This is a genomic window from Paenibacillus sp. J22P15 (assembly GCF_056269345.1).
The window spans coordinates 1-57671 of sequence record NZ_JBWDNT010000011.1 but is presented as its reverse complement, the minus strand read 5'-3'; the positions used below and the strand labels follow the sequence as shown (position 1 = coordinate 57671).

40 protein-coding genes, 3 pseudogenes and 1 riboswitch (1 of these 44 running past the window's edge) are annotated in these 57671 nt (G+C 43.3%); of the genes and pseudogenes, 13 read left to right on the top strand and 30 right to left on the bottom strand.

Translation table 11 applies throughout. The annotated features are described in order from the left end of the window. From AC0YN6_RS20435 to AC0YN6_RS20415, 5 genes are all read left to right on the top strand, one after another. On the top strand, nt 1-729 hold the 3' portion of the coding sequence (locus AC0YN6_RS20435; RefSeq protein ID WP_475749079.1) for a spore germination protein. 846 nt of this gene lie to the left of the window's left edge; the window shows 729 of its 1575 coding nt (coding positions 847-1575); its start codon lies off the left edge, out of view; the stop codon is at nt 727-729. A 30-nt stretch (nt 730-759) separates the two neighbouring features. Further along, on the top strand, nt 760-1962 hold the full coding sequence (locus AC0YN6_RS20430) for a Ger(x)C family spore germination protein (RefSeq protein ID WP_475749078.1): 1203 nt from the start codon (nt 760-762) through the stop codon (nt 1960-1962). Nucleotides 1963-1968: 6 nt separating this feature from the next. Beyond that, complete coding sequence (locus AC0YN6_RS20425) at nt 1969-2202, top strand: hypothetical protein (RefSeq protein ID WP_475749077.1); 234 nt, start codon at nt 1969-1971, stop codon at nt 2200-2202. Nucleotides 2203-2390: 188 nt separating this feature from the next. Beyond that, nucleotides 2391-3500: a GerAB/ArcD/ProY family transporter gene (locus AC0YN6_RS20420; protein WP_475749076.1), complete on the top strand. Its 1110-nt coding sequence runs from the start codon at nt 2391-2393 to the stop codon at nt 3498-3500. A gap of 429 nt (nt 3501-3929) precedes the next feature. Then, nucleotides 3930-4055 (top strand): hypothetical protein, encoded by a 126-nt coding sequence (locus AC0YN6_RS20415; RefSeq protein WP_475749075.1) that lies wholly within the window; start codon nt 3930-3932, stop codon nt 4053-4055. 195 nt (nt 4056-4250) lie between these two features. Here AC0YN6_RS20415 and pckA read toward each other — a convergent pair whose 3' ends face one another. The 3 genes from pckA to AC0YN6_RS20400 form a co-directional block, all read right to left on the bottom strand. Continuing rightward, complete coding sequence (gene pckA, locus AC0YN6_RS20410) at nt 4251-5822, bottom strand: phosphoenolpyruvate carboxykinase (ATP) (protein WP_475749074.1); 1572 nt, start codon at nt 5820-5822, stop codon at nt 4251-4253. Between the two features lie 270 nt (nt 5823-6092). Then, nucleotides 6093-7517 carry an aspartate ammonia-lyase gene (aspA, locus tag AC0YN6_RS20405; protein WP_475749073.1) on the bottom strand — a complete coding sequence of 475 codons (1425 nt, stop codon included), beginning with the start codon at nt 7515-7517 and terminating at the stop codon, nt 6093-6095. 24 nt (nt 7518-7541) lie between these two features. Further along, the gene (locus AC0YN6_RS20400; protein WP_475749072.1) at nt 7542-8807 is read right to left on the bottom strand and encodes a cation:dicarboxylate symporter family transporter; all 1266 of its coding nucleotides are present in this window, start codon (nt 8805-8807) and stop codon (nt 7542-7544) included. A gap of 277 nt (nt 8808-9084) precedes the next feature. On the opposite strand from AC0YN6_RS20400, the gene AC0YN6_RS20395 reads away from it, so the two are divergent. The 3 genes and pseudogenes from AC0YN6_RS20395 to AC0YN6_RS20385 all read left to right on the top strand — a co-directional run. Further along, nucleotides 9085-10356: an ATP-binding protein gene (locus AC0YN6_RS20395; RefSeq protein ID WP_475749070.1), complete on the top strand. Its 1272-nt coding sequence runs from the start codon at nt 9085-9087 to the stop codon at nt 10354-10356. Between the two features lie 4 nt (nt 10357-10360). Further along, complete coding sequence (locus tag AC0YN6_RS20390; RefSeq protein ID WP_475749069.1) at nt 10361-11284, top strand: response regulator; 924 nt, start codon at nt 10361-10363, stop codon at nt 11282-11284. 198 nt (nt 11285-11482) lie between these two features. After that, a pseudogene (locus tag AC0YN6_RS20385) lies at nt 11483-11649 on the top strand (FtsX-like permease family protein); the annotation flags it as partial. Nucleotides 11650-11804: 155 nt separating this feature from the next. Here the strand turns inward: AC0YN6_RS20385 and AC0YN6_RS20380 are convergent. The 4 genes from AC0YN6_RS20380 to AC0YN6_RS20365 all read right to left on the bottom strand — a co-directional run bounded on the left by AC0YN6_RS20380 (nt 11805) and on the right by AC0YN6_RS20365 (nt 14919). Continuing rightward, on the bottom strand, nt 11805-12314 hold the full coding sequence (locus tag AC0YN6_RS20380; protein WP_475749068.1) for a C40 family peptidase: 510 nt from the start codon (nt 12312-12314) through the stop codon (nt 11805-11807). 134 nt (nt 12315-12448) lie between these two features. Next, entirely contained in the window at nt 12449-12712 is a 264-nt protein-coding gene (locus AC0YN6_RS20375; RefSeq protein WP_475749067.1) for a DUF6596 domain-containing protein, read from the bottom strand. Nucleotides 12713-12816: 104 nt separating this feature from the next. Continuing rightward, nucleotides 12817-14013 carry a sensor histidine kinase gene (locus AC0YN6_RS20370; protein WP_475749065.1) on the bottom strand — a complete coding sequence of 399 codons (1197 nt, stop codon included), beginning with the start codon at nt 14011-14013 and terminating at the stop codon, nt 12817-12819. Between the two features lie 132 nt (nt 14014-14145). Continuing rightward, nucleotides 14146-14919: a LytR/AlgR family response regulator transcription factor gene (locus AC0YN6_RS20365; protein ID WP_475749064.1), complete on the bottom strand. Its 774-nt coding sequence runs from the start codon at nt 14917-14919 to the stop codon at nt 14146-14148. A 175-nt stretch (nt 14920-15094) separates the two neighbouring features. Here AC0YN6_RS20365 and AC0YN6_RS20360 point away from each other — a divergent pair, with 175 nt between their 5' ends. The 3 genes from AC0YN6_RS20360 (at nt 15095) to AC0YN6_RS20350 (ending at nt 17378) form a co-directional block, all read left to right on the top strand. Next, entirely contained in the window at nt 15095-15337 is a 243-nt protein-coding gene (locus AC0YN6_RS20360) for a type II toxin-antitoxin system HicB family antitoxin (protein WP_475749063.1), read from the top strand. Between the two features lie 115 nt (nt 15338-15452). Further along, a riboswitch (cyclic di-GMP riboswitch) is annotated at nt 15453-15539 on the bottom strand. Nucleotides 15540-16231: 692 nt separating this feature from the next. Then, nucleotides 16232-16369, top strand: coding sequence for a hypothetical protein (locus AC0YN6_RS20355; protein WP_475749061.1), 138 nt, complete (start codon nt 16232-16234; stop codon nt 16367-16369). Between the two features lie 415 nt (nt 16370-16784). After that, nucleotides 16785-17378, top strand: a complete 594-nt coding sequence (locus tag AC0YN6_RS20350; RefSeq protein ID WP_475749059.1) for a GbsR/MarR family transcriptional regulator — start codon at nt 16785-16787, stop codon at nt 17376-17378. A gap of 407 nt (nt 17379-17785) precedes the next feature. Here the strand turns inward: AC0YN6_RS20350 and AC0YN6_RS20345 are convergent, their stop codons facing one another. From AC0YN6_RS20345 to AC0YN6_RS20285, 13 genes and pseudogenes are all read right to left on the bottom strand, one after another. After that, nucleotides 17786-18865 carry a HupE/UreJ family protein gene (locus AC0YN6_RS20345; protein WP_475749057.1) on the bottom strand — a complete coding sequence of 360 codons (1080 nt, stop codon included), beginning with the start codon at nt 18863-18865 and terminating at the stop codon, nt 17786-17788. A 97-nt stretch (nt 18866-18962) separates the two neighbouring features. Then, on the bottom strand, nt 18963-20114 hold the full coding sequence (locus AC0YN6_RS20340) for an S-layer homology domain-containing protein (RefSeq protein WP_475749056.1): 1152 nt from the start codon (nt 20112-20114) through the stop codon (nt 18963-18965). 121 nt (nt 20115-20235) lie between these two features. Beyond that, complete coding sequence (locus tag AC0YN6_RS20335) at nt 20236-24636, bottom strand: DUF7402 domain-containing protein (RefSeq protein WP_475749194.1); 4401 nt, start codon at nt 24634-24636, stop codon at nt 20236-20238. Nucleotides 24637-25721: 1085 nt separating this feature from the next. Then, a pseudogene (locus AC0YN6_RS20330) lies at nt 25722-26034 on the bottom strand (sigma factor); the annotation flags it as partial. 243 nt (nt 26035-26277) lie between these two features. Continuing rightward, a pseudogene (locus tag AC0YN6_RS20325) lies at nt 26278-26607 on the bottom strand (inositol monophosphatase family protein); the annotation flags it as partial. A gap of 220 nt (nt 26608-26827) precedes the next feature. Beyond that, complete coding sequence (locus AC0YN6_RS20320; protein WP_475749054.1) at nt 26828-27730, bottom strand: helix-turn-helix domain-containing protein; 903 nt, start codon at nt 27728-27730, stop codon at nt 26828-26830. A 102-nt stretch (nt 27731-27832) separates the two neighbouring features. Continuing rightward, a complete protein-coding gene (locus tag AC0YN6_RS20315; RefSeq protein ID WP_475749053.1) occupies nt 27833-28504 on the bottom strand; it encodes a hypothetical protein in 672 nt (223 codons plus the stop codon). Then, entirely contained in the window at nt 28501-29376 is an 876-nt protein-coding gene (locus AC0YN6_RS20310) for an amidohydrolase family protein (protein ID WP_475749052.1), read from the bottom strand. The genes AC0YN6_RS20315 and AC0YN6_RS20310 overlap by 4 nt, the downstream gene beginning before the upstream one ends. A gap of 27 nt (nt 29377-29403) precedes the next feature. After that, on the bottom strand, nt 29404-31338 hold the full coding sequence (locus AC0YN6_RS20305) for a DUF8034 domain-containing protein (RefSeq protein WP_475749050.1): 1935 nt from the start codon (nt 31336-31338) through the stop codon (nt 29404-29406). Between the two features lie 13 nt (nt 31339-31351). Continuing rightward, nucleotides 31352-32497, bottom strand: a complete 1146-nt coding sequence (locus tag AC0YN6_RS20300) for a glycoside hydrolase family 88 protein (RefSeq protein ID WP_475749049.1) — start codon at nt 32495-32497, stop codon at nt 31352-31354. 103 nt (nt 32498-32600) lie between these two features. Then, nucleotides 32601-33416 carry an aldo/keto reductase gene (locus tag AC0YN6_RS20295; RefSeq protein WP_475749048.1) on the bottom strand — a complete coding sequence of 272 codons (816 nt, stop codon included), beginning with the start codon at nt 33414-33416 and terminating at the stop codon, nt 32601-32603. Nucleotides 33417-33550: 134 nt separating this feature from the next. Beyond that, a complete protein-coding gene (locus tag AC0YN6_RS20290; protein ID WP_475749046.1) occupies nt 33551-34693 on the bottom strand; it encodes a DUF2264 domain-containing protein in 1143 nt (380 codons plus the stop codon). Nucleotides 34694-35024: 331 nt separating this feature from the next. Continuing rightward, nucleotides 35025-35876 (bottom strand): AraC family transcriptional regulator, encoded by an 852-nt coding sequence (locus AC0YN6_RS20285; RefSeq protein ID WP_475749045.1) that lies wholly within the window; start codon nt 35874-35876, stop codon nt 35025-35027. Between the two features lie 164 nt (nt 35877-36040). On the opposite strand from AC0YN6_RS20285, the gene AC0YN6_RS20280 reads away from it, so the two are divergent. Next, nucleotides 36041-36862 carry a phytanoyl-CoA dioxygenase family protein gene (locus AC0YN6_RS20280; protein WP_475749044.1) on the top strand — a complete coding sequence of 274 codons (822 nt, stop codon included), beginning with the start codon at nt 36041-36043 and terminating at the stop codon, nt 36860-36862. Nucleotides 36863-37171: 309 nt separating this feature from the next. After that, complete coding sequence (locus AC0YN6_RS20275; protein ID WP_475749043.1) at nt 37172-38050, top strand: helix-turn-helix domain-containing protein; 879 nt, start codon at nt 37172-37174, stop codon at nt 38048-38050. A 380-nt stretch (nt 38051-38430) separates the two neighbouring features. Here AC0YN6_RS20275 and AC0YN6_RS20270 read toward each other — a convergent pair whose 3' ends face one another. From AC0YN6_RS20270 to AC0YN6_RS20225, 10 genes are all read right to left on the bottom strand, one after another. Further along, complete coding sequence (locus AC0YN6_RS20270; protein WP_475749042.1) at nt 38431-41844, bottom strand: type 1 glutamine amidotransferase family protein; 3414 nt, start codon at nt 41842-41844, stop codon at nt 38431-38433. Further along, nucleotides 41841-43106 (bottom strand): Gfo/Idh/MocA family protein, encoded by a 1266-nt coding sequence (locus AC0YN6_RS20265; RefSeq protein ID WP_475749041.1) that lies wholly within the window; start codon nt 43104-43106, stop codon nt 41841-41843. The genes AC0YN6_RS20270 and AC0YN6_RS20265 overlap by 4 nt, the downstream gene beginning before the upstream one ends. Nucleotides 43107-43214: 108 nt before the next feature. Then, nucleotides 43215-44090 carry a carbohydrate ABC transporter permease gene (locus tag AC0YN6_RS20260; protein ID WP_475749040.1) on the bottom strand — a complete coding sequence of 292 codons (876 nt, stop codon included), beginning with the start codon at nt 44088-44090 and terminating at the stop codon, nt 43215-43217. 40 nt (nt 44091-44130) lie between these two features. Beyond that, entirely contained in the window at nt 44131-45102 is a 972-nt protein-coding gene (locus AC0YN6_RS20255) for an ABC transporter permease (RefSeq protein ID WP_475749038.1), read from the bottom strand. Between the two features lie 76 nt (nt 45103-45178). After that, nucleotides 45179-46801: a type 2 periplasmic-binding domain-containing protein gene (locus tag AC0YN6_RS20250; protein WP_475749037.1), complete on the bottom strand. Its 1623-nt coding sequence runs from the start codon at nt 46799-46801 to the stop codon at nt 45179-45181. 238 nt (nt 46802-47039) lie between these two features. After that, on the bottom strand, nt 47040-49424 hold the full coding sequence (locus tag AC0YN6_RS20245) for a helix-turn-helix domain-containing protein (protein WP_475749193.1): 2385 nt from the start codon (nt 49422-49424) through the stop codon (nt 47040-47042). A gap of 265 nt (nt 49425-49689) precedes the next feature. Then, complete coding sequence (locus tag AC0YN6_RS20240; protein WP_475749036.1) at nt 49690-49821, bottom strand: hypothetical protein; 132 nt, start codon at nt 49819-49821, stop codon at nt 49690-49692. A gap of 271 nt (nt 49822-50092) precedes the next feature. After that, entirely contained in the window at nt 50093-51100 is a 1008-nt protein-coding gene (locus tag AC0YN6_RS20235) for an S-layer homology domain-containing protein (RefSeq protein WP_475749035.1), read from the bottom strand. A 184-nt stretch (nt 51101-51284) separates the two neighbouring features. After that, nucleotides 51285-56732, bottom strand: coding sequence for an endo-alpha-N-acetylgalactosaminidase family protein (locus AC0YN6_RS20230; protein ID WP_475749034.1), 5448 nt, complete (start codon nt 56730-56732; stop codon nt 51285-51287). Between the two features lie 650 nt (nt 56733-57382). Then, nucleotides 57383-57671 (bottom strand): transposase (locus AC0YN6_RS20225; RefSeq protein ID WP_475749033.1); only part of this gene is annotated, 289 nt, incomplete at its 5' end.

The following is a 57671-nucleotide window of genomic DNA, read 5'->3' as shown; positions in this document are numbered from 1 at the left end:
TTCGTTCTAGTCGTCCCGGCTTTGTTTATTTCCTTCTTACAGGCCGCGGAAGATTATTACCAGCGTGCGGATATCAGCAGCCTTGTTCGAATCCTTCGCTACGTCGGTATCATGATCTCGTTACTGGCTCCTTCACTATATGTCGCGATTACGACGTTTCATCAGGAAATGCTGCCTACGCCTCTGTTGCTCAGTTTGGCGGCACAGCGGGAAGGTGTTCCCTTTCCCGCCTTCATCGAGGCGCTGATCATGGAACTGGCCTTCGAGGTCTTACGGGAAGCCGGTCTTCGCATGCCAAGAACGATTGGTCCTGCGGTATCGATCGTCGGAACTTTGGTCATTGGCCAGGCGGCCGTAGAGGCGGGAATTGTATCGGCTGCGATGGTCATCGTTGTCGCTATAACGGCCATTAGCAGCTTTGTATTTCCTTCCTACAGCATGTCTAACGCCTTCCGCATTCTTCGGTTCCCGATGATGGCGCTTGCCGCTTCATTTGGGTTGTTTGGGATTATTATCGGAATCATTGCGATTGTGCTCCATCTGTGCAGTCTTCGCACGTTTGGGGTTCCCTATATGAGTCCTTTTGCTCCGATGATACCTGTTGATCAAAAGGATGCTGTTATCCGGTTGCCAAGGTGGGCCCTATTTTCCCGCCCTCGTCTCATCAATCAGACGAATGTGAATCGCGGAAAAAACCCTCCACCTCCGAAACCAAAACCGCGAGAATGAGGGTCGAATGTTATAAGAAGGAGTTGTACCGTGAAACGAAACGCGTTCTTGTTATCTTTTGTTCTTATCCTGCTGATGTTTGTGACCGGATGCTGGAGTCGCCGTGAGCTCAATGATCTCGCCATTGTGGGAGCTATCGGCATTGATAAAGTGGGTGGTAAATATGAGGTCTCCGTCCAAGTCATCGATCCGAGTGAAGTATCCTCAAAGAAACACAGCAGTGGTCGAACGCCGTCCGTGATGTATGATGCGAGAGGAGAAACGGTGTCTGAGGCCCTCAGAAGGATGGCATCGGTTGCCCCAAGGCAACTCTATTTTTCACATACTCGGATGCTTATTTTAGGGGAAAAGTTGGCGGAGGAAGGCATCCGCGATACGCTTGACTTCCTTTCGAGGTACCACGAGTTCCGAACGGACTTTTACATTGCTGTATCGAAGGGAACGACAGCAAGAGAAGTATTGGGGTTCTTAACCCCCTTGGAAAAAATCCCGGCGAATAAAATGTTTAAATCGCTTGAGGTCTCTAATAAAACGTGGGCACCGACCGTTACCACCCATTTGGATGAGTTGGTGTCTGATCTCATTAGTGAAGGAAAACATCCGGTATTGAGCACCATCCAGATTAAAGGTGACCCTAAACAAGGCGCGAGCAATAAAAATCTGGAAAAAATCGATTCTCCAGCTAATTTGCAATACACGGGAATCGCAGTGTTTAAAAAAGATAAACTACTTGGCTGGCTTAACGAAAAGGAAAGCAAAGGGTACAGCTATATCAGGAATAAAGTGGAACGTACCATCGGTGTTCTGACATGTCCCGGTGGAGGTAAAATATCGAACGAGGTACTCCGCTCGGAAACAAAAGTGAAAGGAAAAGTAGAAAACGGCCATCCCAAAATTGATATCCATATTCGAATCGAACAAAATGTGCTGGATGTGGAATGCAATGTCGACTTAACGAAGAAGGAGACGATTGCCGAGTTGGATAAGAGAGCGAATCAAAAAATTGAGAAATTTGTCAAACACACGATCGAAACTGTACAAAAGCAGTATAAAGTCGACATTTTCGGATTCGGTGAAGCTATTCATCGTGCCGATCCCAAGGCATGGGTGAAGTTGAAAAAAGATTGGGACCAGTATTTTACCGACGATCTGCAGGTTCATGTGATGGTGGATGTAAAGACCCGACGTTTGGGGACCGTATCTAATTCTTTCCTGCAGAACATGAAGGAGTAATGGGGCATGTGGGCGATTTTAGGAATCCTCGCGGCAGCCGCCGCCATCTTCATATTCGAAGCCCCTGCGCTATTCAGAAGGCGGTTAATTAAGGAACTGTGGGTATTTTCAGCTTTGCTCGTAATAGGAATCGGCTTAAGCATCTCGTTGAGTTTACATGTTGAGATTCCGAACCCCCTCGACTGGTTGACCGTCTTATACCGACCGTTTAGTGATTTATTGGAAAGCGCCTTAAAATAAGGAGAAAAACTAAAAATATAGGGCCTCTTTTGACATGACGTTGACTTTGCTTGTGGAAAAATCACGGAATAACGGCGGATTAATGGCCTGAAATCTTCAACATATCGTACTCCATCACTACCGCTATTGTTGTTAGGTGTGGCAATAATACAAAAAAAGGAAGAACCACGGGATAAAGGAGGATTAACATGCCTGAAAACTTTAAAATATCAGCGCGTCAGTTTATGATCCTCGTCCTTCTGTATTCCGTTGGCACGGTTATTTTGCATACTCCAGCACCCTTAGCTAATTTTGCAAAGCAAGATGCGTGGCTTGCAGCCATACTCGGTACCGGGGTTGGGTTGATGCTTGTATGGTTATATATTAAAGTTGGCTATTTGCTCCCCCATCTTACTTTGGATCAGATTATTGAAAAAGTTTTCGGAAAGTGGCTTGGAAAGCTTATCAATTTTACCTTCTTTTTCTGGGCGTTATCGGGTGCTGCACAAGTTACTTTTTATGTTGGCGATTTTATTAAAACCTATTGGATGCCCGAAACACCACTTGTTGCATTAAATACCCTGTTTGCCATGATTGTGATACTAGCTGCCCGTCTTGGCGTTGAAACATTTACACGTTCGGCTGAAATGTTATTCATCCTTTTTTTATTCCTGGTTATTATGCTTATTGTTTTTATTTCACCTCAAGTAGATCTGCAAAATATACTGCCTGTGTTAGAAAATGGCATAACACCGGTTATACAGGCCTCACTTTTTTTTGTGAGTACAATTTCGTTGTCTCCTGTCATGTTTTTAATGATTTTCCCTTCTTTTGTTAGTCATCGCAAGGCAGCTGGAAAAGCCTTTTACATCGGTACATTACTAGGAGGAATCATTTTAATTACCGTTATCCTGCTGAATATTCTCGTTCTTAGTCCAGATATTGTGGCGAGAAATGCCGCTCCAAGCTTTGCGCTTGCGAAAAAGATTAATATTGGGGACTCCCTAACGCGCATCGAAGCAATCATCGCTTTAGCTTGGGTCATTACAACTTACATTCGAGCAGTGATGTACTTTCAAGTATCGGTTGTTGTGTTTGCAAATCTATTTGAAATAAAAAATTACCGCCCGCTTATTGCACCTTTAGGAATGATAATGATTGTATTATCACTTATTGTTTTTCCGAACGTTCAAGCTGTTGCAGACTTTAATAAAAATACTTGGTTGTTCTATGCTTCAACTTATGGGTTCGTATTGCCTTTACTATTGCTTTGTACAGCTAAAATTCGAAAAATATTTGGAGTTCCGCTATCCAAATGACACCTGACCTCGTCATCATTTGGGATTGCTAAGTAGGGGTAGAATTATGCTCGAAAACGGAAAAATATCATCAAAACCATTTATGTTGTTGGTTATATTCTTCACCATTAGAAGCATCTTTCTGGATTCCGTTCAGAATAAACTCTTTATTTTTCTATATGGCCATCATGTTACCCATGAGAAAAATTAATGCAGCGAATCCGAGTGCTCGGTCTCCCGCCTGCTTCTGACGAAGGGTGAGATTGCCGCCTGTTCCTTAGTAATGTTTTATACCCCGACCCTTGCTTAAGGTACATATTTACAGCTTTCTGCTTGATGACCTCGCACGTCGTCATTTCCCAAATGGATAAACGGCACCAATACCAAGTTAATTTCACGGTCGCCGTTCACGTTTGTAGACATTTTCTGCGCTCAAAAGGTGATGAACCCTTGCCTAATGTTGAAGCACTGATTCGCAAAAATATTTTGCCGATTCGACCCGTTCGCAAAGGGCAGCAGAATACGTGCAAAATCCGCTGGAAATCAGTCGTGAGCTTCGTCTATAGAGTAGCATAATTCGTTTCACATGAACATTTTTTAAAGCGGACACTCCATCCGCTTTGTTTGCTATGCGCTTTTTCTTTGCTTTCCCCAAAAAACAAACGGCACAGGACTTTTCCCATGCCGCTTCGGATTTCATTTTTATTACTGTTCTTCTCTTAGAGCTAAACTAAATGACATTGACCACGCGGCAGCTCTTCATTTGTTCAACTATTGTTTTCCCTTAATTGGACCAGCAGTAATAATTTCTTTTTCCATATTGGAAAATTTATCAAAATTGCGAGTAAACCGTTCAGCCAAATCCAAAGCGGCCTTTTTATACGCATCTTGATCCTGCCAAGTATGTCGGGGAACAAGAACATTGCTTGGAACACCCTCTACGAAATCTGGACAGAGCACACCAAAGATCGGATCGGCCGTAAACGTCGCTTGCTCGATACTTCCATTCAAAGCAGCGGTTACCATCGCACGGGTGAAAGTTAAGTTCATCCTCTTTCCTACACCGTAGGGACCGCCGGACCACCCAGTATTAACCAAATACACTTTAACTTGGTGCTCCTCAATTTTATCTCCCAATAGTCTTGCGTACACAGTTGGATGGAGCGGAAGGAAAGGCGCCCCAAAGCAGGTGGAAAATGTCGCCTCCGGTTCCGTTACTCCTCTTTCGGTGCCTGCCAACTTCGAAGTATACCCTGACAAAAAGTGATACATCGCCTGTTCCTTCGTCAGCTTCGAAATAGGAGGCAGCACGCCGAAAGCATCAGCTGTTAAGAAAATGATGACGTTCGGATGACCCGCCTTCCCTGGGATGACTGCACCAGGAATTACGTCGATTGGATAAGCGGCTCGCGTATTTTCTGTCGTCTGAGTATCGTTATAATCTGCTCTGCCTGTCTCTGGATCCAGAACGACATTTTCTAAAACCGAGCCATAACGAATAGCCTGCCAAATTTGAGGTTCCCTTTCTTCGGATAGATTGGCACACTTGGCATAACATCCGCCTTCAAAGTTATAGACCCCTTGATCGGTCCAACCATGTTCATCGTCCCCAATCAAGCGGCGGCTTGCATCAGCGGAAAGCGTCGTTTTTCCTGTTCCGGATAACCCGAAGAATAAAGCAACATCGTCTTTCTCGCCCACATTAGCTGAACAATGCATCGGAAAAACGTCCCGGAAAGGAAGTAAATAATTCAGAACGCTAAAAATCGATTTTTTCATCTCTCCTGCATACTCGGTCCCTCCGATGAGAACCAATTTCCTTTCAAAGGAAAGGCAGATAAACGTTTCAGAGCGCGTACCGTCCACTTCCGGATCAGCTTTTAAGCCCGGCAGTGCGATCACGGTGAACTCCGCAGTATGAGTTTGCAATTCTTCCTGTGTCGGACGAACAAAAAGCTGCCGGACAAATAAATTATGCCACGCATATTCATTCACGATGCGAATGGGTAACCGATACTCCGAATCCGCCCCGGCATAGCCTTCGAATACAAACAAATCCTTATCCGACATATATTCTTGCGCTTTTTGGTAAAGCTGCTCGAACTGAAGCGGTGAGATAGGTTGATTCACAGCCCCCCAATCTATGTGATCCATTACGGAAGGTTCTTGGACAATGAACTTATCTTTTGGGGAACGCCCGGTATATTTCCCTGTGTTTACTTGTAAGGCTCCTGAGGAAGCAAGAACCCCTTCCTTCCGTTCTAATGCAATTTCGACCAGCTGAGACACGGGCAAATTATTATTTACCATACCTATTTTCAACTGCTGCAACTTGGCTTCCATACTTATCAATTCCCTTCGTGGTGTTATCCAAACATTGCTGTTCTTTACAGTCCGAGTCATAAGTAGTCACGCCTATTCTACGCTAAGAGAGGTGCTTTCCATACATGATCCACTCTTTCTTTCATTAGCTGTACGACTCCGACGACACGACTAGTGTAAGCCCTTTCATTGTCATGCCAGGCTAATACCTTAATCTGATCATCCAGCACCGATCAAATTGTTTTTACACTCTCCCTTTACATTTGTGAAACGGTTTCTGCATGTTCCTCTTTAGTGCTCACCCAATAGCTCCGCTCCTGCGATACCTGGGTTCGTCATTTCATATGGATCAAGAATAATTTGGAGTTCCTCTTCCGTTAAAACATTATATAAAAGGCATAGCTCCCGAACTGGTTGTCCCGTTAGAATCGCTTCACGAGCGATCCTTGCTACGACTTCATAACCCAGATGCGGGTTGAGCGCGGTAATGACCCCAACACTTTTCTCGACATACTCTTTGCAGCGCTCTACGTTCGCTTCGATTTCTTCCAAACAATGTACACGGAAAACTTTGAAGGCTTGATTCATCATACTGAGAGATTGAAGCAAATTGAACACGAGCACTGGCTCCATCACATTAAGCTCGAGCTGCCCCGCTTCGGAGGCAAGACAAATCGTATGGTCATTCCCGATGACCTGGAACGCTACCTGATTGACTACCTCAGCCATGACCGGATTGACCTTTCCTGGCATGATGGACGAACCGGGTTGCCGTGCAGGCAGATTCAGCTCCCCGAGCCCAGCACGCGGTCCGGAGGCGAGCAATCGTAAGTCGTTGGCAATCTTAGACATGTTGATCATGCAAACTTTCAATGCGGCTGACACTTCGGTATAGGCATCTGTATTTTGAGTTGCGTCCACCAGGTGATCCGTATTGGTAAGCGGCAGCCCGCTGAGCTCAGCAAGCAATTCCACAACCCGCTTAATGTAGCGGGGATCGGCATTCAGGCCGGTTCCTACGGCTGTTGCACCCATGTTGACTTCGTACATATGGCCGCGAGTTTGTTTTATCCGCTTGATATCGCGCTCGAGTACTCTGCTGTAGGCCTCAAATTCCTGCCCTAGTCGGATCGGCACGCCATCCTGAAGATGCGTCCGCCCCATTTTGATAACCCCGTCGAATTGCACGGCTTTTTTACGAAATGCTGTGAGCATCTCCTCCATCGTCACTAGCAGCTTCTCAATTAAAGAAAGTGTTGCAATATGAATCGCCGTCGGAAAAGCATCGTTGGTCGATTGGGACATATTCACATGCGAATTGGGACTTACTTTAAAATAATCGCCTTTGAATCCCCCGAGAATCTCGATCGCCCGGTTTGCGATGACCTCATTGGTATTCATGTTGATGGACGTTCCTGCTCCGCCTTGTATCGGATCGACGATAAATTGATCATGCCATTTACCGTCCATAATTTCCCGTGCCGCTTGCACAACTGCCTGTCCAATCTGCGGATTCAACTGCCTAATTTCCATATTCGCTGCAGCAGCCGCATGTTTAACGGTTGCCATCGCAAGTATCAATTCTTCATGAATACGATAGCCGGTAATTGGGAAATTTTCTACTGCGCGCAGTGTTTGAATGCCATAATAGGCGTCGGACGGCACTTCCTTAGAGCCAAGAAAATCTTTTTCCACCCTTTGCTCAGTTGTTTTCATGGTTGTTTCCTCCTCGTTATTCTCTTACGCAGCCTTCTTGACGGACTCTAAATATTTCTTTCCTTTGTCCTTGTCGTACTGGCCTTCCCATTTAGCCATGACCACCGCGGCAATAGAATTGCCTATGACATTGACTACTGTCCGGGCCATATCCAGGATACGATCAATACCTGCGATAAAAGCTAGACCTTCAAGCGGAATCCCGACAGATCCGAGTGTGGCAAGCAGGACGACAAACGAAGCGCCTGGCACGCCAGCAATTCCCTTTGAAGTGAGCATCAAGACAAGCATCAACATGATTTGAGAGCTAATCGACATATGGATCCCATACATTTGTGCAATAAATAATGCGGCTATCGCTTGATATAACGTGGATCCGTCCAAATTAAACGAATATCCCGTAGGGACGACAAATGACGTGATTGCCTTCGGTACGCCGAACTTCTCCATTTTTTCCATCATCTTTGGAAGTGCCGTTTCGGAGCTTGCTGTAGAGAAAGCCAGAATGAGTTCGTCTTTTAATATGCGAACAATTGCCATAAGGCTTGTACCGCAAAGCTTAGCAATCAAACCAAGCACGATAACTACAAACAGGAACATGCCGATATACACGGCAAACACCAATTTCCCCAAAGGAATCAAAGAGCCGACACCGAATTTGGATACGGTTACACCAATCAATCCGAATACACCGATCGGCGCAAATTTCATAATTTGGTTCGTCACCCAGAACATCGATTCGGCAACGCCCTGGAAAAAAGATAAAACCGGCTTTCCTTTATCGCCAATCGCAGCAACGCCTAAACCAAACAATACTGAGAAGAAAATGATGGAAAGCATGTCACCGGCTACTAATGATTCAAAAATGTTCTTCGGAACGATATTGACAAATGTGTCGGCAAAGCTGTGACTCGTCACTTTTTCCGTCGCTTCGACATATTTCGTAATATCTGACTTAGCTAGTCCAGCCATATTAATTCCGGCTCCAGGCTGAAAGATATTCGCTATGACCAAGCCGAAAATAATAGCAATCGTCGTCACGATTTCAAAATATAAAAGAGTTTTCCCTCCAAGTCTTCCAAGCTTTTTAATATCTCCTACTCCCGCTACTCCGACAATAAGAGAGGAAACGACTATGGGAACGACAATCATTTTAATCAAACGAATGAAAATGTCTCCCACCGGTTTCAAATAACTTTCTATGGTTGGGTTACCATAAAAAATGGCCCCGACAATAACCCCTAATAATAGTCCAAACAAGATTTGAAAAGCCAAACCAAATTTTTTCATAATAACTCTCCTTTTTTATAAATATAAAGCGCTTTCTTTTGTTTATAAGTTAAAATGTCTTGAATGAGTTTATTGTATGGGGAATCTACAGCAATCTATATGAATCTACATGTTGATAAAAAATTATTTTAGTCCATCCTTCGTCGAATTATTCATTTCGTTTTTGGGATAATAAACAAGAAGGAGTATCTATGACCATGGGGCAATAAATGGAGCAATAATACAAATGATGTCGAAAGTCTGTTAAGTTGTTAAGAACGGAGGCTGGAAAACCGCTTTGAAAGAAAAATGGCTTCTGTTAACACTAATGGTCATTTCGGTTCCGATCGCGGGCGAATTACATTTTTACCCGTTTCAAACTGATTTTCGGGTAAGTTTGGGCACCCCTGCCTTTTTTCTATTCCTACTCTGGCTCCGTTCTCCCTCGCCGCTTATCTCCGGATTACTTGTCGGCAGCTCGGTTACGATCTTTCGCATGGGTCTTGACTTGGCACTCGAACCGTATTGGAACTGGGAAGCTGCTTTTCAGCATCATTATCCGGTATTCTTTTACTATTTGACCTATGCGGTTGCCTTCGCGGCAGTTCGAATGAACCGTCACCATAACCGACCACTATTGGTTGGAGCACTTGGTGTAGCGTGTGAAATCGCCGCGACGTTGGTAGAGATTTTGCTGCGTTATTCGACAACAGAGCAAACGACCACTTTCGCAACCTGGAATCAAATTGTTCTCATTGCTTTTTTTCGGAGTTTTTTCGTTCTTGGTTTTTTCAATTTGATCAAATTGAGGCAGTCGAAAGCGGTAGAAGAGCAGAAGCGTAAAGAAAACGAGAAGCTGCTCATGCTTATTTCTGAGCTTTACGAGGAAACCATTCAATTGAAGAAAACGCTGCACAACGCAGAAAATATCACCCGTAACAGCTACGAGCTGTATCAATCGTTAAATGATACACAGCATATTTTCCATAAAGATCTGGCACAAAAAGCTCTCCGAATCGCCGGTGAGGTTCATGAGATCAAAAAGGACAATCAACGGATATATGCGGGTCTATCCAGCCTGATTTCTCATGATAGCGATTATATGCCGGTCCAAGAATTGGCCAATATTGTTCTGCGCTCCAATCAGAAATATGCCCAGTCACTTGGTAAGAAGATCGAATTCACTCTGCTAACCGAAGGGATCCTTCCTTTATGTCATGTGTACACAGCTTTGTCTTTGTTCAATAACATAGTTGCTAATGCTGTAGAAGCGTTTGAGGAACAGGGCATTATCCTAATACGGGTTAAGCGAGAAAAAGATGTTATTGTATTCAGTGTCGCCGATAATGGCCCAGGTATTGCGCCGAAGTATCGAGAGAAAATCTTCATGCCCGGCTATACGACCAAATTCGATAAAGCTGGCAATCCGTCAACGGGAATCGGTTTGGTCTATGTGTATCAGGAAACAGAGCGTTTGCTCGGAAACGTCCAAGTTCAAGACAACACCGAAGGCGCAGGTACAGTTTTCACTATCACATTGCCAATTGGCCAAATAGGAAAGGAAGAGTAGCGCGATGCGTTTTTTTATTATCGATGACGATCCGGCTATCCGTTCCATGCTGGAACAAATTATCGAGGATGAGGATTTAGGAAGTGTGGTAGGCGAAGCTCCTGACGGTGCGCATGTTGATATCACTTTGCTCGAACTCAAGCAAGTCGACATCATTCTTATCGATTTACTAATGCCCGTTCGTGACGGCATAGAGACCGTTCGCAAACTATCCGGGAGCTTTGAAGGGAAAATCATTATGATTTCTCAAGTGGAGTCGAAAGAAATGATAGTCAAGGCGTATGCATACGGAATTGAATATTATATCACCAAGCCCATAAACCGCTTGGAAGTTATTTCTGTTATTAGAAAGGTTTCTGAATTGCTGCTCATCCACCAATCCTTTCGAAATATTCAAATATCTCTCCGTGCTGTCGGCTTCAGCGGCAAATTATCGGAGAAGGAAGCTTCTTCCACTGATAAAAATATCATTACATGCGGAAACTATATGTTATCAGATCTCGGACTGATTGGGGAAGCCGGCAGCAAAGACTTGCTGGAGATGCTCGATTATTTATATCGTTATGAGGCCGATCACTCACAACAACAGGGCTTTCCGCAGCTTCATGAAATATACCATCAAATTGCCTTGAAAAAATTAGGGCCCTCCGCTTCGAGTATCGACTTAAAAAAAGAGATCAAAGCGGCCGAACAACGGGTGCGGCGAGCAGTGAATCAAGGGCTAACTCACCTGGCATCCCTTGGATTGATCGATTATTCGAATCTGAAGTTCGAGCAGTACTCTACAAAGTTTTTTGACCTGAGTGATATCCGCAAAAAAATGAAAGCACTTGAAAATGATGAAACTTCTGCACTCAGCTTAAACCGGCAAAACACAAAAAAGTTTATTCAGGTCCTTTATTTAGAATCAAGAAAGTTAATGAGCTGATGAAATTGGGCGCCATAGGGTCTCTTTGCAAGAAGTAGGGAGCAAGCATAATGAATATGTCGTAAAAAGTGCCACCTAAATCCAAATCAAATTGGTTCCCTACCCCAGGTTCTACAGACTGACCAGTATTATCAAGACCTGCTGTTTGGCTCAAGAGAAGACATTTTCCACTGCTTCTTGAGCTTCGGCGGTTATATTGTTATTTGTTCCGTGGTCCTCTCCTTTGTTGCCATATATACGATATCTTCTATTAACATTTATGAAAGGAATCGTGAGCTTGCAACACTTAAGGTGCTAGGCTATCAAAAAATAAAATAAACAGACTTATATTTTTAGAAAATATGATACTGACCACATTTTCAGTAAGAGAAAAGTAAACAAAATAAATGTGATTGAATCGTTAAAAAGTATAGATAATCGAGTTGCTAATTAGCAGTTAAATAGGAAAATAGGCTATAGCTCTTGTAAGTTCGAGCCATAGCCTATTTTTATTGCTTATTTATATAAATACTGTCTGAAACTACAGTACTCTTCTCGCTGTTGAGTAACGTTTGGAATAATCGCTCAATTTATTGATGTACACGCCATTTATTTTGCTGCCAATCGTATTGTGAATAAATTGCCCATTACCGATGTAAATACCCACATGGCTGATTTTAGACGACTTTCCGTTATTAAAGAAGATTAGATCGCCTACAGCAAGATTGCTTTTGGATACATATTTCCCTTGATTCTTCTGAGAAGCAGTACCCCATTTGAGATTAACCCCTTGCTTGCCAAAAACGTACTTCGTAAATGAAGAGCAATCAAAGATAAGTTTACTTGGGTTGTTAACGCCGTATTTATATTTTACTTTCCCTTGCAAAGATTTTGCAGTAGCGACAATGTTTTTCGCTTTAGCTGATGCTGTCACCTTAGAAGCCGCTTGGGCTTGTCCGATATAGGAAGTGCCAGCCAGGGAATGAGCAGATAATAGAGCCACACAGCAAGTTGTTGCGATAACCGTTTTTTTGATCCAATTGAATTTCATGATATACCTCCTGAGGTTTACCTAAGTTGTATTCGGAGTATATCACGATGTATATCCATGACGTTGATTCTTAATCCTTTTTAATTAAGTAGATTTTTCATGAGCAGGTAAAATAATCTAAAAATTACGGATCATCATTGCCGCCATAATATGCAGTTATCCTGCTCCGAAATGGGAATATAATGTCCTATCTTTTTACGACGCGCATCGCTACGTGCTTCATAATGAAGCATGAGTGCCAGCAGACCTTGCACTTCCGGCTCGGTAGACATCAATCGCAACAAAAGCTTTCCCAAATAAATTGCTTCCCCGGACAAGCCCTTACGTTGAGAATCCCCTCCAGAGAAATCTTCATCCCATCCGCTGTCATAAACCGCATAGATGGCGTCGAGTGGCACCCCTCTCCCGCTCAGCGTACAGTTCTTCGTGAGAATAGAAAAAAAACAGTTGCTTACCCAGTGAGGGGATTTTGAAAATTATCAGATTTGTGGTCCATTATAAATTAGAGTGATAAAATTGCAGTAAAGCTTGTACCATCGTCGTTGGAATAATCTAATTCTATTGTTCCATTGTATTTATTAGTTATTTCACTTACTATATTCAGCCCAATACCCGAACCTGTTGTTTTGGTTGTAAATTCTGAATTGAATATTTTTAGCTTAGTGTCATTAGACATACAAGGTCCATTGTTATATACAGTAAATTTAAGTGACCTGTCATCCGACGTTCCGAGTAGAGTTACTTTAAGATCGTTATATCTTGTTTCCATCAAAACAGCTTCAAATGCATTATCTATTAAGTTACCCAGTATTGAAACTAAATCGCTATCTTTAATGGACCCTAAATTTATGCTTCTAAAATCACAAATATCAAATGTAAAATTAATTCCCACCTTTTCCGCATATACTACCTTACTCTGAATTAGTCCCATTAAGGGAGCGCAATTTATATTTAATATATTATTGATAGTTGCAGCATCATTTACTAAACAACTTGTATATCTAAATAGGTCATCATATGCTTTTATGCTTACTAGAGCGTGAACCGTGGCCAAGTGATTATTATAATCATGTCTTTGTCTTTTAATAGAACGAATTACCCCATCTAATTGATTATGGTTGGAAGATATCAAACCCTCTTTCCCAAATTGGAATTTACTTCTGGCAGCGATCCATACCAGTGTTAACAGAGTTAATATTGTTATTAAAACAACAGAATCTTTCATTACCTTGTCGTAAATGGCTTTACCCATTAAGTCATATTCATCTAAGAGTATTAATACAAAACTCTCTTTTCCGATATATAATGGTAGTATATGTTTCTTAAATACTTCTCCATTAATCTCTACCTTGTAGTCCGCTCTCTCTCCAGTCTTACTAACCTCCTTTACATAGTTAATATCCGAGTGGTTTATATATCTGTATAGTTTTTTCTCTACTATTAATTCTATAGAATTGTAATTACCATTTGACGTATTCGTAAATATAAAATCAGCTGCTGTTATTTCTTGAAGATATTTGTTACTCTTTTTCATCTGTATAATTTTCTTTTGTAAAAAATCAATTCGGTGTTCCAGCCTATTCTCAGACTCAGTGTATATTGATTTTTTTGTGTATCCAATTACCATAAACAACATAACAAGTAACATAAGCGCAAACAAAATAATGTTACGACTATGGGGATGAGTTACTATTCCCATCTCGAAGTACCCCCTTGATGTATTTTATATCCTAGTAAGCTCCATACACCTCTATAATCATTTATAAAGAGATTGTTAGTAACTAATTTAAATGCTAGATAAATAGACAATTAAGTATCCTGATTGACATGTTTAATATAAATTTTGCAAACTATATTTTCGATATAAAAGTTCGAACTCTTTTCTCTTTCTACGAGTCAAATCAAACTCAACATTAGTGCAGGTCAATTGAATGATATAAGTACCGAATAAACGATCGCTTGGCAAGACAGATTTAATAAAGTTCATATTAACTAAGCTTGATTGATTCGGTAAAAATATATGCTCTGAGCACTGCCTATGTATGTCACTAATCGAATTAGTAGCCTCAATACCCGCTTCCTTTCCTCCCTCAACTAATACGATCGTTTTATGCTCTCCTTTTACTTTTGAAGCGTATATCAAATTATGCTCGTTTATAAATACAGTACGATAATTACTCTTTAGTTGAATAATCTTACCTGGTTTGGTCGTGGTATAATTCAAATCTTTATCGATTAATGTCCTAGCTTTTTGAACTGCAATGGATAAGCGTTTTAAACTCACAGGTTTGGGTACAAAGTCGACACAATTCATCGCCATTCCCTCTAAGACCAGATTAAAGTCCTGTGTGCCAGAAACAATAATCAAATAAGGTGCTATACCATTTTCTAATATCTTTTTATAAGCAGAGATTCCATCAATCCCCTGTAGATCTATATCTAAGAACAACAAGTTAGGCTCATATTGCAAGCAATCATCGACAAGCCATTCCCCAGAACCTACCGAACTCACTATATTAAGATCCAGCTGCTTTGCATATTGTTCCAGCATTCTCCGGATTGGTTCATGGTCCTCACCTATGATAACTGATAGCTTTCTGCTCAAAGTTAAAACCCCTTTCATCTCAAATCGACAGTATTCGACATTTAATTTACCAAGTAAGGGGAATTTATAACCACTTACGACAAGTAATACAATAGAACTGATTTATAAGTATAATAGTCCTATAAAGAGAGTGTTAATCATACATTTTGGTTATCTATTTAGTGGAGGGAACACCATGACAAAACAATTTACAATCTTAATTGAAGAAGATTATGCTTCCAATAATGTCTGCGCCTATATACCAGAACTTCGTTTGAACGTTGTTGGAGACACAGAGGAAGAGACCGTTGCACTAGCAACGGAACTAATTTCCATGGAATTTGAGAAAACCTCAGATATTAAATTGTTTAACTCTAAAGTATTGACTATCAGTATGGAAGTTGAGAAAAAAAGAGAAACGTTACAAGCAGTAGTTTAATCAAATAGTAATAAAACCCGCTCCCGGCCGCCAGCTTATGGGGAGCGGGTTTTATTTGTTAGCAAAAAAAAGGGGCTAGCACGTTTTGACGTGATAGCCCCTTACCAATATTATTGTCGGTAACGAGGCTGTCCTGGTTCTTGCGAACGGTAGACCCTCAGCTTTGCGTCCTTGCTTTTCAGCAAGTTTGCCTTTTTCATTATATGTAGACATTAAATCGTCATCTTCACCTAAATCAGTGTACTTTATCGTTGATTTAGCCATTTGTTAATTTACCAAAACTTAAATAGATTATACCATAAACAAACATAACCGAACTATTATTAGTACACTTTCGCTTCATACTTAACGTCCAACTGATATTACAGTTTTCGATGTTCTTACTAATGGGACTTCTTGCAGGCCTGGCGCTCGCTTGCCATTAGCTTTGTAGGTAGTTGCTATTCGGTACGAAAATTTGTTAAACGAACCGAAAGCTTAGCGCTAACGTCTCCGTCACCGCCGCTGCCAGCACAGTTATTCAAGAAGTGACGATTCATTCCGTTTAACTACACCGATCGATGCGCTTTACTCTGATATGGATTGGATAATTTTATAATTAACTATATTGCTACACTATAACTTTTACGCTTTGTACGATCCCATAAAATGAAACAACTTGATTTCTTTTAATGAGTTTATGAACAGCGAAGCCGCGGGTTCTTTCAAATGTAATAAGAAAATAAAGTCTTAGACTGACGGTGCTTCATTAAGCTAACGGCAGTTTTCGCTAGTTAGCAGGAGATAACAAGCAGTTATAGAACATAATAGCTTCGACTTGCGATATCTATGTTATGGAGTGACGTCATGTATTTTAAATTGGTACGACAGTCTCGATGGCGAGGAGGACTTAAAATGGATGAAAGCTTATCCCAATCAACCAGTCCACTGATGTTGTTTCTAAAAAGGCAAGCGATTGACAAAAACGATAATGTCACGCACACACAAATCTTAGCAACGCTCTATCTTCTCAATGTGAAGGATCGGTATTGAAACAAACAGACCACGTTGTGAAAAGTCTGGAATCGACATATACCCCATAGAAGCACTGCAGCTCCAATACGCCCATTTTGTCATCATCACCTTAGACGGAGACGTAGCCAGCAAAGCAGCTACAACCGCAGTATTAAGTGGCGTTACCAAAGGAGGATTCAAGCCTCCAGCATCTCGATAGGTTAGGCGAACCCTATGCCGACGTAAAATATCCGTGAACCTTCAAGCAAAGGAGATCACCACATAATAAGTAAACAAGTCATAAGGGACACACAGCACTTCACATGTGTGGAATAAGTAGTGTCAACAGACTATTACACCGACGTTTATTTTTAAGTAATCATTACTCTCTCGCATCCTCTATTATTATTTTGTATACTATTAATAGAGGAAAAAGGAATATTATGAATTCTGAATGACGATAAAAGTCAGCAATATGAGCGAGGATGTGAACAATTTATTATCTCAAAATGTAGAGAATCAGAAAAAGGAGCAACGGCTGCGCATCAGGCAACATGTGATTGAAGCCATTGCTGAATCGATGGATTTGTACGGCGCAACTTATTCGTCGGGACAATTATACGGGATTATGTTTTTTGAAGATCGCCCAATGACGCTTGAAGAGATGAAGACGCGCATGAATATGAGTAAAAGCAACATGAGCTATGCAGTTCGATCGCTGATGGAGTCCCAAATGGTCTTGAAATTGGAGGAAAAACAGGAACGTAAAGATTTGTATGTGGCAGAGACAAACTTTTTTCTTGCTTTTCAAAACTTCTTTGCTTCGAAGCTCCAGCGTGAACTTGATGGAATGACAGGAGCCATTAACAGTGTCCTTCCCGAACTGACAGAGCTCATTCTTGATGAACAGACTCCGGACGAAGAACGGCAAGCCGCTCTTCTAGACTTGCATAAACTCCGACATGGGCTCAAGTATTATGAATGGTTGGAGCAATTTATCAACGGTCTGAAGCAAGGTGAATGTTTTAAACAGCCTTCTCAACCATGACTGATCAATATATAAACATCCCGAAATTTCAAACCTCATTCAGTAACCAATAAAAAATAGATGGTGTCGAATGAACGCCATCCCTTCGCTTGATAAAGCCTACTTCTTCAGCAGTCCAGAAACGCTTTTAATAATTAAAGAATTGCGAATCTTGAAGCATCTTCTTCAAGATGGAAGCGCCTGCTGATTGTCCTGAACTTCATTTCCGCTATCTTTCAGAGCTCATTCGATTTCCGAAACCATCTATTCACGGGTAATGTTCGAGCTGCCTGTCAGCTACGAGGCGACTAGTCTCTTACTCGATCGTACTTCACCAGCTAGTTGTGCCTAACTTAGTTAGACACGCAATAATAAAAAAAGAGCTAGCTAAAATACCGCTAACTCTCGTATGGATATGAATGGACTAATTACAATCTTTGAATCAACCAATAAAATGCCAGCACAAAAATAAGGCAAGACGTTGAAATCATCATTTTACGATACCACGGGAACCTTCGCAGCCAAATCAAGAGGGGCAGTAATAGGCATAAGATCATCAGTTGACCCGTTTCTACACCTAAATTGAACATCAGGAGCGTTCCAATCATATTGTTCTTTGGAAGTCCCGTTTCGGCCAATGCCCCAGCGAAGCCCATACCGTGAATCAGGCCAAATAAGGCTGTCATTACCCAACGCCATTTCGCCTTTTGAACAAAAATATTTTCCACTGCTACATAACAGATCGTCAGGGCAATCAAGGCTTCGATCCAGTACGGGATGACCTTAATGAGGCCCGTCGCCACCATGAACAGTGTAATGCTGTGAGCGATTGTAAAAGCAGTCACAATTTTCAACGCATCCTTGAAGCGAGATGCGATTAATACTAAAGATAACAAAAACAGTAAATGATCATAACCGATCAAAATGTGTTCAATTCCAAGTACAAAGTATTTCCACAAAACAGCGCCAAGCTTAGGTTGGGGAAGGTCCTGTGCTGGGTCTTGGGGAAGGTTGATCAGAAAATCTTTATTCGTTCTATCAATTACTTCCTGCTGGAAATATTCCCCGTCATGAATCATGAGTACACTTGTAAGAGGAGGCGCATCGTCAAACACCACATCGTAATGAAGATTAAATTGTTCGATTTCTTCATCGGCGGTAAACGTCAGATGAAATTCTATACCTCTTACGGTACCCTTATTCGCCATGCTCATCGAATCAAATTCCATCGTTAAGGGCTTCGAATCCACATCTATGCGAATACCTTTCTGTAGAATGGATTCGATTTCTTGCGAGAACAGTTCCTCGTTCACTAGATTATCCAAGTCAGTACCGAATTGTTGAATCAAGTCTCTCTGATCAATAAAAAGATCATAGAGAATCTCGTTCCCTTCAATATTTAAATCCGAGTAATTCATACTTAGGGAATGCGCAGATGTCGTTGTGGCAGTTCCAAAAAATAATAAGATCATTAAGATGAACAAGGACAGAAATGAACGCTGCTTCATAGCGGAACCTCTTCTCATGAAATGCTAGTATTACAATCTGAAATATAGTTAATCCCGTTACGAACGATCATTATGCAACTTGAACATACTGCTCGACTTAGTTCAAGCTGTCCAAGAGTGTTTTTACGTCAGAGCCAAGGTTCAATGCGTTCAGCACGATCGTAAGCGCCTCAGCGCGTGTGGAGTTGCCCTTCGGATCAAATAAGCCATTGCCCTTGCCGCTGATGATGCCCGCTTTTGCCGCATCCTTGATTTGATTCACTGCATAAGAGCTTGCGCTTGCTATATCAGCAAAGTTGCCTTTGGAAGCATCTTTGTCCACTTTACTTAAGTCCACAATACGGGATAGAATTATAACCATTTCTTCACGGTTAATCGTTTTGTTCGGCTTGAACGTCCCGTCATTATATCCGGTAATCACTCCTGCACTAGCAAGCTTCTTAATGGCGTCTTTAGCCCAATGGCTGTTAATATCTTTCAGAACTGCCGACTGATTGCCGCCTCCGTTGATATCGAATACACGTGAAATGATCGCTGCAAATTCGGCGCGTGTAATGCTGCCGTTCGGATGGAACGTTCCATCCCCATACCCTTCGATAAAGTTCAGCTTCACGAACGTACCGATAGTTTTTTCGCCCCAATGTCCTTTAATGTCGGGCATGTTAACCTTTACACCAGATTTATTAGCTTCCGCTACTTTGGACGAGATCGTATTAACCAATTTTGTTACATTAACAATGTCGATCTTGAATACATCGCTTGCAAGTTTCGTAGCTTTTATATTCACCGATGCTTTGCTTTTGCTTGAAACTTCAGTAGTCGCGAGCCGCGAATTTACCATTTTCACGCTGTCCAGTACAATATCGGCCTTACCCTGACTAGCCGCATGAAATGTCAGCGTAGCCAATGTTACATCCCCGTTCTGGCCTGCAGCATTGCCTATTTGCGTATGCGCGATTTGAATCTTATTTCCGTTCACAATAGGATTCACGGCAAAGCCGCTGCCTTTAGTAACACCCTTCACAAACTTCAAGCGGCTGGTATCATAGGTTAAATTGAGTTCATATGCGTACAAGTCGCTTAATTTCTTTCCGCTCACCGTCACTTGAAAGTCATCGCCTGCGGATATGTTCTTATCCGAGATGGACAGCGAAAAGCTAGGGCCCGAGCTTGCATGAGTAACGGCTTGGGGAAGTACGAGTACTGTCAAAAGCAACGCCAGACTAAATGCAAGTAGTTTTTTTATCATTGGACAATTCGCCCTTTCTGTACTCGTCATAAGTAAAGAGGGGAGAACATAGATCTCCCCTCCCATTTCAATTACCAGCCCATCCTAAATTTCGCTAAAGCAAGCATAATTACGGGTTTGTTTACTGCAAGATTGCTTTAGCTGTGATTGCAAGGTCTACAATATCCACCTTGCCGTCTTTATTTACATCCGCTTTCGCATTCCAGCCCGCCTGATCTTGTTGTTTGCCGTATGCTCCTGCAACAATAGCCAAGTCTCCAATAGAAATTTTTCCATCCCCATTGACATCCGCATTGATTTTCTTGGTGTCAAACACTTGAATGGCCGCTTCCAATGCAGCTTTCGCGCTATCCACCTGCTGCTGAGTGGCATTCGGATCGTTTGCTGTCGCGCTTGCCGTATCGATAGCCGATTGCAATTGCGCTTTGGATCCATTCACGTACTGGCCGTGCCCATTTCCTTCCACTGCTGCATCGTACTTGGCCTGAGCGCTTGTGATTAATGCATTCAAGAGCGACTTATCAACAGGTATACTAATTTGAATTTCGTGGGAGGCTCCGTCAACCTTCAGTTCATTCCCCTGTCCGTTGGCAATCATAACATTGTCGACCGTAATTGTCGTTGCCTCCGTTGCAGATTTGGATGTAAATTTGAAATTCAACAAATCGCCTTGGGCAAGTACCCCTTGGTTTGCTTCCACGCTGGAAGCAATAATCCGAATTTGACCCGGCACTTTCTCCTCTTGGTCAATGACTTCAAATCCATCTTTCAGCGATGTAACCGAATCGAATTGCAAATTCGCTGGATTATAATGTAGAATCAAATCTTGGGCATACATTCGCTGGTATACACTTTCTGTTACGCTGGTCAAACCCATCTTTACATCAAATGTTTGACCAGAGTTCACCTGCTGTAAACCTGTCAATGTAGTGGCAGGTGATGCTAATTGTTCGCTAGTTGTTACATTAATCTCCGCAGCCGCTGCCCAGCCGTTAGCACCCGCCGTTGCTTCGAGCTTGACATATGATGCATCTGTCGGATCAAAAGTTGCTACTTTCTCCGTATTGTCTTGTTCCCAAGTTCCGCTTGCAACTTTAGTAAAGGTCACTCCATCTGTACTTACATAAACGTTATATCCTGTAATATTTCCGTTGATGCCTGATGGCCTTGGTAAATACGCGACCTTATCGATTGGGTAAGTTCCTCCAAGTTTTAAGGTAATCGATTGAGGGAGAACATCCGATTTATCCCACTTCGTATGCCACACCGTTTGTGGGTTTCCGTCAATCGCATTGGATGCAATATCTTTACCCGTTTCCTCGCTTGTCGCCGTTGCCGTCATTTGAGACTGAGGGATCTTATTAACACTTACCCTAATGCTTGTTGTCAAAGGCACGTTATTGGGATTTTCCACCCCATTTGGCAAAGTTACGGTTCCTGGTACCTTGAAGGTCTGTCCCGTTATGGTCGTTGGATCGTAGTTAATGTTGCTTAAATCCCAAGTTACACTAGCATCCAAATTTCCTAAATCGGTTACAAGCACTGCATTCACGGGCAATCCAAGAGCTGCAGCTGTCTTTGCCGTTCCCATTTTCAATCCTGTAATGGGCGGCGCTGTGATGCTCATGAGATTCGGCTGTTCCCCAGCCGGAAGCAACATCGAAATTTCCATTTCCGACAAACCGACATTAGACCCGCTTCCACCGGATACCTGGAATTTGACCCATGTCACCGTCTTTTTAGGGAAAGTTACAGAATAAGCGCTCCCGTCATTCGGGATTCCTGAAACCGTCAAAGTGCTTCCGTCACTGAAGGTAAGCGTTCCGCCAGGCGCCCAGTCGACTGTGTTGGGCCGATCATAGAAGCTAATCTTGTTGATCGCTTGATTCGTCTTCCAATTCAGCTGGATCCAGGGATTCAGTTCTTCCTTGGAAACCCATTCGGTTTGCCCTATGATGCCATCGAACACTTTGTTGGGAGTAGAATTGCTATTGGAATACGATGAAGCGGTAGCTGTAGCGGTCCGCGCTGAGACCTTATTAACAGTTACTCTAATACTTGTTGTCAAAGGTACATCATTGGGATTTACCACCAAAGTTGGCAAAGTTACAGTTCCATTTACAGTGAAGGTCTGTGCAGTCTTTACTGTAGGATCATAGTTTGAAGCATCTACATTCCATGTCACCTTGGCATCCATGCTGATTGCATCATCGGTAACCAAGGATACTTTCTTTGGCAATCCAAGGGCGTCCGCTGTCTTCGCCGCTCCGATCGCCACCTCAGTTACGTCAGCAGGCGCATTGATGCTGTTTAAATTAACATCGTGATCCATAATGTTAATTTCCTGCGACGAACGGTTATACATGGAATCGTCGGCGAATACCCTGATTATATATGGAGTATTCGGCGACAAACCTGTAACCTTATATTTCTTGTATACCTCGTATGGCTTCTCCATCGGCATCGAAAGGCTATTAAACGATTTATCCACTTTCCCGGTGAGCTTGTTGATAAGCTCAATATTATATTCCAAAACACGCACATTATCAGTTGCTTGCTTTATTGTAAAACCAACTGCGTTGTCATTGAAGTCCATGTAATCGACCTTAATACCCTCATCAAACTGCGGAGCTATAAGATCTCTTGTATCGCTCCTGCTATAGGTAAAGGCATCTTTGCCTTCGCCAACGACTTTTACAGAAGGTGTCCCTACATATTCATCTGTAGCTAAATTATACTGTTTGATGATTATTTTCGAACCGTAAACCTCTAAGAAATTCACGATGCGAGGTGTGGTTTTATAATTGATATACGAGCCTTCAATATATCCGCCGTACGGACCGCCATCAATATAACTGGAATAGGAACTCGCACCGCTGTCGAGATACGTAGCCGCACCTTGATAGTGAGAACGTTCGTCGGTCGGATCGTATTGCGTATGACCTGAAAAATATACTACCTGCGAAATATTATTGTCGGCAATATATTTACCTACATTATTACTTGCCGCACTGCTCCATTGCGATGACCACACGGTTCCGCTTATTGGGTAGTGGGAAGATACAAATATCGGTTTGGTTGGATCGTAATCCGCTTCATTTTTAATTTGGTTGAGGAAATTGGTGGCTTTTCCCACCGTATTTTCGTTGTTATAATTTCCGTCAAAACCTACAAAATTATATCCTTTTACCTTTACCCTATAAGAATCGTTAAAGAAATTGTTATCGTATGAATTCGTTGACTCGTTCCATGCGCCCGCCGAACCGACAGGAATTAATTTTTCGGCGCCGCCCATATCATGGTTGCCTCTTACCATATAAAACTTCGTATTGTCTAACAAACCCTCTTTTGTAAGCTTTGTGTGTACTTTTGTCATCTCACTCATCCACAGATATTCTTCGGCATTGTTACCGCCGGTAACGTCGCCAGGAATAAAGAGTACGTCGGCTTGTGGGAATAGTCTCAGTTCTGTTCTGTAATCTTTTTCAATGCGCGCGATTGTATTGGGATTAGCAGTGATTTCCGGGTCGCTGTCTATAATCATATTTAAACCGGCGGGAGTCACTGTTTTATTGCTTTTTTGATAGATGAATAGGGCGTTGTTTAGTTCACGTTCGTAATAATTGATGGTTTCTTGTGTATATAATTTTACTTTTTGCGTTGTTGCAACCGTAGATGCCATATTAAAAACCTTTTTCAAATAATCAAAATCGGTTTCGCTGAAGCCGTCGCCGAGACCGCCTGCTACTATTGAATTTGCTTCGGATATGGTATCGTTAAGTGCGTTCATATCTACCTTATTTACACCGTAACTCTTATAATTCGCTTGAACCATATCACTGCTTAATGCGCCTTTCCAAACATTCAGATCAGCGATATTGAATGAATTACCTCCATTTTTGCCCAATCCGTCGCTGCCAATATTCAATGGGTTCGGTGTATCTAAAGTCCCTACTCCCAGCGAAGTTTCAGTCATTTTGTAACCATCAATATACAACGATCCGAGCATTTTATCTCTGTCTACAACAAATGTCACGTAACGCCAATCGGAAGCATTAAATGTGTCGCGCCCGAATTTTACTGATGTGGTCGGGAATCCTAAATTCATATTGACCGAATTGGCTGATGTATAAATCGCCCAGCCTTCGTTAGAGCTCTTAGTAAAATCCTTGTTGGATAATATGACCTGATTAGTATTAGTGTCGCCCTTATACCAGAAGGATGTGGTAAAACTATCATTACCAAAATTCAAGCTGTGCGTCGTTCCGACATAATTGCCGTCTCCGCTTTCTAAGTGCAGAGCTTTGGTCCCGGGTAATACACCGTCTACATAACTATAATTTCCATTTCCTTTCAAATCCTCTTGATTCGCATCGTCCTTTAAATTATTGTCGAATTTCATTGATGCCATAAGGGGGTTGGCATTGTCGATTTTGACTACGTCATTATCTGATGTTACTGCGCTGACCGTATTCGATAACATAACGAACATCATCGTTAATACGAGGGTAAAGGATAACATTCTTTTCACTACAGAAAACCTCCAAATTTTAAGTGTGTTAAGAGTCTATTCGAAAAGCTCGTAAAATTGAGTGAAAAACAAAACGCACCGTAGCGAAAAATGATAAAATGGAAGTATCCCGACCACCATTCAACCAACAACGCGAGGTGCAGACTAGGCATAATTTCATCGGCGTCCCCAACATCGAGAAGGTGCCGACTCTCACTAGATTATACTAGTCACCCCCAATCCGACGATCACAACCATACCTGTAGATACGCTTTTTGCATATCGCCATTTGTGTCCCGATTAACGTCCTTTACTCAGAGACAATTCGTACAATGACGAACCGGCCAAGTAACGACATGATCGGACAGTCTATTGCGATAATAACGGTCATTTCAATCCATAAGCACCACCCCCAAAAAAAAAAATCTCATCCCAACGAAAACAATTGCATATCGAAATCGATCGACTCCTTTAACGCTTTGGGAATGTCGAGCTTTGGACAAAAAAGTGATTTTCGCATTTGAATGACCTTTCACTTTTGTTCATTTTTTTTTTTACAACATCTATTTTTTTAGGAAAACGACCACTTTTCTATGAGTTTACAAAATTTATTGTACATTAGATCAACTATTAATTGGTTAATTACTTGTAAAACTCTAATTAAGATTTTGTAAAAAAAAGAACATCTCTGCAAGTAATTTGCTTGAGTATTGCATTAATTTCAGAGAGTACCTTCGGATAAAAATTAAGACTTAACGCAGGGTTTCAACCATAATATTAAAGGAACTTAATGAATGATTAAGTGCTCTCTTACCTTTGATAAGGTATAGAAATCTCCGAAACCTACAAAAGAAATTTCTTAGTGTGATCAAATGTGTGACCACATCTTTTAAAATTGATTATTTTTTCTCTAGAAAAAACAAAAAACGCTCGGAGACCCAAGCGTTACGCTGTTTAAATATGGTGGATCCTAAGGGGATCGGACCCCTGACCTCATCACTGCCAGCGATAAGGTCAATTTAATATAAGAGCTCGAGACTTTATTAGCGCTTCACCTCATAAACTCATGATAAAGCTTCATAAGTGCCCTTTTCTCAGTCATCAAATATGTCGAGATTCTTATATATCTCGCTCTTTTCAATCTTCAACTGCACTTTATCTACAATATCATCGGCTTCCATGCCGCGGATATCAATCAACATAATCTCATATATCTGTACCAATAGGATCATGCAGTGAACCATCTTTCCTAGTCATCTTCAAAGATCTGAGATGCATAAATATTTCATTCTCGATATAATGTGTCGCGAACGTCAAGATCTTCGTGCCTTTGCTCGTCTGGAAACTTTCTATCGCCTTGTTTAATCCAATTGTACCGATGGAGATGGGATCCCCTAAAACTTCAGATGTAAACAAACGTATTCTCATCACTACCGTGATATAGATCTGCTAGGGTGGTTTTCGTCCCCAATTCGTCCATATAAAATAATGTTAATGTTTACGCACTCCACATGTATTGTCTACCTATTCTTTCATTTTCACACCATCAATATTGAGCACTCCACATGACTTGAGTGCCGACTCTTGGATACTTGCTAAAGAGATTTCATACGGGTCTACTCCATTTGTTTATACCTACTTCTGTTACCGTTCTCACTTCAAAACAGACAACAATGAATCGTGAATGAACGAATTGGATGCAACTAGAGTATCGTCGCTCAAGCTAAAATCCTTTCCGACATGGTTTGTTATGGTTCCGCCCGCTTCTTGCACGATAATCAAGCCAGCAGCGACGTCCCCAGGATAAAGCCCATCATGCCAGAATCCAGTCAATCCTCCTGACGCCATTAAACATAAATCAAGACTAGCAGAGCCAATAATGCGCACATTTCTGGCTACACTCGTTATTCTTGCTATCTGCTCCACTATGATTGAGTTCGCTTTCCATTCCTTGGCCGGGAATCCCGTGCCGAGCAGAGCTTGACCTAAATCTTGCTTCTGACCGACTTAAATCCGAATTACGTTCAGAAATGCACCGCCCTGTTTCCGACAAAAATAAAGCTCATCCAGGTGTTAATTGAAGAAAGTCGTCTAAATATCCCTCAAGTTGGTTCTTCCACTCAGTATTCAATTTTCATGTTTTCCTTCTTGTTAAACACATGCTTTACTCTGAGTTACTCCCCTTGCGTCATATAAATCCATCTTATCCACTAATTACATTGTTAGTTTCTTCTATTACAGATATTTTTTTTGCGATCCACTCCTGCAAAGTTACCCCTTCCTTCGCAGCTAAAATTATTAGTGCAGACTTCTGCTTCTCCGGTAAGAAAAAGGTGATGGGAGACAATCCAGTATCAATGAGAACGCCATCATACTTTGGTATTACTTCGCCCTCAACGATGAAAAGTTTTAACTTGTCTATTAAGTCCGGATGTGTCGCGGGCATGATACCAAGCAAAACTGATTTACGAACTTCTACTACAAGTTTATCTTCAACAGAAATTCTCATATTTGCTGGCCCTGCGTGTATGAAAAACTCTTCTAGAACCGCATAAATAACCGAGTCTAGCGTTTTCGGAATTGGAAATATGAATTTAGCGTATCCAAAGGAAGTTAACGTCTTCTTTTCCTTAAGTTTAATAACTGGCTGCCAACCTTCTTTGATAGCCGCATCATGTGTAATCATACGATCGTCATTTGTTTGAAGGAAGGCTTCTACTTTACGATGATTTATTCGTTTTAACTGCGTAATACGTGCTATATTACCTTCTTTGGAATATGGCTGGTAAAGGAATATACCACTCCTCTTATCAAAAAGTGTCTCCGTTTTTCCTGCATCGGGGTTTTGTTCTAAATAATGATTCAGATCACTCTCTTTTATGAAATAAGTTTTTTTACCACGATACTCTTTTTCATAAAATTCAATTAATTTATCATTGATTAATTTATGGATATAAGTAGTTGATCGTCCAATCCGTTTAGCAGCTTCAGCTGAAGTTAAGTCATTCTTCTTATAGAGCAATTTGACACGATCAATTTCTTCTCTTGTGAAGCGAAATCCTCCATCTCCTCGATGAGTCTGTCTATTAACTGGTTCTAATCTCATCACCTATCCTTACAACGGTTTCAATAGTCACTAAAATAACAACAGCCGTAGTAAGACTCCGACGGCTGTTGTTTTTTATAAGGTTTATCCAATTTGTAAAAATCACATTATTCGCTCCATTTTACGCCACAACTGCTGCCCCTCTGGTACGTCTTCCCATGGCTCGAAATGAGGATGCATCACCTCGTGCCAATTGTTCGGAGAATTGCTTGTTGTCAGCAAACCTTGACGTTTGTTTGTGCTGACCTTAGCAGGTAACTCATGGTGGGAGAATAAGAACCTGCCGAGAGAACCGATCATATACGTTTGATTAAAACTATCCGGGGATTCTTCTTGCTTCTGATAATGATAATAGATATAGCTAGATGCCATTTCCGGTTTCAATCTTGCAATTGAACCTAATCGCTCAGCGATAGGGACGCTTCTGCACCAAGAATCGCTGTCTCTGGGCACCCCATCGTGAAAAACATCAATCATTGGGAGTGCAAGCCTGTAAAATGTCCCTCTAGAACTGCTAACCTGTTGAGGTTCGAGTGGCCACTTTTCTAAGTAACTATCGAAAGACATCGGCCAATCCCAGACTGGCATTCTCGAACCATCTACTACCTCTGCATACGCACAAACATATAGCTCGCATGAGAACACGGAGACATGCGATAGTCCCAACGCTGCCCATTCTTTAAGCAGTGTGTTTGCATTTTCCTTGACGATTTGCTGGAACTCACTCTCCATCCCATAGCGGAGTTGAGAGTAATAGAGGAGTCTTTGTGTCATGCATCGTTATCCCCAATACCAAAATAAAAGGCCTTGGCATTGTAATAGCGCACACTCGCACGCTCCTTATCGTTCCAATTCTCGGGAAGCAGTCGTTCGAATAATTGTACAACATCGTTATAGCTACCAGCCATCAATGCTACTGGCCAGTCACTCCCAAACATAATGCGCTTGGAGCCAAATAGATTCGCAGTCTGACGAATATAAGGTTCAAGAAGTTTGGAATTCATACCACCGGCAGGCGTGATCATACCTGACCATTTACAATACACATTAGGGAAACTTGACAGCTCCTCCATGTATGTTGACCAAGGTTCTAATTCTCCGTCATGAATAGGCGGACCACCTAAATGATTAATAACGGCCTTTAAGTGGGGTACGCATCTCAGGCATTTAATTACGGTAAGCATATTATCTGATCCGATCAGCAGATCGATTGTAAAACCATCTTTCTCCATCAGGCGAAGATGCTCGATCAAACGATCTGGTACTTGTTCGTTGCACTGCTCAAAGTCGGAACGGTCCAATCTAATCCCCACGAATTGCGGTTTGTTACGGAAATGTCTATATTCATCAGCGAATGAATCTGCTAACGGATCCAGCCAACCTACGACTCCGAGGATTCGCTCATCATTACGTGCCAAATCAAGCAAGAATTCCGTCTCAGCTACTGTCGGTGCCGCCTGTACAACGATAAATCCACGTATTATGTCAGCAGTACTTAACAGATGTGAAGGCAAATAATTCTGGTAAAGAACTGGATTACTGGGCTTAAGCCAATGATAATCGCCACGTTCTAGCTTCCAAAAGTGGACATGGCTATCGAAATAGACCACTTCATCTTCAGTAGTTGATTGATGATTAGAAGTCATGGATTGTATTCACCTCATAATTACTCCCTATACTTGGTTTCGGCCTCGAATAATCTTCGCTGACGCACCTTCCACTTCAGTACTCCAAGGCGTCTCATAGGTCGGTTGATTCACGTAGCGTTTCATATGTAGCTTTAATTGAATTCCCGCCCCTGGAGCAAGGGTGACTGGTAACCACTTTCCATTGAGATCTCCCTCGCCAACTTTCTGACCTTTTTGATTATACCTTTCCATATAAGTGAACTGATGTTCACCAAAGCTGCCAGCTTGTACGATCAATGCATGTTCCCTGAACGCAGATAGGTTCACAAGCGTTAAAGTTACAAACTCGTCGCCAAGCGCCTCAATCAAAGCACCTACATCCCCTGAAAGACCGCATCGTTTCCGGTTTGCATCGAAATAGCGCACTCTAGCATGTTGTAAGCCACCGTGGGAAATATGCATGGGAGCGCCTAACATCATTTGCAATAATCCTTCGAAGTAGACAGGTGAATATTCCTGCCACTGATGAATACTGTACGGATGATCCCAATCCCAACTGGTTGGATCCCCCTCAGGAGAGCGAAGCTTCTCCAATTGGATAGCAATTAGCTCCAAATTTTGCTTCAATATACGCTCTGGATAATCAGGGAATTGCCCACGCATATATAAGTACCATGGTACTGTATTTGCAATATAATGCTTGGTCTCCTTACGTGTTATCGCATTTCTTCCAGAAATAGTAGGCATATCGATAGATCGGAAATGGTCTTCATAGGGAATTCGGTCAACACGTGCCGCATCTTCTTCAGCCATCGATACCGTCCATAAATAAATCGGGTAAGTTGGAACTTGGATGCGGTAGTCCGTCCAGCCTGAATCAAAATGCTTATTAGGAACGTGCCATTTCCCATTGATTTCTTTACCTAGATCCCAATTAAGATCCAATTGCGAACGAGCCAAATCTAACTTACTCCGATCACCGGTCAGAAGCACAGCGTTCATGCCAGCGTTGGTTAAAGGTTCAATGATGGACATGAATCCATGCGGCCAACGATAGCCATAGTATCCCCCCCACCATTTTCCATCGTTATACTCACCAATCGTATCGCTTAATCCGACGTTATCCGGTATTAAACCTCCATTACGCTGTGTACGCACTTCCCAAGCAGCCAAATAATCCAATACCCACTGCCGATAAGTTTCATCTCCCGTGTACATGTAAGCATTAGTGATCAAGCCGGTTGCGTTCAAATTCAGCGGGACATCTCCTTTAGCTTTCCGTTCATTCATTCTACTTATGATTTCACCGTAAATGGCATCGTCTGACCACTTACACTTGCCGCTTGAGAAGTCCACTCCAGGAATATCCTCGAACGGTGCCAAATAATCATCCAGCACACCTCGATGAGTTACCCAGTCCTCTTCCGTCATCTGGAATCGTGGTCCCTTGCTTCCTGTTATTGGCGAGCGCATGAGCTTTCGTTCTGAATCATAGTTAGGAACTTCCGGATTCTTACCTGTGTAAAGCTCAGCAAACTTAACAGCGCGCTGACGATTCTTCAGCAGATGTGGATCGGACAACCCAAGGAAATAGAAATATAATGAACCTTCGCCATGATGCATCCAGTCATAGTAAGCGTCAAATTCATTATGAATTTGACCGTATTCCGTCCATTGCCAGGTAATGGAATCAAACATGAGGCGAGATAGACGCAAAATCTCTTCATTGCCCCCGAGTACATAAAGCAGGGATAAATTCATAAATGCTTCATACGGATCGTCTGACCCATCCATCCCCGGCCAATCGTCTCGCCAAACGATTGTCCCATCCTCCCTCGTATAGCGACGAACATATTCAACCGCTGCCTCATTCAGCGTATCGATTAACTTCCGCTCCATGAGCGCCCAAGTCGGCGCTGTCCATGAATCTTGCGTATAGATGGTCTCACTTGTGGGGGTGGGGCTGCTTGTTCGTGTCATTGGATGCTACCTCCTACCAGAATGTATCATGTATGCCACGCAGTTTGCAGACCGCTTCGGCGAAGAAATAGTCTCCATAGATCATTGGTACATTAACATACGTTTCCTTCGGCCTATTGGCCGTCCCCATCCTTAGAATAGCTTCCTCGCTTGAATCATCCCAAGCCGTATATTTATCATTTAATTTAAAAATTAGCTTCTCAGCTGCACGGCGATATAACTCTGACTCACCCTTAGGTACCAACAAGCTTAACTCCAGCATTCCGCTGGCTGCACAGGCTGAAGCGCTAGAGTCCATAGCCATTCCTTCTTCCCATGGAGCACGGAAATCCCAAGGTGGTAAACCGTCATCAGGAACATTCGCAAGAAAAAAATGTGCTGCACGTTTGGCTGCATCGAGATATCTTTCATCTCCGGTATAGCGTGCGCTAAGCGCCATGCCGTATAACGCCCATGCGGTTCCGCGTGACCATGCCGAGTCCGGCGAGTAGCCTTGCCCACCCAGCGCTTCTTGCCTCTCTCCGGTCTCCGGATCAAAACACACAATATGGTGTGACGACCCATCCGGACGAAGAAATTCACGCAAAGTAGTATCTGCATGAAGGGCAGCCACATGCCTAAACCGAGGATCGCCTGACTCCTGACTTGCCCAATAAAGCAGCGGAAGATTCATCATGCAGTCAATAATCGCCCAGCCAACCCGATGCGGTTGGTTCCAAGCACGAATAAATTGACCTTTTGCATTGTAGCGCCCCATGAGATGGCTCGCTGCCGTCATAGCCCGCCGCTTCGAGCTTTCGCACCCAAGCAGCTTGTACTGTGCCACGGAAGACAGGCTCCACATAAACCCTACGTCATGATGCAGCAGATAAAAGTCGGTAAGCACCGTATCCATCTTCGCTTCGATCTGAGTAGCTGTTTCTTTGAGCTGTTCATCCTTGAACTCTCGATAAACCATCCAGATCAGACCAGGCCAGAACCCATTGGTCCACCAATCTGCTTCTTCTCTATTATATTTTCCATTGTCTGAGATATATGGAAAATCAGGACCGATTGATTGGTTCATTCGTTTCACTTTTTCTATAATTTTATGCCAAATTTCATCTACCCACTGTGTACTCGATGCATCCGCTCCAACATTTGCTTCTACCTTAGACATTCTTCAACATCCCCTTTACCATATTAGTGGCTGACCTGGAAATAAAGAAAGCAGCCGATCTTTTTCATCTTGAGGCAAGCCAACACCATCGCAATAGCTGGCATTAAGAGCTAGTGAACGTAACGAAGTCGTTCCAGTTAATGTCACAGTAATGAGGGCTAGAAAAACTGAACCGCATCGCAGGCTCAATCAATCCTTTGGGTTCCGTTTTCCGAAGGAAGGCTAACTCCTTAATTCTACTCTCTGCTTCTTTAACTAGAAGCGAATCTTTCTTTATAAATGGGGCTGGAGCCTCTGCAAGAAGCCCCATGCCGAGTACGCTTCCGTTAATAACGGATACACCATGTTCACGGGCAGTAGGCAGAAGCTCATCCATAGCAGAATAATCGATGAGCATATAACGACTGAACGTCTGTACTGAGTCGATATGTCCTGACCGAATAAAGGGCAGCAGCAGAGCAGGATTAAAGGCATTGACCCCAATGGCTCGGACCTTCCCTTGCTCCTTCAGTTTAAGAAAGGCGGGGATGGTTTCGTTCATTCCTATTTCCATGTTCGTCTCAACAAGTTCGTGCATTTGAATGAGATCCAAATAATCCGTACCCAGGCGCTTAAGACTATCCTCCACAGAACGAATCGTATTATCATACGTATACGGTACACCGCGCATAACAGCTTTGCTCGCAAGGACTACTTTCTCCCTTTGGCCCTGCAGCGCCTTCCCGATTCGCCGTTCGCTTTCTCCATTTCCATATAACGGTGCTGTATCAATAAAGTTGATACCGAGTTCTAAGGCACAATCTATCACCTCTATTACTTGCTCATATGTGACTGGACCAAAATCCCCGCCAAGCGGAGCGCCCCCAAGACCTAGTTTCGAAACCCGAATTCCCGTTTTGCCAAACGTGGTATACTCCACTACATTCACATCCTCATTGTTTCGTTTTTAGTAACGGATACTATGATTGTAGTTCATTAGGACTCTTATTAGTTTTGCATTATAACACCGAAATGTTGTTATTTTGCACAAATCGGAAGTAAGATTGGGCTTTCCTATTTCAAGGCATGGTCAATAGCGAAGCTTTGCCCTGACCATGCCTTTTTAGCTGTCCAATCGGCCTCTCCCAACCAAAATGCATGATCTGGCGTCAGACCAAGAGGGAGGAAGACGGACGCACACAGATAAAGACTGCCCGTGGAAATATACGACTCTCCGACCTCAGGCTGATCTCCGCAAAAGCCAATCCGCAGCCAACCGTTATTATCAAATGTGCCTGGGGCTTCGATCATCCGGCGGATTACAGCTGTTAAAGCACAGCGCACCTGCGAAGGCGAGACCTGATCGGTGAGATTATCTTGCAGAGCCATTTGTGCGAGCAGTTGGAAAGCACCGAAGCGATAGGCCAGTGAGCGACCGATGGCAGGAAAAGTTCCTTCTGGTGAAATCAGCCGTTCTTGTATCGCTGCGTGACGGGCTGCTCTATGTAAAGCCTGCTCTTGGCAGTGTTCCCAGGCAGCTTCTAGCGTTCCAACTGTACGTAAAATATCCACCAGCATCGGTTGGATCACAAAGCTGTTGTAATAATCCCAATGAAATTCTGGACCGTCTCCATACATCCCATCGCCTAAGTACCATTCACTATGCTTTTTTAAGGCATAATCGATCCGCATCCGATCCCAATTCGTATCTAATAAATACAGAGCCGTTTCTATCATCGCCGCGAATAGCAGCCAATTGTTGTAGGCAGGCTTACGGCTCCGAGTTGCTTCCAGACATGTAATGACATTCCGCTTCACCCGATCATCGAGCTTCCCTAGCAGCTCCTGAGGGGCACGAACAAGTGCATGGGAGAGAAAAGCAGCATCGACAATCGGTTGTCCTCCCTCAGAGAAATTCATGTAGTCAGGGGATTCAGGGTCTGTTGCTGAAGCGATAGCTTCCCGTGCTAGAACTGCAAAATGCCTACGCTGTATCTCCTCATCTCCACTTAATCCTTGCTGCTCTAACCAAGGAGCCATTCCGCAAAGCAGACGTCCCAGTGCTTCTAGATAAGTATAGGACTCGCGATCATCGTGAACAGCCTGCACAGGCATTAAACGTCGAAGTTGTCTATCTTTGAGAGCCTCCAATACAGGCTCACCTATTCGTAGCATCCAATCCAACCAAAGCTCACGATCTATGACTCCTTGATCCATCCGATTCAATCCTCTACAGTTTATTTTCACGTTACAAAAAAGCCGTATTATATCTAGAACATTGGATTACGATCTGGCTCTCCGATGCCATAAGCTATAAGTTGGAAACGTGTTACATTAAACTACATTCACATCCTCACTGTTTCGTTTTTAGTAACGGATACTATGATTGTAGTCCATTAGGACTCTATTTAGTTTTGCTTTATGACACCGAAATGTTGTTATTTTGCACAAATCGGAGGTTACAAAAAAACATAATATATCTAGATCATTGGATTACGATCTGGCTCTCCAATGTCATAAGCTGTAAGTTAGAATCGAAGTCTCTTCTTCATAAAATTGGCTTACTCGGTTTCAAGTGATGGCGGTAGGCTGAAGGTGCTGCATTATAATGAACTTTAAAAAGCTTACTGAAATGATAAACGTCCGTGAACCCAAGCGTATCGGCAATCTCTGATACGGATAATGGGGTTTCTGTTAGCAACGTCACAGCTCGTTCCAGCCGCAATCGGGTTATGCTTTCTTTTAAAGAAAAGCCGGTATTCAATTTGAAAATATGGCTGATATAACGAGAGTTCAAGGCAAACGCCTCTGCTAGTTCGTTATAGTCAATTCGTTGGTCGATTCGGTCTCTCATATAGTTCGTTACACTCTGAATAATTTTCTGTTGACGAAGCCTGGCTTCACTCCATTCCTCCTGAGAAGCATGTGCTTTATATAGGAGAAGAAGAACATGCTTCATTAAAGAATGGAACTCCTCCTCGATCCAAATATCCTTCCTGTCAAGAATGTCCAATAGTTGATTCAAGTGCTGCTCGAATGCAAAGGAATCCTGAACACGAGTAAATCTCGAAGGCAGATCTTCGGAATGAAAAGCTTGCTGGGTAAGAGAATGGGTTACACTAAAATGATGGTAGATAACGTTTAGCCGATCTTCTGGATTTTGTGTCGCATGTATACGATCCATCGGACGGGTTAGGAAACACGTACCTTTGTTTATAGAAAAGCACTCGTCGTTAACGTTCATTGAGCCCGTGCCAGAAATGACGTACCAAAGATCCCAATCCTGTGGAAGTAGACGAGGATTCCAAGACCAACCCGGCTCACACTTAACTTTTCCCGAGTTATAACTACACTTGATCAACGCGTGTTGGAGAAAATCGGTCGGCGGTTGAATATCCATTTTTCACGCTCCATTTCATATTTATCCTCTGCATCACAATTGATTTCAGGCAAACTCACTATGTATTTATATACAAATCCTATATAACTAGAGATATTTGGTTTCGAAATACTAAATGGTATATTTGAAATGTAAAAAGTTCATATAAGGAGTCGATATAAGCTATGAAATGGCAGACAGACGAAGAGATTTCTAAGTTCATGTACAAGTATGATCAGATATACACGCCTATTCAAAATGTTCATCAATTTTCGAATGAACAGGTAGTTGAGTACAAAGATACAGGTTTTTTTGCAATTGATCCTCTATTTAGCTCTAAGGAAGTTACGGAAGCTGCTGATGGACTTTTGAACCTATTGTTGAAAGATATGAAAGGGGCTAAATTACAATTTGCTAATCCGCAAGATCAACTGCATACGGACTTGGATAGAGAGCTAGCCATTCGAAAGATATATGATTTCATAGATGAAGAAGCCTTGCATGCAATTGCTTATCACCCCGCTTTATTAGGGGTCTTGGAGAAAGCGCTAGGTGAAAAGCCAGTGCTTGTTCAGCACATGGCATTAATGAAACCGCCGCATGGAGGTGGTGAAAAGCCATGGCATCAGGATATGGCCTATGGTCCTCTAGCTTTTAACAAGTCAGTAATAGGAGTATGGATTGCTTTAGATGAGGCAACGATAGACAACGGATGTATGCATATCATTCCAGGCTCTCAAAAGGAAGGATTCATTCCACATTATGCCGAGAGGGATTGGCAGATCTGTGACAGCAGTGTGCAGGTAGATAAAGATGTCGCGGTGCCCTTGTCTCCTGGAGGTACGTTGTTTTTCCATGGACTGATCCATCATGGCACGCCTTCCAATCAGTCCGAGAAGGGACGCCGTGCACTGCAATTTCATTATGCTCCGGAATCAGCTTTGAAGATGTCCCCACAGGAATACAAACGTGCCTTCACCAATGAAATGACAGATGCGCAATGCTAAATTAATATAATTAAATGTTTCTGCTACAAGGGAGTCCTACAGAAGTATATGATCATAATTACGCTTCAATAGGACTCTCTTTCGATCGTTTTATCGTGGCTTTCGTTACTTGCGGGCCAACCTGCCATCGGAAAATCAACGAGAAACGTGTGGTAATCCTTATACAGTAAGAATGACACTTTCTCTACTTTATTATATTAAATTAATAGGTTTCAAAGTTAGTCTGTGTTGCATAGAATTGTTGTTTTCTTAGCATGATTCATTAGGGCATGTTACACTATTCTGAGTTGATCATCAGGAGGCCTACATATGATGAAATTCTTTGAAGATGTAGATTTACATGAAATTCCCTATCGCTTTAGCTATCGCAAGATAACGACTGATATTTATAAGGGATTTTACCATTGCCATCAAGGGATGGAGTTTTTATACGTGCATCAAGGCACCGGACAAATTGTTATAGATCGTAAAGTATATGCAATTCAATCTGGCAGCTTCCTTTACCTGCAGCCTTATCAATTACATCACATTCAAGTTGAAGTTCATCCAGATACCCCATTTGAACGAACAATCATCTCCTTTGAGCCCTCTATATTTGAAACCTATTTCACTTCATTCCCTCACTTGAATGCTTATTTTCAGTATTTGTGGAAAAATGAGCTAGAGGAACAAGTGCTCGATCAGATTGATAGTAATAGTTTTATCAGCAATTTATTTCAGCATCATTATTTTGGGCTTTCTAAGTACCAGTTCGATGTTAAACAGCAAAATTTCGCTTTACTCCTGCTGCAGATTTTTCAATTTCTCTTTGTAACAGATTTTGGGAATGCAAGTGAAAATGGATTACATCCACAACGACAACTTCGATATTCTGAAAAAATCATGAATTGGCTTGAAGAACATTATTCAGAAGAAATTTCACTTGATACGTTAGCGAATCTTCTGCATGTATCCAAATCTTATGTTTCCCGTATCTTTAAACAAGAAACAGGCGCTAAGTTGATGGATTATATTCTCGCTAGACGAATCAGACAAGCTTGTTTGTTTTTAATAACTAGCAACAAAGGGATTGAGCAGATTAGCATTGAGGTGGGGATGAATAATTTCCCTTATTTTTGTCAATCTTTTAAAAAACTGGTTGGTATGTCTCCGATGAAATATAGAAAAGTGCTACAACAGCAGGATTGATTAAGAGGCAAGGAAAATCAGCGTCAAGGTCACTATAACTCTTATTGAAACCATTAAATCTCACGTGCAACCTTCCTAGCATTTAAGAAACGATACTCTTGGGAGAGGAATAAAGTCGCCATTTCCCGTCAACTTGTTATTGAACTTATTGAACAGAATCGGGTATTGTGGGATCACTGCATTCGTTTCCTTCGTCAGCATATAAACACAAAGCCACTCCCAAAAATGGAGTGGCTTCAGTGTTAGCTCGACTATGGATGAGGATGGGGTTTGAGTTGGTGACTCATTTGCTTTCGTTAACAGTCGGCTTTCTACCTAATCTGCAATTTTAGTTTCTATTATGTTATTTACATCTTTGGTCATTTCGTTCGAAAATACACTCACGCTTTCAAGCTCAGTCTGATAATCTCAGAGCCATCCAGATGGACGTTTAGTTTCCACGTATGCGGGGAGCATTCACAGCGAACCGGCAGCGTTTCTCCCGATTTTGTCTTTGCATATAGAATGCTATTTGATTCATTATGTCTGATAAAAACAGTAAGTTCTGTGTCTCCACTACCTTGAACTGTCAACTTTGCTCCCTGTTCGTCCTCACGCAGGTCAATGACATCCGTTTCATTGTCGGCTGTCATGATCCCCACATTGTTCGATAAGGTGATAATATGCATCTCGTCCCGATTGACAGACACTTCAATCTCCTGGTCTCCCCACAGCAAGGCTGTTCTAACGGGAGCAGAGCTTTCATCCCACCAATTGATATTAAGCGTGTAAATCACGCGCAAGCCGTCTTCCCTATCATAAACCGTAAACCCGATGTCCGGGCTGCCGGCTATCCAGCCTCTTTCACGTTCCCTTTCTATCACGGACGCCCCAAAGCCATGCAACAGCTGTTCATACCATCCTCGAACCCGCTGATCTGCAGGATACGCCTTCGCATTCACATACAGAATTTTCCCTTTTCCCAACTGATGCTCCAAAATCAACGGCTCTCCGTTGGCGCATGTCGCCAGTACAGCGGCAGTCAATGTCTCTAATCTACCGATTTCGAGGGTTTCGCCTGTATCCAGCTTCGTGCTTTGATACCCTGTAATCTTCGCGCCGATCAATTGTTGAATGTCTGGGGAATCAACCAGAGCTGGCGCTTCTCCAAAAGCATCCGAACGAGTTTTGGATGCGAACAAATGAGGCAGCCCGATGAGTAACGTACCGCCATCCTTCACGTACCTGATCCATTTTTGGATTTGTGCTGCATCCGCTGTATTCCAACCAAGGAAGGCCATGTACGCGTAGCTTCCAAGTATCTGATCATCCGCTTCAACGGGAACGATGTCTGCGATGCCATACGGAGTTCCGGTATAGTAGCCGACCGGTTCAGAGGGGCAAGGATGTTTATAAATGGGTGAAAGAACAGACCGTGGATAAAAGACATTTAATAAATCCCAGCTTTCTTCCGGAGCGGAAAACGCCCATTCATCCCCCTGCTGGGCCCATACATTTCTTCGACCAAAACACGTCCACCCGTCATTCTGTCCATGCAAAAACGCCATCGTCCCGTGCAACTTGCCCCTCCGGGTATGCGTGCGAATAAACCTGAAGAATTTCCGCTGTTCATCCGTATGTCGGCGACAAGCCACGCTGAATCTCTCCAGATCGGCAAAACGCTCTTCTAGTCTCCATAGACCTTCTTCAGTATTGATCTGATTGACTCCGTGCATGTAACATAAATATAAAGCAAGCCGATACCGCTGATAACGTTGTTCACTATCGTGTGGCGTCGTTGACCATTGTACCGCCAGATGCGCTCCGAAACTGTCGCGACCGTATGCACGAGATGCCCCTCGAAGTGCTGAAATAATTACTTCATGCGGACCGTACATCAATTCCGCTCCTTGCCAAGAAATCCCGGCCTGGTACAAATACTTGAACAAAACGGAAGGTCCTGTGTGCCTCGACGCGTAGTGCGGAACGAGCCCAACGTTCTTGACGAACTGTTGAGCGGCCTGTTCCATGTCCTTCGCCGCCCGCGGATCCAAATTATAGTAAATGCCGTGCGATGTACGCACAGGCGTTTGAAATACGACATTCCCTTCCAAGCGCGACATTCTATTAATCAAGTCGCAATACAGCTCCCGTTCGGCGCCAGAACGCGCACCCCAGTAACTAGAAAATCCATCTCGTTCATGCGCTTGACTTCCCAGAAAGTTAGGACCCTCTAGCGTCTTTCTGTCCGGATTAACACCGCATCCAGACAACTCTCTGTTTTCGACAATCAACGCGTAATGCAACCCCAGTTTTTGGACAAGTTCCTTCGTCTTCTTCCAATCAAGTTCTCTGAGAGACCTCGTACCCGACCACCGGTAGACGGGACGGAACGTGGTCATGTTACCTATCTGTTGGTTCATATACCAAGCAAGGAAATACGCCATTTCGCGGGCATCCGTTTCGATGTAAACGGGGTCAGATGTACCGGTTAGCACATGATCGTCGTCTCGTTCAACAACACGTTCCACTATATCACTCCAGGTACCGTATTCGGTACACAGCTTGATCGTCGCTCTTCCACCGGAACGTAACGCGAAAAAGCGGATCTCGTTAAGTCCTTGACATTCCGTTATAAACTCGCTTTGTCCTGGCTGGATATGCGATCCACCGCTTACCGAAACTTGAACCTTGATACCCGGCTGCCCAGCTTGAATCCATACGCCAAAGGCTTCACCGGTGGTAACGATGTCCGGGCATGACACAATACCGAAATCACCTGTCCGACTGACGAATTCGACAGATCTCAGCTTGTAGGGAAGCGGTTCCCGATAGTCGGATACAAGTGTGATCGTCATGTCATGATCCCCCGAATGAAGGACGCCATGAGGAATATCGAACTCGGACACCGGCCAGCGGTAATCCCGTTGAAAGCATTCTCCCTCAAATACAGTCTGTCCATCGATATTCACGCGGAACGACGCCCATTCTTTTTTGGACAGGTTCCGTCCCACCCAGGAAAAAGAAGTGGAAAACGGCACGGAAAGCGCAAACGGGGGCAGCAAATTGAGGGATCCCTCCGCTTGCAGACATGGATCTTCCAACCAAACGTTTCCAGAATAATGGCTTCCGGTAACGTGTATCAGCAAGCAGGCGAGCTTACCTTCTACCGGGATAACGATGCTTTTTTGCTCCCATCCGCATGTGCCTTTACCCATGTCGATCCGATAAATCGCATCCGGTGTTTCGGAAATTTCCCGTGGCGACTTCCCTTCCTTTAGATAAAACACTTCCGCCACCATCTCGAGTGATCCACCCGGTAATAGCTCCACTTGTTCTTTTTTGCACCAAACCGACATCCCTAACGATTTAACTCCGGCATTCCTCAGTTCTGGGAATTCACCTTCGACCTCGTTCCAGACTACTTTGGTGTATGCTTCCCGTGGATAATCCTCACCTGTGCTTCTCAAGTCCAGACTGAACCGGCTATGGTGGGTGACAGGTTCGCACAAACTATCGTCGATTAAACGGTAAAGCGGAGGAAAATGCTGTTCCGTCATCCAAATAGGCGGCAGGTCAACTTCCCCGGTGAGCCTCAATCTGTAGCTCCGGCCATCGCTCGAGAGCCATCCGATATCGTCTCCCGAAAAGCGCAAAGAAACGCTTTCGTTAGCCCTCAAGTATCGATAGCCCTCATGCGTGATTCCATCCCCAGAGAAACACCTCTCCGGTAATTGATACAACCGCTCAAAGCCATAATCACTATAGCCTACTGGTTCAAGAGATTTTTCATTCTTTTCTGTAGATGGATTCATTGCTTATCTCTCCAATCACTATCTAACTGTTTATAGAAAGCATCTAGTTCAATAGATTCACCATTATTTAGACGGGATTTTTCCGCTGCAAACGCCATCAGATGACTGCGCACCGAAGCGGCTGCGGATGTAAGGCTCTCACTGCCATTGTAGCCTCGTACTTCCTTCAGAAAGCTACGGACAATGCTGCTATCTCCGCCCCCATGCCCCGAGGTCTGTTTCGGGATTTGAATCTCGATGTTTTCGTGAGTAAGAAAATCCATAACCGTAATTTTGTCTTCCTCGCCGCGAATCTCACCCTTTGTACCCATAATCTGAATGCGCCGTTCCTGATTTCGAGTGAATCCACACATACTGAATGTTGCCGTGGCGCCACCCGAGAATTCCATGTTGACGACTTGATGGTCCACTACATTGTTCTCGCTCTTGTAAACACAGCGACCGTAATTTGTTTCTTGCAAGCCCTTCACGATGTTTTCCCGGGTAAGCTCTTCGGTAAAATGCCGCGCCCAAGCTTTCCCTTCTCCTAAGTAGAAGCGTGGCGCTGAGTATGGACAGCTTGCTTCTATCGAACAACCGATACAAGTATCCGAAGATCCCTCCGGCGCATTACCGGAATGGAAATGCTTTAGAGATCCGTAGGAGCTGACGCGCTGACAAGATTGATCCATCAGCCAAGATAACACATCCATATCGTGACATGATTTAGCTAGAATCATAGGGCTTGACTTGTCAGAGTTGTTCCAATTTCCCCGGACAAAGCTATGCGCCATATGCCAGTAACCGACGTTTTCGTTAAGCTGAATGGAAACAACCTCGCCGATACGGCCTTCTGTAAGAAGCCGCTTAATTGCCGACCAGAACGGGGTGTACCTAAGCACGTGACAGATCGTAAGCAGCCGTCCATTCTCTTTGGAGGCCAATTCCATTTTGATACATTCTTCAGGATCCGGCGACATCGGCTTCTCAAGCAGGACATGATATTTTTTCTTTAACGCTTTTAACGTTGGCTCATAATGCATCCGGTCCTGTGTAGAGATGATTGCAATATCGGCCAGCTGAGGCTCTTCGAGAATCTGTTCCCAGGACGTATATTGACGCTCCGCCGAAATGTCGTGCTGCTCTGCGAATTTGGCCAACCGTTCCGGATTCGATTCGGCCACGGAAACAAGTTTCAATTCATGCGGATAATCAAGCGCATACTGCGCATACGCAGCGCCTCTAGCCCCTGCACCAATCATAATTGCTCTAAGCTGCTTCATTTGACATTCTCCTATTTAATTCTTTCAAATTCCCAGGACCAAGTGTCCGTTTCGTACACCAGTATAATGTAATGGGATCTAGACATTAAACAATGGCATCCCCTGCCTTTACTCCTTGATCGCCCCGATCATGACGCCGTTGACGAAATACTTTTGCAAAAACGGATATAGACAGAGGATTGGTAACGTCGAGACGATAATCGCCGCATATTTGATGGTTTCACCAATGGCAAATTTGTCGTCACTTGCTGATCCCGTCATCATTGAATCAGTATTGTTGGCGATCAAAATTTCGCGAAGCACGAGCTGGAGCGGATACGATTCGCGGTCCCGTAAATAGACTAGTGCGCTGAAGTAGGAATTCCAATGTCCTACTGCATACCACAAAATCATGACGGCGATCACCGGCATCGACAGCGGGATAATGATGCGGAATAATATCGTCCAGTCGTTTGCACCGTCCATCCTTGCAGATTCCTCTAAACTGACGGGGATACCTTGGAACGAGGTGCGCATGATGATCATATTGAAAGTATTGATCGCTCCTGGAATGAGAAGCGCCCACATTGTATTCATCATCCCGAGCTCGTTCACGAGTAGATAACTCGGAATTAAGCCACCTTGGAACACCATCGTAATAACGATAAAAAACATGATCATATTTTTGAAATATAAATTCTGTCGGGACAACACATAGGCGCCTATCGACGTCATTAATAGATTGATTGCCGTGCCAAACAACACATAAATGAGCGTATTCTGGTACCCTTTGATGATCATCGGGTTCTCGAATACAGCTTTGTATGCACCAAGATCAAAACCGACCGGCCTGATCATCAGCCCGCGATGCTGCATGAGTGACGTCGCATCGCTGAACGAGGCGAGCAACACGTATAATAACGGGTATAACGTAACTACACATAGACCGAGCATCAACAGTGTATTGAAGTAGCCAAATGTTCGTTCCCCAATGGTTGGTTTCATATGCCAAACTCCTTTCTGATCCCTTCAAGATGACAAATAGCTACCATAGCTTGTTCTCGCTGATCCGCTTGACGAAGCTGTTGGCAGCCACGATCAGAATAAAGCTGATTACTGAGTTAAACAGCCCGACAGCGGCCGTAAAGCTGTAGCTGGCCTCTAATACCCCTTTGCGGTATACGTAAGTCGATATGACATCCGCTGTATCATACGTGAGCGGATTATATAGGAGAAGTACCTTCTCACTACCAACCGACAGCATGTTGCCCATTTGTAAAATAAACAAGATAACGATCGTCGGCATAATGCCGGGAATTGTAATATTCAGCACTTGCTTCCATCGATTTGCGCCGTCCATCCGACTAGCCTCGTACAGTGTCGGATCAATGGTGGCGATCGCCGCCATATAAATGATCGAACTCCAGCCGATTCCTTGCCATATACCTGACGAGACGAACAGGAAGCGGAACCAGTCCGATTCTTTTAGGAAGTCGATCGGTTCGATGCCGAAGATGCCGATTATTTGGTTAATGAGACCGGTACGGCTTAAAAAATCCATCATCATTCCGGCCACAATGACGATCGACACGAAATGCGGTAAATAGGATATGGACTGCACAACCCGTTTGAACAGGCTATTGCGGATCTCATTAAGCAGCAGCGCCAGAATAATCGCTGCTGGGAAAGCGAACAGTAATTCGTAAAGACTGATCAATATAGTGTTTTTTACCAATCTCCAAAAGTATATACCGTTAAAAAAGCTTTCAAAATGCTTGAGACCAATCCATGCGCTCTCCCAAATCCCTTTCGCCGGAGAAAACTCTTTAAAGGCAATTTGTAAACCGTACATCGGTCCGTAATGGAAGATGAGGTAGTAGGCGATAACGGGCATAGCCATCAAATAAATGGCCCAATGACGTTTCAAATCAGATCGAATGGTTTGCCATACGGTCGGATTTCTATAGATTTTGGTTGGAGTTCTGCTTGCCAGAACGTTTCCTGTGTTTTGCGTCATAGTCTCTCCTTACCTTTCGTTACGATATAAGAAATCTGGGAGATGAACTATTTCATCTCCCAGTCCCAACTCTCAATTAACGCTTGTTGAAGCGTTCAAGGGCTGCTTGTTGAATATTGATTCCATCCTCGATACCCATGCTCTGAATCTTCTTGACGTACTTATCAAAATTATCGATCGGCTCCACGCCCATGATGAACTTGAGTAACATTTCGTCTTGGTACGTCTGAATATCTGTCATGATCGAAGCGAATTTGCCGCTCTCTTCCTGCGTTGGCGAAACGAGCGGCATTTTGCGCTCGGCCGTCGGTTTAGACCAGATTTCCAAAGCATTTTTCTGCTGTGGAAGCGCTAGATATTGCAATTGGAAATTTTCGCTCAGCACGAATGGTGCACTCCAGGTTGCCCGGTTATACTTCGCTATTGATTGCTGGATACTAACGCCAGCCGGAGGGTTTAAAATGTCCGGCAAGAATTCTGCTTTACCATCTTCCATCTTATAGCTGACACCTTCTATGCCGTAGTTAAATAAAAGATCTCCTTCTTCGCCGTATGCGTAATCGAGCCATTTGACCGTTTCGATCGGATTTTTGTTGCTCGTCGTAATAGCGGCTCCAGAGCCATTAGAAGCAAAATCTTTTTGCCCCCAAATTGCTTTATCACCGGCTTTCAATACCGGATATGGAGCAGCGACAAGATTGAAGTTCGGGTCTTTGTCCTTCATGAGGGTGGCGAACTTGCCTACGCCTCCTCCGTTGTATTGTGCAGATGCACCCAACAGGTTCGTCGACATTTTGTTATCGAACAATTTATCGTTCGGAGCTGCGAAATCCTTGTCAAGCAGACCTTCCTTATACCATTTGTTCATCGTTGTGAGGAATTCCTTATACTCCGGTTGAATTGGGCCGTATTTTACTTTACCACCGTCTTGATAATAGCTGTAATTGATTCCCCATGCGCCCAGGAACGGAGCATCGGATGCAAACAAATTCTTATCAAGGTAAATTGGAATTTCATCCGCTTCGCCGTTACCATTCGGATCTTTTTCTTTAAACTCTTTCAACACGTTATACCATTCGTCTATCGTCGTCGGCATGTTCAGCCCGAGTTTATCGAGCCAATCTTGACGGATCGTCGGTCCAAAGAACACTCTGGCCTTTTCGTCACCGCGCAAATACGGAAACATGTATATGCTACCTTCGTCTGTCATGATTTGCTTTTTCCAGTCTGGATGTTCATTTAACAGTTTTTTCAGATTCGGCGCATATTCATCGATCAGATCGTTCAACTTAATAATTTTGGCGTCATTAATTGCTTTTTCGGGTCCACCAGGGTAGTTCGTCGTCCAGATCGTTTCGAGAACGTCCGGCAGTTGGTTGGAGGTAAGCATTAGGTTGAACTGTTCTTTGGCCTGCTGGACATCAAGCGGAGGATGCTGGAATTCTACCTTCACGCCGGATATTTTTTCAAGCTCTTGGTACATTCCCATTTCGGCGTAGGTTTTCATTTGAGTTGAGACTGCAGAGTGGTTAGCTACCCAGTAGGTCAGATTCGTCAGATTCGGTGGCTGCGATTCTTTGCTTAACTCTGGTGACGCTGATGGCGTATTCCCCCCGTTTTGATTGCTGCATGCGGCAATCGAAACACTGAGTGCGGTAATCATTATGACGGAGCCTACTTGTTTCATTTTTCTCTTCATCTTTCTTGCCTCCCTTTAATTGTAAACAGTTGTTGCTGGTTAAAACCGGGCTTTTGTTTTCCTGGCTTCTGGTTCCAAGTGTAGCCTCTTGAAGCCCAAAATAAATAGGCTCTTTATTTCATATCCTGTATATTTTCGTAAGAAATACATGATAGAAGTAAAGAAATCACTACGACATTAAAAACCGTAAGTATATATTTTCATAATAAAATAAGGGCAGACCTTTAGAGGCTGCCCTTTATACGTTTGCTTCCATATTGGCTGTGACTGATATCATTGTTTCACGGTATTTACCCGGCGTAATGCCCTCCAGCTTTTTGAAGGCGCGGATGAATACGACATAATTATTATACCCAAGCTTTTGCGCGATTTGCGCAATGGTCATATCCTTACTTGCCAGCAGTTGTTTGGCGATTTCGATCCGCTTATGCGTCACATAGTCTAACAGATTTTGCCCCTGATTTTTTTTGAAGAAAGTAGAAATATATTGCGGAGTCATCCCGAAACGATCCGCTATATATGCCAGTCCGAGGTTCGGATCATCCAGACTATGCTCAATCAAGGTAATAATCTCCTGCAGCAATTGAGTATTGTGATCGGATCGTTCCACATTGAACGAGCGGGTAAGCGTTTCAAACAGCTCCTTCGTTTTCAGGTACATGTCTTGCGCTGTCGGATAGCTGAAAACCGCTTTGATCGGATCGAAGTCCGCTCCTAGCACTTCTCCCTGGTTAGTATTCGTGGAGTTAAGGATTTTCAGAAACGTGCTCGTTATGTTGAAGAACAAGCATTTTCCCAGCTCCGGCGTGATGTGGCTTGAATCGAAATTAATCGAATAAATCTTATCAAGCAATTTCTCAACATTGTCGGTATCCCCGCTTCGAACGAAATTGGTGAGCTGAATCTCGATTTCAAGCGGATAATAATAATGCTGCTTGGCATCGATAATATCATCGAAATGGATAATGGAGTTCTTTCCCACAATAAGTCGATATTCAAGAGCCGTCAGCGCTTCCGGGTAAGAATTGCGAATCGCTTTTGGACCCTGATGAATCCCTCCGGTTGCCACTGTCATGTCGAATTTGAACCTTTGCGAGATGACGCTGTAGAGTGACTGGGAGATCTCCCTAATATCAGATTCGGCAAGTTCATCTCGACCTGCCTCAAGGTTTACAAGAAATACGAGCCGATCACGGTCAAGCTCGACTGAGAAACCTTTATGATTAAGCTCAATCAAATCAACTCCGATATTCGATACAATAAACCTTGCACACGCCCAATCCTGTTCAGATTCTTCTTCCGCAAAGCTACGAATGTCCTCGATCTTGACAAGGAGAATGGCAAATCGGTCGCTTACAAACGATAGCTCCATATACCTGAGCATATCTTCACTTTCCACAGAAATGTCAACGTCCATATAGCCTTGTAAAAGACGAGATAAGTAGTTGGCCCGGATGAAAGGGATTTGCTGCGCCAAAGTACTTCGCAAGTTTTTCTCTTCGTGGATTGAACCTTCAATCGTTTGCCGGATAAACTCATATTCGTTAGAGGTGGGACGTTTGATCATGTCTTTTCCGCTCATAATCGCATTCACTGTTTTTTGAAGAGGCTTATAATTCCGGTAAGCCCCGACAATTACGGCTAACAGCCCGGCAATCATACAGAGGACGAACAACCAGATCGACCATTCTTTAATTTGATTGACCTGCTGCATAAAAACGCCGTTTGGCGTTATAGAAACATATTTCCAGCCAGCTTTTTGTGAAGAAGTAAACGACACCATTTGATCAGCTCCAGCAAACCGATATTCGAACGGAACCGTGCTTTCTTCCATGTGACTTAGTAAATCGGACGGAAACGGCGTTTCACTGGTACTCATGATCGTTTTCCCTGTATCATCAATGATGTAGATGATACTATCACTTGCTGATTCAAGATTGGCGAACATTTCTTTAATCTGGTCAACGTCAATTAACACGATAAAGCTACCTAAATTGTCAGATTGCGAAAAGATGGGCAGCGTTTGCATATAGGTAATGACTTCTTTTGGCATATATTCGATGTTTGTAGACGGATCGACACCCGTGGAAAGTGAAGCAACAGGTAAGTAGGACATCTTATGCTCTTGTTTCAATAGCATTCGCCATTGATCATACGACACGTTTTTCATGGAATAATAAGCGGAATAAAACGTCCGTGAATCGGTCAACAAATCGGCCTTAACAATCGTATCGCTGCTTTCGAAATAAACGTAATAGTCAAAGATAAAACTGCTGGTCATATTCCCATATTTGCTCAACTTATCCCGCATGAATTCAACGAACCCGTATCTATCAACATCATTAGCATTGGCAGAGGTTTTGAGCATATAATCCAGCTTTGGGTCGAGCGCGACTTGCCGCATTAATAAATCAACTTCAGACAATTTATTGTCCAGCGACATCTTCAACTGCTCAAGCATTGCCGCATTGGAACGATTTGTGCTATTCTCCAGACTTAGTTCCACTTTGGCGTATAAATACAGACCCATTGCAAGCGGTATCAAGAGTATGAACAAATTGGATGCGATCATCGTCAACAGTACACTTTTGCGACTGTTGATCAGACGTAAAATCATAGGCATTTTCAAAATAGGACACACTCATTTCTCGCATTTTTCAAAAAAATATTGTAGCCCATCAATTAAAAAGTCTATATTATCGGCAATTAATGCCTCGTTATAATAGGATAGAAAATAAGGTGCATTTTGGTAAATAATCACAAGATTTAAGTAGGTGCCCCCCTATCATTTGTAAGCGTAATCAAAAATTATCATATCTGTACATTCTAACCGACACCCCTGTCGCATGCAAGGCTCTTTTTTTGAATGAAATATACTTTTTTAATATTTAACTATTCTCTATAAATTCAAAAAAAAAATGCTCCAGCTTGATATAAGCTGCCGAAACCGGACCAAATATCATAAACTTTAAGCTCGCATCCGCATTCCACGTTCCGCTTGCTACCTTGGTATATTTCACATTATCTGTACCTCGAAACAAGACTCGCGAGACCAGAGCCGCGAACCCCATGTTAGGGTGGTTCGCGGCTCTTTATATCCAATACATTATGTAACATTAATATCAAGACTATTTTATCACTTCTGCATCTACTCCATAATTCTCTTAGCCAGCATCGCTAGACCGATGGTGTCGATAGTTCCGCTACCATTTCGAGTGATCTACCCGGCAAGAGCTCCTTGTTTTTTTCACCAAACCGACATCGCTAAGCCTATTCGAAAGTGCAATTGTTCTATATTGCTTTTAACATTCTAAGCACGAGTACTACAGCTTCTGCTCTCGTTGTGCTGGAACTAGGTGCAAATTCGTTGTTGTCACGGCCTTTAATAATCCCTTTGCGAACAGCTTCAGTGATCCAGCCTTTAGCCCATTTAGGTATCAAAGCGTTGTCAGCAAAAGTAAGGGTTCCGCTCTTCTCCTCGGTTAACTTCATTGCACGCGCTACCATGACAGCACTCTCGGATCTTGTCACTACTGCCTCTGCACGGAACGTATTGTCCTCATATCCATTAATGATTCCTGCTTTTACCGCTTTGGCAATCTCTAGTTTAGACCAATCGGGAATTTGATCTGAATCAGCAAAAGTATGCGTATCTTCCTCTTTCAAATGTAAGGCTCTTACCAAAATTGTTACAAACTGCGCACGAGTAATTGAATCATTCGGGCGGAAAGTTCCGTCCTCAAAGCCATTCACGATACCTTTTTCCACCGCTTCTTGGATCATTGCCGCAGCCCAGTGACCCTGAATATCTCTAAAAACAAGACCTGAACCAATAATTGAAACCTTTTTATCTACCTGATATGATTTAGACCCTAAGTTGTGATCAACCACTTTCATCGCGTCCCATTTTATTTCCGCTGCTCCCACTACCTTGACTTTGAATACTAGAGTGCCGATGGTGACATCGCCGCTTTCACCGGACACATTTCCAATTTTCGTATGAGCAATTGTAATTTGATTATTTTTTTTAATGGGTGAAACCGAAAATCCATCCAAATTCGATGTAACTTTTTGTAATTCAAGCTTTCTTGGATCATAGTTGAATTTGGCTTCATAAGCATACAAGTCTTTGATCCCTTTTACACTCATCGTATAGGTGATCAAATCATTGATCCTCGCACCACTTTTGTCTGCAGTCAGAAGAAATTGGGTAGATAATTCCGCTGAGGCGGGTGTGGCAAGAACGAATGACCAACAAAGCAGGCAAACCATCCATAACATTTTCATTTTCGCCTTCATAAGAACCATCCTTTCTGTAGTGGAGAGGAATAGAGAAAATCTTTAATAGACTCATCAAAGCTTCATATCAAAAACTATAAATTTATAGAAATGGACTCTACTGGTTTGATGATTGGCGTATAACGTACGACATCCAGAAGCCATGTGCTTCTGGATGTCGTTCTTCTACCTACTAACTTGATTGTTATTCGATAATCTTTTTCGCTACTGCTGCAAGGTCATCAATGTCTACTTTGTTGTCATGGGTAACATCCGCTTTTTTGTACTTATTCCAATCTGGGTCTGCAGAAGTTTTTCCATAAGCCGCTGCCACAATAGCTAAATCGCCGATCGATATTGTGCCATCTCCGTTCATGTCACTAGGAACAGAAATGATGACTAGATCCGTGAAGGACTGTACGGCTGCATTCAAGGCTGTCACTGCCTGCGCCACTTGCTCCCCAGTTGATCCTAAGTCATTTGCTACTGCCTTAGCTTTGTCAATTGCGGCTTGCAGTGCTGCTTTCGCTCCTACTGGATACTGTCCTGCTCGTGTGCCTTCTACCGCCGCATCATGTTTCGTTTGCGCATCAGTAATTAAGGCAATGAGTGCCGCTCTATCCACAACATTAATTTGTACGATTTTGGAACTACCGGATATTTCTGTTTCCACACCTTCGCCGTTAGCAATCTTTACGTTAGACAACGTAATTACTGCTGTCTGCGGCTCAGCCATTAATTTGGCTTTCCAGTGAAGTTTCAGCAGATCTCCGCTCGCATTAGCGGCATTTGCGCTTGTGCTTGCAGCAATGAGTCGGATTTGACCTGGTTTTTCCGTTTTATCTACAATAACTAATCCCTCTTTAAGCGATTCTGCCGAAATAAACTCCAGCTTTTCCGGATCATAGTCAAGGATCACATCCTGTGCATACGCATTTTCCATCAAGTCCTTCAATCCGTAAGTCATGGTAAATGATTGGCCTGCGGATACGGTGTTCGTGCCTGTTAATGTTGAGGCAGGGCCCACAGGAATATCCGTTTGTCCACTTATCGTAATCGTAGCCTCCCCACGAATGCCAGAGACGCCATTTGCTGACGCCACGACTTTAACGATGCCGTCTTTTTGTGCAGTCAATAAACCGTTGCTACTAATTACAGCCAAGTCTGTCGGCCCGTTATCCTTACCATAGACCGCCCAAGTAACTGACTTGTCAGACACATCTGGAGGTTCAATAGCTGCCGACATTTGTAAGGTGCCGCCTTTTTGAGTGATCGCTGCGAGGCCATTTTCCCCAGTCACAGTGATCCCAGTTACCGCGATCGGAACGTTAAGCTCCAGAACAGGACGGTTGCTGGCTGTTGGATTCTCGTAGGTTCCGTAACTGGTGCTGATCGTACTTTTCGTTGCACCGTATATTCTCACGGAAAGCTTCTTGTCATTTACCAAAGCATGCTGAACATGGCTCGTCACATCAATTTCATGTACACCCAAGGTTGGGGCGAAAGTAGCTAATACAATTTCTGTTGAATCCGGCTTTTTGTTCCAGGTTATCGTATTCTCTGACCATGAATTATCGCTGACCAATTCTACGACTTGATTAGGTGCACCCGGTCCGGTCTCTACCAAATTCAATTTGATTTTGGCGCTATCTACGGAACTTGTAACATTTGAGAGATCGAATTTAACATAGGACTCTCGGGACCAGTCAGGTTTAAGGTCTGCTTTGATCTCCATCGTCGGCCAATTGCCGTAATTCTTATTCGAATTGATGCCATCCCGAACATAAGCGTCATCGTACGAGGCAAGTACAATGGTACCTGGCGGAGATTGTGGACCTTCAATTGGCGGCGTCGGCGTTATCGGCGTAGAGCCCGAAGGTGATCCCAAATTTATTAACGTTACATCATCGATGTAAACATTCGCCTTGTTTTTCGTGATAAAACCAGTTCGTCCTGCTGTTTGTTTTAGTTCTGAAATCTCACCGTCAAAAAGCAATACTTGATCAACCTTGAGCTTATAATGGCTGCCAGTATACGTCAATTTCACCAAGTGCGGAATGCCTTGGGTCAGATGAATGCCGTTGTTTTCTCCCGGAGGGGGAGCGTTTAGCGTTCCCGTGTTCCCTTGTGGATCCATATAGAACCAAATGCCTGCTTCATAATAGATTTTAATATAGCTGTCCGGTCCTGTGTAACGAATGACGGCGCCTGCTGAATTACCATTACCGGATTGCGGGGTCATTGTAAACGTCATTTCTCCGTCAGCGATATCCGGTGTGTCCTTATCGAGCGCTATCGTTTCGTACCGATCTGTGTTCAAGGATAGCTGCTGGTCAGTTACTTGGACTTTACCGTTGCCATATGCGGTGATCCAACCTCCCAATTGTCCATCGTCAAACGTTTGATCAGCTATCTCGTTAAACGTCACTTCACCTAAATCGACAGTAAAGTCATCAACAAGAAGTTCCTGATTATTATCTGTGCTCGTACCGCCAGGTAATTTCACAAAACGTAAGCTGTAATCGTCTGCGCTGCCCGTCGTAAACGTCTTACTGTAGAAGTATTTACCAACGTCGAGCGTATCGTTGAACTGATCAACAGCGCTCGATCCGTAGCCGCTAGTTAACGCAAAGCTGTAGCTGCTCGCATACTGCACTTTGTACGGGAAACTTACCGTGTAGGTCGTATTTGGCAGCAATTTAAGACTCGTTGGAATCGTGCGTACGATTTCCCCCGAGTGATTATTGCTGGCAGTCATTTTAAACGTATAGTTTCCGTTGAGCGTATTGTAAGTGTAGCCTGCATTTAATCTCGAGATTTGATGAACCCCGCTTGAATAGACGAATGGCGTGAGACTTTCCTGGTTGCTTTCGAAATCTTCGAAGAAGTAATGACTGCCTTGCGGCGCCTTATTTACAAGCTCGACTACACGAATATCGTCCAAATTCGCTTCCGCTGTTGTCGATCCGGCAACCGCGTTCGCTTTCATATAGAAGGTTGCACTCGTAGATCCGGCTGGTACGATAAAATCGACCCATATCCGCTGCATATAGCTCTTTCCGGACGCACCTCGAGGCGTATACATTTCTTTGTTCGGAATGTTCGACTTAGTGAGCGTATTGGTTATTTCCTCACCGCCATAGTCCTTCACTCCGATCGTCAGTGTACGACCGTTCTTGACCTCCGCATATACGGATGCCTGGTACGTTTTGCCCGGCGTTAAACCGGTTAGCATCTGGGCGATGGTTGCATCGGCGCCGTCGTTCCCTTTCACCTGCAAGTGCGTTCCCCCGCCCACATCCGTCTGGATGGACACATGACTTGTGCTGCCGCCTGTTGAAGTGACGTTCCAGTTGTTCAGCATGCGGCTGTCGAATCCGGGATCCTTGACCAGACTGCCGTAACCGAAATTCATTTCGGATGCCGGGGTGATCCCATCCTCTTGACCGCTCTTATAGACAACATAAGGCGTATTCGCAGTCGCGTTGATGGTGATCTGACCGGAGGTCACCGGCAAGTTCGTTACGAACACTTTACCTGTATCTGTGAGCTGATACAGATCGACATTCGTTACCCCTGTCCAGCTGGAAGGCAGCGACCATGTCGTATTACCGCCTACAGAGTTCCAGTGGTACAATTTGGTTTCGGTTTGGGGATCCCAAGGCAGCAAATATTGGGTCATTAGCGGCGTTACCTTCTTGTTGTGATAGCCCGTTACAGACGAATCTATGATTTTCTTTTGGAACTGTTTCTGATAAGTTGCAATCAAATTCCCATTTTTCCTTAGTTCCACAATCGGACTATTGGTGACATTTTTGCCATCGTTCGTTACCGTGCCCGGTGTCACGACTTGACCGGTCAAACCTCCGCTAAAAGAAACGCTTGTAGTTTGGTTCAGTGACGAATCAAGATCCATCTTCATTATTTCGTAATTCTGCATGTATTTATAGAGCAAGTTATTCGTAAAGAAGATGTTCATCTGAGCCTGAACAGTTAAGTTACTATCACCCTGATCTTCATCTTGATCGTCTCCATATGACATAGAGCCCGCATGACGAGCTGCAAGCAAAATCGGATCGTACATGAACTCATCGGTCACATGGTTTCTGAGGAACCGTTGTACTTTGCTCTCGTTTTCACTGACATGATTCCAAATGCTGTAGCGATCGAGTGCGCCACTGAATTCCGTACCAATCATAATGCCGTTTTTGTTCAATTCGTTCGCCAGCTTCCACTGAGCATAACCATTACCGGAATACACATCGATGTACGCCCATTTCAAGTCGGGAATACTCTGGCGAATTTCTGCGATTCTGGCAGCCAAACCGGTTGGCCCGTTATCGATCGCATCATCCCAGCGCTTCAAGTGCTCTATTGGGGTAATACCTTTCCAGTCTAATGTCCCTTGAGACTTATCCGGGCTGTAATAATCCGCAGCGCGACTTAATTCTCTATGATTGATATGGATACCTACATACGCATTTAACTTTAAAGCTTCCGTCGCTAATATGTTCAGATCTGTCTGTCCGCCAGCTCTTGAGTCGAAATTCCTGCCATAATCCGGTTGAAGATTATTTGAATCCATCTGGCCTTTCATCTCAAAGAGCTGTCCAAAACCGTCCGAATACAGATAAAATTTCTTTAGATTATCAAGCACACGCAGGAATGGCCATTGCGTCAGCGTTCTGTTGTGGGCAATGTGCGGCGACACTTTAGGGATAATGTCGTAGCCGAGAGGAAGCGTCATAATTTTTCGGTAGCCGATCCCGGCATCCTGCCAGTTCACGACTCCGTCCGAGTTCGCATCGGCGTTAATAGCTACCTTCACGTAGGGAAGCTCAACGATTTCTTGCTTGCTGCCGTAAATTTCCCGGTATGTCCAAGGATAGCTCCAAACGCCCAGCTTTTTATAGCCGGTTTTTTCAACAGTCTGGTATACGGCATGCTGCTCATATTCATTATAATTATTGCTGATTTTTTGATTATCAGGCACAAATTCGAATGCGTTGCTATAGATCGCCGCCGCAAGCTCATTCGTATTCAGAAGCACATACGATTTCCCGACTGGGGAGGAATCGATCGCTTTGTTCGCAAGCACATTGTATTCTTCCTTCGAGCTATTCCACGACCGCACATCGACGCCCGTTTCCTGCGCGCCTGCTTGCGTATCGCGGACGGAGATCAGACTATGGTTCGGAATTTCAACTGTTCGGACTAGCGTGGAACCGCTTTCTTGAATGTTCGTGACTTTGAAGCTGAGCACGTTATCGATAACCTCGATCTCGACGGTTAGCACGACATTTATGCTAGCGAAAGTAAGTGTGTAGTTTGCCTTATTAGCAGCTATTTTCGTGAATTGTACCTTTGGCGTATAAGAAACGCCATTGATGTTTACCTTGGAAAGCTCATCCTCTTGACCGTAAATGATTTTGCCGTTGCTCAGCCATTCGTATTGAATGACCCTTGGAAATTGGTCGTCAATCGTAACTTGCATGTCGGCGGATTGAACTGTAGCTGAAGTAGATTGAACTGTAGTCGAAGCGGCATTAACTGTAGGAATGCCTATACCCACCGTCTGTACGGCCATAAGGAGTGTCGCGAATAATGCAGCAAACTTGGTAGAACGTAAAAATAAAGATTGCTTAGTTTTCAATTGTGTTTCATCTCCCTTTTTAAAAATCGGAATAACTAAATAGCTGGTCTGGTGCCTTCTGGAAATACATCACCCCCTTCACAAAAAATTCGGGTCGTAGACTTCGTTTTCAATCCTTACTAGTCCTTAATCGTTCCTTCGATTCTTTGCTTGAAGACGGTACTACTTAGGGCGTCTCCACGGTTTTGAATGCTATACGCAGCAACCGAACGCGTGAGTGTGAAATCCATAACGGAGCCTACTTGTTTCATTTTTTCTTCATATTTCTTGCCCCCCTTTTAACTATCAACAGTCATCAACTGGTTATAAACGGGCTATTGTTTTCCATGCTTCTTGTTCCCAGTGTAGCCTCACGAATCCGAAAAAGAATAGGCTCTTTATTGCATATCCTGTGTATTTTCGTAAGAAATGCTGGATATAAGTAAAGTAATCACTACGACATTAAAAATCGTCATTATACTTTTTCAAAATGAGAAAACCTCTATATAGTGCATTAAATGAATGAGCGACTGCTAGTAGAAGTAGGTTTAATAGACAAATAGAAAGCGTATTTCGGGATACCGAAATACACTTTCTATTGTGATCCAATAAGGGCAGGCCCAAAATGAACTGCACCCCGTCAAGTAGACAGTACAAATAATAAAAATCAGTTAAGCGGCCTTGTTCCTAAATTCCATTGGACTAAGGCCGTTTAATTTTGCTTGTAATCGTTCGTTATTGTAAAAATGGATGTAGTTCTCGACGTCCTTCTTGAGATCCTGAAAGATTTCGTACTTGTGTAAATAGTACTTCTCACATTTCAGAGTCCCCCAGAAGGATTCCATTGGACCGTTATCGATGCATCGACCAACTCGAGACATGCTTTGAATCAGCTCATTTTTGTCCAAGAGCTTTTTGAAGTCCAACGATGTGTATTGAAATCCACGATCACTGTGAAGC

Excerpts from the sequence above, each read along its gene's own strand:
- AC0YN6_RS20265 (WP_475749041.1), bottom strand. The coding sequence starts at position 43,106 with ATGAAGCAGCTTAGAGCAATTATGATTGGTGCAGGGGCTAGAGGCGCT.
- AC0YN6_RS20350 (WP_475749059.1), top strand. The coding sequence starts at position 16,785 with ATGACGATAAAAGTCAGCAATATGAGCGAGGATGTGAACAATTTATTA.
- AC0YN6_RS20250 (WP_475749037.1), bottom strand. The coding sequence starts at position 46,801 with ATGAAGAGAAAAATGAAACAAGTAGGCTCCGTCATAATGATTACCGCA.
- pckA (WP_475749074.1), bottom strand. The coding sequence starts at position 5,822 with ATGGAAGCCAAGTTGCAGCAGTTGAAAATAGGTATGGTAAATAATAAT.
- AC0YN6_RS20360 (WP_475749063.1), top strand. The coding sequence starts at position 15,095 with ATGACAAAACAATTTACAATCTTAATTGAAGAAGATTATGCTTCCAAT.
- AC0YN6_RS20235 (WP_475749035.1), bottom strand. The coding sequence starts at position 51,100 with ATGAAGGCGAAAATGAAAATGTTATGGATGGTTTGCCTGCTTTGTTGG.
- AC0YN6_RS20370 (WP_475749065.1), bottom strand. The coding sequence starts at position 14,013 with ATGGGAATAGTAACTCATCCCCATAGTCGTAACATTATTTTGTTTGCG.
- AC0YN6_RS20245 (WP_475749193.1), bottom strand. The coding sequence starts at position 49,424 with ATGCCTATGATTTTACGTCTGATCAACAGTCGCAAAAGTGTACTGTTG.
- AC0YN6_RS20425 (WP_475749077.1), top strand. The coding sequence starts at position 1,969 with ATGTGGGCGATTTTAGGAATCCTCGCGGCAGCCGCCGCCATCTTCATA.
- AC0YN6_RS20420 (WP_475749076.1), top strand. The coding sequence starts at position 2,391 with ATGCCTGAAAACTTTAAAATATCAGCGCGTCAGTTTATGATCCTCGTC.
- AC0YN6_RS20280 (WP_475749044.1), top strand. The coding sequence starts at position 36,041 with ATGAAATGGCAGACAGACGAAGAGATTTCTAAGTTCATGTACAAGTAT.
- AC0YN6_RS20305 (WP_475749050.1), bottom strand. The coding sequence starts at position 31,338 with ATGACACGAACAAGCAGCCCCACCCCCACAAGTGAGACCATCTATACG.
- AC0YN6_RS20320 (WP_475749054.1), bottom strand. The coding sequence starts at position 27,730 with ATGAGATTAGAACCAGTTAATAGACAGACTCATCGAGGAGATGGAGGA.
- AC0YN6_RS20335 (WP_475749194.1), bottom strand. The coding sequence starts at position 24,636 with ATGTTATCCTTTACCCTCGTATTAACGATGATGTTCGTTATGTTATCG.
- AC0YN6_RS20390 (WP_475749069.1), top strand. The coding sequence starts at position 10,361 with ATGCGTTTTTTTATTATCGATGACGATCCGGCTATCCGTTCCATGCTG.
- AC0YN6_RS20275 (WP_475749043.1), top strand. The coding sequence starts at position 37,172 with ATGATGAAATTCTTTGAAGATGTAGATTTACATGAAATTCCCTATCGC.
- AC0YN6_RS20355 (WP_475749061.1), top strand. The coding sequence starts at position 16,232 with ATGGATGAAAGCTTATCCCAATCAACCAGTCCACTGATGTTGTTTCTA.
- AC0YN6_RS20340 (WP_475749056.1), bottom strand. The coding sequence starts at position 20,114 with ATGATAAAAAAACTACTTGCATTTAGTCTGGCGTTGCTTTTGACAGTA.
- AC0YN6_RS20260 (WP_475749040.1), bottom strand. The coding sequence starts at position 44,090 with ATGAAACCAACCATTGGGGAACGAACATTTGGCTACTTCAATACACTG.
- AC0YN6_RS20285 (WP_475749045.1), bottom strand. The coding sequence starts at position 35,876 with ATGGATATTCAACCGCCGACCGATTTTCTCCAACACGCGTTGATCAAG.
- AC0YN6_RS20400 (WP_475749072.1), bottom strand. The coding sequence starts at position 8,807 with ATGAAAAAATTTGGTTTGGCTTTTCAAATCTTGTTTGGACTATTATTA.
- AC0YN6_RS20380 (WP_475749068.1), bottom strand. The coding sequence starts at position 12,314 with ATGAAATTCAATTGGATCAAAAAAACGGTTATCGCAACAACTTGCTGT.
- AC0YN6_RS20345 (WP_475749057.1), bottom strand. The coding sequence starts at position 18,865 with ATGAAGCAGCGTTCATTTCTGTCCTTGTTCATCTTAATGATCTTATTA.
- AC0YN6_RS20290 (WP_475749046.1), bottom strand. The coding sequence starts at position 34,693 with ATGGATCAAGGAGTCATAGATCGTGAGCTTTGGTTGGATTGGATGCTA.
- AC0YN6_RS20315 (WP_475749053.1), bottom strand. The coding sequence starts at position 28,504 with ATGACACAAAGACTCCTCTATTACTCTCAACTCCGCTATGGGATGGAG.
- aspA (WP_475749073.1), bottom strand. The coding sequence starts at position 7,517 with ATGAAAACAACTGAGCAAAGGGTGGAAAAAGATTTTCTTGGCTCTAAG.
- AC0YN6_RS20310 (WP_475749052.1), bottom strand. The coding sequence starts at position 29,376 with ATGACTTCTAATCATCAATCAACTACTGAAGATGAAGTGGTCTATTTC.
- AC0YN6_RS20270 (WP_475749042.1), bottom strand. The coding sequence starts at position 41,844 with ATGAATCCATCTACAGAAAAGAATGAAAAATCTCTTGAACCAGTAGGC.
- AC0YN6_RS20300 (WP_475749049.1), bottom strand. The coding sequence starts at position 32,497 with ATGTCTAAGGTAGAAGCAAATGTTGGAGCGGATGCATCGAGTACACAG.
- AC0YN6_RS20255 (WP_475749038.1), bottom strand. The coding sequence starts at position 45,102 with ATGACGCAAAACACAGGAAACGTTCTGGCAAGCAGAACTCCAACCAAA.